Origin of the sequence: Desulfuromonas acetoxidans DSM 684 (assembly GCF_000167355.1) — a bacterium.
Classification (GTDB): domain Bacteria; phylum Desulfobacterota; class Desulfuromonadia; order Desulfuromonadales; family Desulfuromonadaceae; genus Desulfuromonas; species Desulfuromonas acetoxidans.
Genome location: NZ_AAEW02000020.1, coordinates 1 through 57,671, shown reverse-complemented (window position 1 = coordinate 57,671; position 57,671 = coordinate 1). Strand labels below are relative to the sequence as shown.

The following is a 57,671-nucleotide window of genomic DNA, read 5'->3' as shown; positions in this document are numbered from 1 at the left end:
ACTTGGAAAATGCATTCAAAATAGCAACTGCATTTTTCGAATGGATTAAAAAGCAGCTATGGCCTTCTTACGGCGAACCAGAACCTTTAAATGTTCTTTATCCAAAGTTTGAGACAGAGGCTATTCTCGCTTACAGGGCGTTGTTCAAAGAAATATAATAAACTCATCAACCGGGGAGATTAGGGACATTCTATTTGACCCCGGTCAATAAAAAAATATTTCTCAAGTAAGTCAATTGGTTAAAATTTAAGCCTGTTTTTTGTCCAACCCAGTTCACGGCTACAGAACCGAACAATCCATCTAATATGGTATGCCTCAATTGAACGAAAAACGAATTTTCATTACCGGTATCGCAGGCTTTTTAGGAAGTCATATTGCGGAACGCTGTCTGGCCGAAGGCTACAGCGTTGCGGGATGTGATAACCTGATCGGTGGTTATCTGGACAATGTCCCGCACGGCGCTGCGTTTCATCAAATCGACTGCAACGATTTTGCCTCGCTGGCCCCTCTGCTCAAAGATGTCGAGGTCGTCTACCATTGCGCCGCTACAGCTTATGAAGGCCTCTCCGTTTTCAGCCCGCATCTGGTCACTAGCAATGTCGTCACCGCTACCACAGGCGTTGTTTCCGCAGCAGCAGCCGGGGGCGTGAGGCGCTTCGTGCTCTGTTCGTCTATGGCTCGGTACGGCACCAATCAGGTTCCGTTTACCGAGGATATGATCCCGGCTCCTCAAGACCCTTACGGCATCGCGAAATGGAGCGCGGAACGGCTGCTGGCCAATATTGCCGAAACGCACGGTATGGAATGGGTGGTGGCGGTTCCGCACAATATTATCGGGCCTCGGCAGCGCTACGACGATCCTTATCGCAACGTGGCGGCCATTTTCATCAACCTGATGTTGCAGGGGCGGCAACCCTATATCTACGGCGGGGGCCATCAAAAGCGTTGTTTCAGTTATGTCTCCGATGTGGTCGATCCGCTGCTGCGGATGGCCACAGACGACCGCTGTGTCGCAGAGGTGATCAATATCGGCCCCGACGATGAGTTTGTCACCATCAACGAGCTCGCCGCCATGATCGCCCGGTTGCTCGATTTTGATCTGCAGCCGAACCGGATCGATGGACGCCCTCAGGAGGTTTTGTTTGCCAACTGCAGCGCCGACAAAGCCCGGCGACTGCTCGATTACCAGCCCAAGGTGAAACTGGAAGAGGGCTTGGCCGTGATGATCGACTGGATCAAATCGCGCGGACCGCGTCCCTTTTTACATAATGTGGAGCTGGAAATAGACGGGCCGCTCGCGCCGAAAACCTGGTCGAAGAAAATCCTGTGAATAATGAAATTGATAGCGGCGGGCCGACACAAGAGGCCGCCAGCCTTTGGGAGAGAGCTACGGCATTGCAGGGGAAACTGCATCTGCCCGGCGTGCGCGATGACTATCGATCCCGGTTGGAGCAGATTGTTCTGCTCGGCACCAGGGCGATGGAGAACGGGATAGAAGAGCAGGAAATTGCCTCACTCCAATGGATTTTGCTCCAAGCTCACACGGCCAGAGCAGAGGATGCGCGCTATGGTGCCGGTCAGCTCTCACGCGGGTCGCAGCGGGCGCCCACCTTGGCTGATTGCGAAGACGGCTGGCAGCGCGTCGAGCAGATCGTGTGCACGGCAGAAGAGGCGGCATCGGCAGCCGCAGAGCTTGCCCGGCAACTTGATACGGCCAAAGCCCAAGCGCTTGCGGATAAAGCGCAAGTCGCCGCAACAGAGGCCAGGGCAATCGTCACAGAGCGCAACCGTGCCTACACTTTTCATGCTGATCCCGGCTTTTCCTTTGGCGAAGGCTGGTATCTGGCTGCCGCAGCACTCTTAGCTGGTGTCCTCATCCAGATCAGACCCGGCGCTGCCCAGGAAGTGCAAGCCAAACGATTCCTTCTCGATGCCGGATTGAAAGACTCTCTCCGTCCCTATCGGTCTCGTCCCGCAAGCCCCAAGCATCTGACACATATCATCGCTCAGGCTTTTCACGCCGATGCGGCAGGAGCGCAGCGCACCCTTCGCGTAGCTTTCCTAGGCGACGAATCACCAGCGGATTCCTTAACCTCATGGATCGATCATCGTGTGGGAGGGCAGCCAGGCCGCAAGGTGTTGCTTTGGGTTCGAACGGGTGATCACGATGCCGAGCGCAATACCTGTTTCGATGAATTGCGTCAGCTTGCTGAGCTGGTAGTGAAGGCCGGGCTCACTCCAATATTTTTTGGCGATGCTGTTCCTCGGGAGCTTGTTCCGCCAAGCGCGATCAACCTGACCCTGTGTTGGAAAGAGCCGCTCTTTCAAGGACCGGACATGCGCCGAGCGCAATTGCAACTATTTGAAGGATTGAGATGCCGCCATGGCCTGCTCGGCCAGATCGGTGTTACCACGGCCGGCATGGATGGCCCGGCACTGATGGGATTGCCCACCCTTTATCTCACCCAGGAACCCAATGTCCGACTCGGCCAGTGGGTGGGAGCTGTACCGGGATATCAGGAAGTCGTGAGGGAGCCGGGTTGTTTCGACGTCATTTGTGACACTTTGTATCAGTGGCAGCAGTGATCAGATAGCTTAATCAGTGAAGTTGGGACCCTCGGGGCAGGTCTTAAATTTCACACACCATGACGATTAACATCAATCGCCTCACTCTCTTACTAATCGTTGAATTCTTCTAAAAGCGCTTTCGGCAGCTTGATCATACGTAATATCTTTATTCTCGTTTATCTCTTTTTTACTGTAATATTCATAAGGCAATCTTCAAGTTTTATTCTTGACTTTACGCATACCTACGTGATTTTTTTAGGAGGTCATGGTCAGAGTTGTCTTATTGGGGGGCTGTGGTCAACGGCACCTCAAATGAGATATGAAGAAACGAACTAATAACTTGTTAGTTGCTCACACAAGGAAAATATCGAGTGCATTTTTTCTATTTAGACGAAAGTGGTGATACTGGCGCTAATTTACAGGATGAACAGCAGCCAATTTTTGTACTTGCTGGACTTAGCGTTGCAGATAAAAAATGGAATAACACTAAAGAGCGCCTTGATCGAATAATTTCTGATTATTTTAACGGTAATGTGCCTCAGGGCTTTGAGGTGCATTCAAATGAGCTTCTATCACCAAATGGCGAAGGCCCTTTTGATGGGCACCCGATTCAGGATAGATTGCAACTTGTTCGAGATTTACTTGGCCTAATTGATGAACTTGGTCATCACGTCCATTTTTTCGCATTAGAGAAAGAGTCTTTGGTGAATGCGGAATGTGCATTTGATACCGTGTATGACAGTAATCACCCATACCTATTGTCCTTTGACTATCTAATTACTTATATGAACTGGCACGTTAAGGAGAATCTCGGTCAGTCGGCTCGCGGTATGATTGTTCTGGACGAAAAAGAAGAGCATCACGAAAGTGTTGAAGCAATCGTTCAAAATAGACGATTTGAAGTCCCAAAGAACCAAAAAGTTAAATGGATAGTAGAGTTTAGCTATCCGATTGATTCAAGAAAAAACCCAATGATCCAACTTTCCGATCTTGTTGCATTGTGTATCCGTAGATTCTTGGAAATTGAAAAAGGCTACAAGCCAAATATGCCAGATATAGTCAGAACATTTTATGCAGAATGTTTCAATACAATCGATAAACGCGTAAAAGGTAGGAGGCTCGTAGAGCGGAACGGAAGGAATCTGAATCATCTCAATGAACATTTGACGAATGTCCAGTGTAAACCTAGAACCCAATGGCGCAGAGCATATGGCATTCAACGCAACTAACAAGGCGCTGCTGTCGGACAAATTTTCCGCTGCGCTCCAAATTTGCCGCAGAGCGCGGCGTTAGGCATATGACTCAACCACTACACATACCCCAGCTTGGCACGACAGATACCGAGTTGTATCGTCGGATTGACGAAGTCGTCCATTACCTTTGGGACCCACTTTGCGTATCAGAATTTCCAGGTGCACGTGATGAGTATTATTCATATCTTCCAAAGATCTTTGAATTGGTGAAGTCTGAAAGAGACGATGAGCTGTTTACCTACCTAAAGCGAATAGCTTATTTAGAAATGGGACTTACCTTTCTGGATGAAGAGAAGACTCGAAACGCGATAGATGTCCTCATGGTTTGGAAAAGTGAATTAGAAGATTATGCCTAAAAAGTGATTGCAGCGAAGCTGCCTGATGGCAGCCTTTTAATGGGTGACCCCTTTGTTCCTTTGTTTTGACCCCTTTGTCTCTTTCTTTGTCTCTTTTTTGGAAGGATCATCTATGAAACTCCTGTCCGTTTCACAGTGGTCGGAGAGTTTGCACTTGGTGGAGCGGTCGCACGCTTACTCATTGGCGCTGTTCTGCCAAGGTCTTCGAGGGTTGTGTTTTTTCCTTTTGCCGTTATAGGTATAGGAACACGTTAGTGTACATCCCTCTAACCATCACATTAAGATCGCTCGTTCTCACTCGCGGGGACTCCGCCACCACGGTGCACCTTATGTGAGCCGTTAGGCTGCGTAGAAAAAAGCTCTCATGACCTCATCACAAACAAATAACCCTGAACCGCTATCTTCGACAAAAGGCGTTGATCGCAAGTTGCCAAGCGGTATTTGGGTGCTCGGATTTGTCTCGCTGTTTATGGATGTATCATCGGAGCTAGTTCACAGCCTCTTGCCGATATTTATGACCACGGTACTCGGCGCATCCATGGTCACAGTAGGGATTATCGAGGGTGTTGCCGAGGGCATCGCTGCGACCACGAAGGTGTTTTCCGGCGCGCTGAGTGATTATTTCAGGAAACGCAAAATTCTCGTTGTGACTGGGTATGCCATTGGGGCCTTGACCAAACCGGTATTTCCACTCGCAACATCCATTGGATGGGTGTTCGGCGCCCGTTTTGTCGATCGCATTGGCAAAGGGATTCGGGGCGCACCCCGCGATGCGCTGATCGCCGATATTGCCCCACCACCGCTTCGAGGTGCGGCCTATGGCCTGCGCCAGGCGCTGGATTCAGTGGGGGCTTTTGTCGGGCCGTTGCTCGCGGTTGTCTTTATGATCTTGTTCGCAAACGACATCAAATCAGTGTTGTGGATCGCTGTGATCCCTGCGTTCATCGCGGTCTTTCTACTGATTGTTGCACTGCGCGAACCTGAGTCCACTGAAAACACCACACATTCGAGAAATCACCTGACCTTGAAGGATGCCAAACGCCTGCCTCTCGGATACTGGTTTGTCGTTATTCTGGGAGCTGTCTTTACTCTTGCCCGCTTCAGTGAGGCGTTTCTTATTCTTCGTGCTCAGGACGTCGGACTTGCTATCGGTTATGTGCCTGCAATTATGATTGTGATGAATATTGTCTACTCCTTATTCTCCTATCCCGCAGGCGTGGCGGCTGACCGACTTTCGGCACGAAAGTTATTAGTGTTCGGACTTGGATTACTCATCGTCGCTGATGTCATATTAGCGATGGCCGTTTCACCGTCGCTCGCCTTCGTTGGTGTGGCGTTCTGGGGACTGCATATGGCATTCACCCAAGGTTTGTTATCGAAACTTGTTGCCGATACAGCACCCTCTGAGCTACTTGGGACGGCCTTCGGTGTGTTTAATCTGGTAAGTGGTGGGGTGTTGCTGCTGGCCAGCGTTATCGCTGGGTCACTATGGAGTATTTACGGAGCCTCGGCCACATTTATTGCCGGAGCATCGTTCGCGGCTCTCGCGGCATTGGGGTTGCTTTTTTATCGACCTATGATTGAGCTACAGGACATAGGGGGGGACGCGTGAGCAAGGCTGCCCAACAATGCGCTCCAGCCGACGCAAAAAACTGCGCGGTTGAGCTTGGGCGTTGGAACTATCAACTAGCTAAAAGCAGACTGGGTCTTTTTTATCTCTTTTCCCTTCAAGTCAGCTTTCAGCAGTGTTGCCCAGAGCAGTACAGAGTTTGTCGGTCGCCAGGTATAGCTTGCGTTGCGCCTCGGCTAAATCCTCTCCCGCCAATCGCGTGGCGGCGGCGGTAATCGATAGACCCGCCACGACAAGACCGCTCTCATCCCGTACCGGCGTTGCAATCGAACGAATATTTTCATCCAGCTCCCGATCATCGACAGCAAGGCCGTTGTTGCGGATCTGGGCAATCATCGCGCGAAACTCAGCCGGATCGGTCACGGTTCTGCGGGTAATGGCTTTAAGTTCGGTCGTCGCCATGTAGCGCTCGAAACTCTCCTCGTCGAGATAGGCCAAAAGGATCTTCCCGAGTGCGGTACAATAGGCTGGCAACTTCGCCTTGACGATAATTTTGACGTTCTCGTCATCCGGGGTGAATCGCTCAAGGGTCAGCATTTCATTATTCTGTAACACCCCAAGGTTGACCGCAGCATTCACCTCAACCTGCAAACGCCGTAAGATCGGCGCGGCAATTTTTGAGATCCCGAAGCGGTTCTTAACCTGCACTCCCAACTCATAAACTTTCAGGCTGGCGCTGTAAAGGCCGGTTTCGTTATCCTGAACGACATAGCCCATTTCCATGAGCGTATTCAGAAATCGGTGAATTGAGCTTTTATTGAAACCGAGCTCACGGCTCAACGTCATCGCCTTAACAGGCCCACCCTGGCATAAGAGTTCCAGAACCTGAAATAATTTAACGGATGACGCCATCGCCATTGCATTCTCCCTGCAACGAAAAAGGGGACTTATTTCCCACATCAAAGTAGATGATAATCTGTCGGCAATCTTGCATTAACCGGCAGACAATTCCAACTGGAAAAATAAAAAAGCCGGGCAGAACCCGGCTCGTATTCTATTTGTGACAGAAAAATAAATGATAATGCTCAGGACACTGCGGGTATTGCCTGGCAGGCTGTTGAAGAACAGACTGCGGAGCCCATGGACGGGCGATCAAAATCAAGGACAGGTTTTCAAGTCCTTGATTTTGTGAGCAAGACGGAAATCGCATTTTCGGCTTGTCAGAGCACTAGTCCGCAAATTTATTGCTTGTACGTTTATCCAGAATCCGGAACGCTGCCGCAAAGATCAAACCAGCAAGGTTGACGCCCAGTGCAATCAGAAATGCATTGTCGTAAACGCCCGTCGCAACCCGCACCTTGGCTGCGGTCAGTGGGCCGGTCAGTGCCGCCATGCTTAAGCCGATAAAAGTGATACCGTAATTGACGCCGAATCGTTTTAGCCCGTAACGTTCGCTGATGATCGTCGGCATGGTCCCCATAAAACCGCCAAAGACCGCCCCGACTCCGATGCCGGAAGCAACAAAGCCGGCAACCGTTCCGGTAAATGTCAGATTAAACAGCGAGAGTGCCGAAACGATGTACATCACCATAATGGTGTTGGAACGGCCAACTTTGTCGGACAATGCACCAAACCCGATCCGCCCAAGGGCGTTGGCCAGAGTAATAATACTGACGAAAAAAGCCGCTTTCATCGGGGTCAGTTTAAACATCAACTGACCGATTGGCGAAGCGTGGGCTAGAATCATCAAGCCGGACATTGTACCGCAGAACATCATCATCAATACCATCCACCAGACGATATCCCGTATCATCCGATGCCAGATAACATCGACAGAACCGCTACTGTTGACACTGACCGCAGGTGGGGTCCAACCGACAGGCTGATATCCGGCCGGGGCTTTTTTTACGATTGCAGTACAGGCGGCGATAATAATGAAAAAGGTTCCGCCGAGGATCTGGAAGGTTTCCAATACCCCGTATTTAATAATCAAAGCGCTGGCAATTGGGGCGACAATCATTGCTCCGCAGCCGTAACCGGCGGCGCAAAGGCCCGATGCCAGTCCACGCTTATCGGGAAAGAATTTGACCGTGTTGCCCAGGTTGGCGCAATAAATGATAGCGCCCCCGGTTCCGGCCAGCACGCTGTAAGTCAGGTAGAGAGAGCTGACTTGCGCTACGGTTCCAGACAGGTACAGGCCGATGGTGAACATCAAACCACCGATGATCATGCCATTGCGGGCCCCCATCTTGTCCTGAATGAAACCACCAACAGTCGATGCGACCGGACTTAACCCATGATTTATGGTAAAGACCAACGCCAGCGCTGGTCCTGCCCAACCGAATTTCTGTCCCAGCGGGTTGGCGAACACACTCCAGGCGTAAAGCGTTCCAATACAGATATTGGATACAATTGCCGCCACCAGAATGGCCCATCGATTGTAATGTTGTGTTGGCATCTTTCTTCTCCTTTGTCATCGTTGAAAAGCAACTCATCATGAATTGCCTCTGGACCAGAGGTCCCCGTCGGCACGTAAGGATGGAAAAACCGCGCCGCAGGGACCTCAGAAGATCTGTTTACGGAAAGAAAATAGCTGTTTTTTCGCCAAGCTCGGCAGCTCTGGCCGCGAGTTCCTCAGCACTGCCATATTCGATACATTGAGCCAGACAATGATGGACACATGACGGCTTTTTCCCTTCCTCCACGCGATCAGCGCAGAGGTTGCACAGCTGGGTCGGAACCGGGATGTAATCCCATTCAAATTTCTCGGGCGTCACTTCCCATGGGCCGTTCTCAAGTAATTTGATCCCCGACTTCCCACGAGGGAGTTTAAGGGCATTTTTACAAGCCACTTCGCAACTGTGACAGCCTGTACAGTATTGGTAATTGATCAGCAATCCGTTTGTTGCCATTTGCGTATGCTCCTTTGCTTTGTTCGTTTTTCCTGCTTACAAAACCGGACCTTGCGAGCGCCTCAGGAAAGCTCTGGTCCCTCGACCCGCTTTGCTTTGCAGATCATCTGCTTATAGGGGGCGCCAAAACCAAGGGTACCGATGGTTTTATGCGGGATCATGGTGTTGAGGTTGGCATCCCACACCCCGAATAAGCTTGGTGCTTCACCCTCTTTTTCCGGATACCACCAGCCGTGTTGGGCGTGGCAAACCTTTGGATGAATCGTCGTTGTCAGGTGCGCTTTCATCCGGCATTTGCCGAACATATTCTCCAGTTCGACCCAATCGCCGTGATTGATATTCAGCTTCGCGGCCGTCTCTGGATTTAATTCGACCAGCGGATCGGGATCGATATCGCGCAGGGTTTCGATCTGGCGATGCTCGGAATGGAACGAAGTCGTCCGCCGGGCGCCGGAAGTGAGAATCAGCGGATACTCTTTGAACAACTCCGGTGTTGAGACCGGTCCATAAGGAGGCTCTTTGTAGTAAGGCAGCGCATCATCCCCCCAGTTTTCAAACAGGGTCGAAGACAACTCGACCAACCCGGTAACGGTGTTGAAACCCGGCTCGCCATCCATGCGTAGCAGGCCCTTTTCGTACTTGCGATAATCGTAGGGCGGTTGATAAACACCCAGTTCGCTCAAACCTTCGAAATCGATTCCCAGTTCTGGCTGGAGTTGGTTGGTAAAAAAGTCCTGCACCGTTTCGAACGGCCACATGTCCGGGTGCAAACGCTTGCCCAGTTCCATACAGACCTCAAGGTCTGATTTGGTATCACCAACCCGTAGCGCCTCATTCATTGCCCCCAGAGTGATAGCGTTGCGGCCGTAATTGGTAATGACGACGCCGTTGTGCTCAGCGAAGGTCGGCAAGGGCAGGAAGATGTCGGCTAAGGCCATGGTTGTCGGGTTGTGGAACAGATCCTGAGCGACGATCAACTCCATCTGCTGTAACGCCTTATACCAGCGCTCCGGCTGCACCGCGCTCGACGGAGCCAGGACATTGGTACTGTTGATCCAGGCCATGCGCAGCTTGTACGGCTTGCCCGTTTCAAGAGTGTCGAGGGTTTCGTCAGGGTGGGTGGTCGCCATAACGGCACCAACCGCCGGCCATTCTTTCGCGCCAAGACGTTTATCCCAAAGTTCGTCAGACAGATTGCTCCGCGTCTCCATGCGCCATTTGCCAAGCAGAGACGATGGCGGTCCGAGGGTAAGACCACCTGGGACATCCAGGTTGCCGGTGATCGCAGTCAACGCCAGGATGGAATGCCCCAGTTGAACACCGTTCGGGTTCATGTCGACCGCCAGACCCCACTGGATTGAACACGGCTTTGCTGTCGCCATGGTTCGGGCCACCTCGATAATCGTTGACTCCGGCACCCAGGTGATATCAGCGACCTTTTTGGGCGGATACTGCTGGACCCGCTCTTTCAGCTCGTCAAACCCGTAACACCACTTCTCGACAAACTCTTTGTCATACAGCTCTTCATTGATGATGACGTTAAGGAAGCCCAGCGCCAAAGCGGTGTCGGTTCCCGGCCGTAAGCGACACACATACTCAGAACGTGTCCCCAGCCAGGTCATCCGCGGATCGATATGGATAAATTTGGTGCCGCGTTTCTTCATGTCGATAATGGAGTGGCCGAAGAAACCGTCCGGATTTGAATAGAGCGGGTTCTTGCCCCAGATCACGACATATTGGGGGAGTTCGAAATTCGGATTGTCATAACGGTCGGGGTAGTTGCCGGCGAAATCAATCTCCGGGTAACCGGCGCCGAGAATAAAATCGGTAATGGCACAGCGCGGTCCGTAGCAGGACCAGCCGCTGATCGGCTGGCTGACGTTGGGTGTACCGATCGAGGCGAACGCCAACGGGTAGTAATAGAGGCAGGCCTCGCGCCCGGTACCGCCGAAAACGATAATCGATTCAGCTCCGTGATCCTGTTTCAGTTGATTGATTTTCGGGATGATAATATCCCAGGCCTCATCCCAACTGATCGGCGTCCATTTGTCCTTACCACGATCCTTGGGATCACGCTTCATCGGCGTGGTGATACGGTTCGGGTGGTGGACATATTCCGGCAACGTCAGGCACCTGACGCACAAGCGCCCATTGGTAATAGGGTGCTCTGGATCACCTTCCACATCCACCAGTTGGCCATCTTTGACCGTCAATTTCATCCCACAGCCGACCGGGTGTTCTCCTGGGGGCGACCAGCCGCAGGTGCGAACGGTGTAAGAGCCATCAGCGTTTTCTACTTTCCACTCTTTTTTCATGCTGTCTTATCCTTTCCTAAGAGTTTCATCCACAAACCATGGTCCATATTGTGAATCTTTAGTTTGTAATGTGGACAGCAATAATTGGACCAATTCATTGTTTCGCAATTAGGATCGGTAAGTATTTGTTTTTAAGCGTTTTTCAGGGTGCTTTTGAAAGGTACGTGGAGGTGAGGAAAATCTCAAAACGAGAGATGGATATAAAAAACTTCTTGCCCCAAAGGCGCTATCCTCTTGCGGCAACAGGTTTTTTTCTTTTCTATGGCTGATGTCAATTTGCTACAGGGCTTCGTTTTTAACTCACGAGTCGGTCTCAGTTGCCGAAAGAAAGGGGGGGCAAGTCAACGGTTACTATGTTGTAGGTCAGAGCTGGACCACTTCTTCATACTGACGGACAACCCCAAAGAAGCGGGTGATCTTTTGGTTTCCATTGGGCTGAGTGAAAGTTTTAGCCGGGACCATAAGGGCCAAGGTACTTCAGATCGGCGCTTTACGTTTTCTAACGGAATGGTTGAATTACTCTATTTACGTGACCGCCAAGAGGCGAATAATGGTCCCGCGCAAAAAACGAGATTTCCGGAACGGATTCAAAAAGAAAATGCCTCGCCGTTTGGTATTATTTTGACGAGAACCAGTGATTCAAATTCAGGAATGCCGTTTAGCGGTTGGAAATATCAACCCGACTATTTTGAGCCACTCAATGCATTTCATGTTGGCGATAATTCTGAAATTTTGGAAGAGCCCCTGTGCGTTTACATCCCATTTGTTGGTCCTGTTAGACGAAAAGAAGAAACAGGAACATTTAAGTCCATGAGTCATGTTCAGCTCTCTGTCCCTCTTGGCGAAATGTCAGAGACACTGTGTGTACTACAATCGACCGATCGACTTCAAATTGAGCTTGGGAGCGAGCATCTGGTAACGCTTACATTGGATCATGGCCGGAGTGGATTATCCAGGGACCTTCGTCCTGATTTGCCATTAGTGATCAATTGGTAGGCTTCACGTGTCGCGAATGGCGGCTAGGGGCTGTTGCATTACGCTGGGATTCATACCGCTTTAGAGCCAAGCCGTCCGAACACGTATTCCTCGTTCTATTTCGCAACGATCAGATGGTACTTTCTTCGTTGAGGATCGTTTCTTTCACCTCCATCTTGCGTCCACTCCCGGTCAGATAGAAAAACACATGCACGGCAGGTTCACGTTCAGGCAGGTGGTGAAAGCGAGCAGCAAAATGCTGCAGCTTAATCCCTTGCCCCTGAATGCGTTGTAGCTGTTCCGCGACGCATTGTTTGAGGCGTGCCTGCTGATCGCGGTCGAGATTCAGATCGAAAAAGTCCGGCGCATTGCCCGGCGTCAGCCGTTCGGTGAGGGCACAATCACGGGCGAGGATGTCGAGCAGAATGGGTTGCGTATTCACATCAGTCTGATGACGGATAAATGCCGCTAGCTGTTCAAACAACTCCTTTTGCCCCAGCGGAAAGCGCAACACGTTGCGCTGTTGCCAGTCTTGAGCGATGGCCAGGAAGGCTTTGCCCATACTTTGGTAGTAATTGCCTAAGTATCTGAGCAGATTACGTGCCCGGCCGCAGTTCCAGGTCAGATCCAGCACCCGGCTCAGGGCGCGGATTTCTTCCAGATCGTTATAGTCCATGGTTGGTGTTGCCAGCACCCGGTAGGGCGGGTTGGGGTCGAACACCAGTTGATGGTGTTGGGCCTGCTGGCGCAGTGGTGCGCCCGGCAACAGTTTGACTGTTTCAATCTGCAAATGATCGGGATTGAGGGCCATCACCTGATCAAAGCCCTTGACCATCTGGGCCATGTCTTCGCCCGGCAATCCGGCAATCAGATCAAGGTGCAGGTGGACCTGGGTGGTCTCAATCAGGGCGCGAATATTGTCAAACAACTGCTGCTGCGGGGCATGACGCTTGATGGTTTTTAACGTTTCCGGCAGGGTGGACTGGATGCCGATCTCGAACTGGAACATGTCGTCCGGCACGGTCTTGAGCAGCTCCAATGTGGCCTCATCAAGCAGATGGGCACCGATCTCAAAATGGAAATGGCTGCAGCGGTTGTGCTGGAGGATAAAACTGAAAATGTGGTACGCGCGACGTGGGTCGTAGTTGAAGGTGCGATCCACCAGTTTGACTTTGGGAATCTCCCGTTTCATCAGCCACAGCAGGTCACGCTCAATGCGCTCGATGGAAAACGAGCGGACCCGCGTATCCAATGCGCTCATGCAGAAGGCACAGCTGTATGGGCAGCCGCGGCTAGTTTCGTAATAGACGAAGCCGCGCTCACAGTCCATGTCGCCACTTTCAAACGGCGACGGGATGCTGTCCAGTGACTCTAACAGCGGACCGTCGCCACCATCGATGATCTGTTCGCCATTGCGTTGTTCGATCCCGGGGATCAGCTGTGGTTGTTCTCCGGTTCGCCAGGAGTGCAGCAGCGCGCGCAACGGTTGTTCCCCTTCACCGCGAATGATGGCATTAATGCCCGGATGGTGTTGCCATAACGAGGCGGTTTCATAACTGACTTCCGGGCCGCCGAGGATGATACGAATCTGCGGTGCCGCCACATGCAGGGCATCGACCAACTCCAGGGTGGCGATACGGTTCCACAGGTAAACGGAAAAGGCGATCACATCCGGCTGCTTCTTGAGCAACTCGTAGAGCACGTTTTCTTTTGGTTCGTGCAGGGTGAACTCGCGGATCAGCAGTTCGCCGCAGTTGACAGTCGCATCCTGCTGGCAATAGGCGGCCAGATAAGGCAAGGCCAGGCTGGGATGGATGTATTTGCTGTGTAGTGTGGTTAACAGGGTTCGCATGGCGCTCAGTCTAGCCGAGGGCGGTGTCTGAGAAAAGGGAAAAGAGGCTGAAAAAACAAATAAATGGTGTTGTTAGCGCGGATTTTCGGGTAGCATAAGTCCTTTAACTTCAGAATACTTGGCAGGGTGATTTTATAGATGGCAAAGCAACGGTTACAGCCGACAGCGCAGGGAAAAACGATTCACATGGTGGTGGCCACCGCAGACGGTGAGGTGTTTGAACATCCCGATCTGCTCATGGCCGGTATGAATGGCATGACCCTGTGTCGGCCACTGGACGAAGAGCTGATTCCGCTGCCGGAAGGCAGTCGCCTGTTTACCTTGCCACAGACGCCGCCGGTGGGATTTGACCAACGCCAGAACCGCTTTGTCACGGCTGAGCGCTTGCCGCGGCGTTGGGGCGGTGAAAAAATCGAAGCGGTGTGTGCCTTTATGGCCCCGGCCTTTACCCGCACGTTGTTGCCGGCTGCTGCCTATGGCAAAGATCGTGAGACCTTGCCGTTGTGGGCGTACACGGCCGTTGGCTGGTGTCTGGAGGAAGAACGTTTTTACGTTGCCGCACAAAAGGTTGACCGCAATGTGCAATGGCAGCCGGAGCGTTTTGACGACCGTGAAGTAGCGCCCGGTGTCGAAAAAATTCTTGCCCAGTATCCTGACAACCGTCTGCTCGACCAGTTGTCGCGCTGTGCTTTGGACTATCACTGCTTTGCTGCGAAAAACCTGTTTCTCGGTCGTTGGGAAGCGCCGTTGCCGACTTCACCGGTATGTAATTCGCGCTGCCTGGGCTGTTTGTCCTATCAGGCGGAAGAGAACGAATGTTGTCCGTCGAGCCAGGAACGCCTGACCTTTGTACCGACCGTCGAAGAGTTGTGCCAGACCGCCGTGCCGCATCTGGAGCAGGCGGAAAACGCCATTGTTTCATTTGGTCAGGGCTGCGAGGGTGATCCGATCCTCCAGGCCGACACCATCTGCGAGGCGGTGCGCGCCATGCGCCAACAGACCTCGCGCGGCACCATCAACTTTAACTCCAATGCCTCGTTGCCGGACAAGGTGGTTAAGCTGGCCGAAGCGGGAATCGATTCGATCCGTGTCTCTTTGAATTCCTTACGAGAACCGTTTTATAATGCCTATTACCGACCGCGGGGCTATGCGTTTGCCGATGTGCTGGAGTCGATCCGTCTCGCCAAACAAAACGGTTTGTTTGTCATGCTCAATTACCTGGTCTTTCCCGGTATTACTGATCAGCCTGCGGAAGTTGAAGCGTTGCTTAAGGTGATTGATAATCGCCAGGTCGACCTGATCCAGATGCGCAACTTGTGCCTAGATCCACTGATGTATCTACAGGCCATGCCGCAGGGGGAGCCGGGGATGGGCATGAAGGCGATGCTTGATCATGTCAAGCAGCAGGTACCGGCCATCCAATATGGCTATTTTAATCGCACCCGGGAAAATTTTTACCCGCCCGGTTATGAAACGGACTGGCCTCTGGATTAAAAGAATTCGTCATATCCGAGCCACGCAATATTTCTGATTTGTTAAAGAAAATTTGTTTTATTGACGATACGTATTCACTGTAAAGGTCAATTACACTGCAAAGGAGTCTGTTGATGAAACTTCACGGCTTGATCGTGGTGATACTCTTATTGTTAACCGGCATGACCAGCGCCTGGGCGGAAACCCGTTATGTCTCCGACCGTCTGGTGATTACCGTGCGCGAAGGGATGGGCAATCAATACCGGGTGATAAAAACGCTGCCAACGGATAGCGCTGTCGAAGTGCTTGAGGAACAGGGGCGTTATCTGCGGGTTCAATTGAAAGACGGAACCGAAGGCTATGTTCTCAAGCAATACATCTCTCGGACGGTTCCCAAAACAACGGTGATCGCCAAGTTGAAGCAGGATGTTGCCAATCTGGAAAAGAAGTTGGCGGACCGTCATGGCTCGGTGAATACGCTCAGTGAATCGAATGCTCAGCTCGAAGAATCTCTGATTCAGACACGACGAGAGCTTGAGCAGGTGCAGCAGACGTTGCAGCAAACTCAAAAAGAGTACAGTGATCTGCAGGATAAAGCGGAAAATGTCGTTCTGATCGATAAGGAGCGACAACAACTGAAAAAAGAATTTGCCAAGCTCAGTGAAAAGGCGCAACGTCTTGAAGAGCAAAATGCCGCAGTGCTTAAAACTGCGATGATCAAGTGGTTTGTTGCCGGTGGCGGTGTGTTGTTTGTCGGCTGGGTTGCCGGCAAGTTTTCCCGCAAGAAACGCCGGACCCTGGGTGGTTTTTAACGGGTGCTAGAAAGTAGAAGTTGCTTCCTTCACGCAGGATGACTTGCCGATGCTGAAGTTACTGTTATATACGCACGATCCTGAGGTTCAACAGCATTATCTCAAGGCGTTGCCTGAGGAAGGCGCCATGGCTGTTGTGGTGTCGGACTTCAAGGAGTTTTTTAAAGAATCCAACACCATCCCCTGTAGTGGTGTCCTGCTTGATGTGGTGAGCAGCATCCGCGCCAGCCAGTTTGACCGGGAGGTGATTCAGGAGCTGCTGGAGGTTTATCCCTCCCTGCGGCTGCGGCTCGATCCGGCAACCGGGGAGATCCGTACTCTGATGACGGGGGCCGGTCCCGGCCAAAATATCTCCATTCGCAAGTTTGTTGAAACCTATTGCTCAAATTTTCTGCCGCGCTGCCTGCGTATGTGCCAGCGCAAACCGATTCATTGCAATGTGATTTATTCCTTTCACGATCAGCTCGCTTCAGAGGTGGTGCAGCGCTCCGTCACCATGGACATGTCGATTGGTGGCTGTTTTTTGATGACAACCGAGGCGTTGGAGGTGGGCGAGCGTTTGTGGGTCCGTATCATTGAATTGATGGATAACTCACCGATCATGGTTGAAGTCCGCTGGTGTCGAGAGTGGGGCCAGAAGATGATGGTTCCAGGTGTCGGTCTCCATTTTTCCGTCATTTCGGATCGACAACGGGAGGAGATTCGCACCCTGTTGGATGGGGACTGAGGCGCTGGGGGCTGTTGCGCGCCAGGAGGCTCGAATGACATCTTATGTTCTGGCCGTTGATCAGGGAACCACTGGTACGACGGTTCTGGTCTTTGACCGCGACGGCGCCGTATGTGGTCATGCCTACAGCGAATTCCGTCAATCCTATCCCCGGCCCGGCTGGGTAGAACATGATGCTGAAGAGATCTGGGATGTTACTCTGAACGTCATGCGCCAAGCCCTGGCTCAAGGGGGGATCTCACCTGAAAAGATCGGATCCATCGGTATCACCAATCAGCGTGAGACCGTGGTGATGTGGGACCGTCTTACCTCACGACCCGTTGCTCCGGCCATTGTCTGGCAGGATCGGCGAACCGCCGATTTTTGCGCGCAGCTCAAAGATGAAGGGCTGGAACCGGAGTGGCAGCAGCGCACCGGTCTACGTATTGATCCCTATTTTTCCGCAACCAAGCTACACTGGCTGCTTCAGCAGTCGGAAACCTTGCGCAATCGCGCCCGTCAGGGGGAACTGGCCTTTGGTACCATTGACAGCTGGCTGTTGTGGAATTTGTCCGGCGGTCGCTGCCATGCCACCGATGTGACCAATGCGTCGCGAACACTGCTGTACGACATTCACCAGGGCTGCTGGGATGAGGCGATTCTCAGTCGTCTGGACATTCCTGAAGCGATATTGCCGCAGGTCAAACCCTCCGCCGGGTTTATTACAGAAACTGCCCCCCGATCTGTTTGGCGGGGTGAGCATTCCGGTGTGCGGAGTTGCCGGTGATCAGCAGGCCGCTCTATTTGGACAGATCTGTCATCAGCCGGGTATGGCCAAGAACACCTATGGCACCGGTTCCTTTTTGCTGCTTAATACCGGAACCACACCGGTGATCTGTGATCATCTGCTGACGACCATCGCCTGGCAACTCGAAGGAGGTCCTGTTACCTATGCTTTAGAAGGGTCTATTTTTGTTACCGGCGCGGCGGTTCAATGGCTGCGTGATGGTCTTGGTCTGCTTGACGATGCAGCGGACAGTGCGGCTCTTGCCGAGTCTGTGACCAGCAATGATGATGTGTATTTTGTCCCGGCGTTGACTGGCCTCGGTGCCCCGTATTGGGATCCCTATGCCCGTGGTGTCATGGTCGGGTTGACTCGCGGCACTACCCGCGCCCATCTGGTGCGGGCAGCCTTGGAGAGTATGGCTTATCAGGTGACGGATGTGGCGCGGATCATGGCACGCGAATCCGGTGTTGCTCTGACGGAACTGCGTGCCGATGGCGGCGCGGTCAGCAATGCTTTTTTGATGCAGTTTCAGGCGGATATTCTCGGGGTGCCGGTCATTGTCCCGCCGATCAGTGAGACCACCGCCTTTGGTGCAGCGGCTTTAGCCGGCCTGCCAGCAGGGGTGTGGGCGACATCCGAGGATTTACAACATTGCCAACACGGCCGACAACGTTTTGAGGCTGTCATGCCCCGCCGTCAGGCCGATCAGTTGATGACGCGCTGGTCCGAAGCTGTCGCTCTGAGCCGTGGCTGGGCACGCTGAGCCATCGCTCTTACGCTTTTGCGCAACGCAAGATTTTACTTCCCCCTTCAAATAACACCGTGGCCTTATCCTGGCCCGTTTTTCCTGTGACCTGTCCGAGCCCAAACGTCGGATGGCGGACAATATCTTTCACCTTCAATGGCACATCAATGGCATAGATTTTAACGTTTGAGCAAGAGTCCAGGTTGAGGTCTTGCCATTGTTGTTGATCGCGTTGCTCGGCAGTGAGGCGTTTTTTAGCCGGAGCTTTTTTCTGACTCGGAGTTGTCGTTGCCGGTTTTTCGGCTTTGGGTGCCCGGTATTTATGGCGTCCCTGGCAGGTGTTGCACATGACCATGGCGGGTTGATCGTCGACCATGGCGATGATGGTGTGATTGGTAATTTCGCGGCACTTGGTGCAGCGCGCATCAATAGTGGCTCCGGCACTGAGGGTGGTGCTTTTCATAAGGGATGACTTCTCCAGAAAAATGTCGATGAATGATCGTCGGATTACATGATTTATTGAGGCTGACGTTCCGATCAGAATATCAGCAAAGGCTGGCGATCATAGCATTGATCCCAAGGGAAAGGCAGTACAATGTGATTAGATATTTTTAGCACCGAACAAGGGCCTGGCAGGCTGTTGAAAAACAGCCTGTGAGCCCACGGTGGGCTTACAAAATCAAAGAAAGGTTTTTAAGTTCTTAATTTTGTAACCAAGACGGGAGTCGCATTTTCCGCTTACGCTTTTACAGGGGCTGCGGACAGGCGCAGCCCTGCTTGCCTTACCGGGGAGCGACTTGGACCGTGAGATTGCATCGTTGTAAAACTGTGGGCAGCCAGCTTGGCTATTTCGCTTTCTTCTTGCTGCCGGGAACTTTTTTGGTCGTTTTTGGAGTAATTTTTTCTGCGCAGCAGACGTTCTTTTTTTTGTCGGCCAAGGCGCCACATCGTTCACATTTCACCTTGGCATCGTTTTTTTTGACGGTGGATTTTCCTTTCAGACATTTTCCCATTGCTTTTCTCCTTACAACGTCTTTGTTGGACAGGCGGTTGAAAACGTTTTGTCGCCAACCTGTTAAGGGCTGGATGGGCTGACGGATGTAATGTCATTGAAATGATGAACCTCAATGGTTGTATGTTGCAAGTTTTTGATTGCGTTTAATTGTTCTTTGTATACGCGAGTTGTGAATGGTTCGTAGCTGACCAGAGAGATCTCTGCAGCAAGAGCGTGCGGGCTGATGTGTCTGACGTGCAGATCGGCAATTTTGGTGTGGTCACTTTCGAGGGCTTCGCGGATCTGTTGGTTGATGGTGGCGTCGGGTTGTCGATCAAGCAGGATACTGCTGGTGTCTTTCATCAGTCCCCAGGCCCAGATGCCTATGATCACGGCGCCGACAATTCCCATGGCAGGGTCCAGCCACATCCAACCAAAATATTTACCGCACAGCAATGCGACAATGGCCGTCACTGAGGTTAACGCATCGGCAATAACATGCAGGTAGGCGGCTTTCAAATTGTGATCGTGATGATGGCTGTGACCATGATGGTGGCCGTGATCCTCGCCACCGGCGTGCAACATGGCGGCACTGGCCAGGTTGACAATGAGACCGATAACGGCAACCAGCAGGGCTTCATTGAAGTGGATGGCGTTGGGATGGAGCAGGCGGTCAATGGATTCACCGATCATCAGGGCGGCAACGCCCGCCAGTAGGATCGCGCTGGTATACCCACTGAGAACACCGACTTTGCCGGTCCCATAGCTGTAGCTGGTGTCTGCTGCGTGACGGCGGCTGTAGATATAGGCTGCCGCTGTGATTCCCAGGGCAAAAACGTGTGTCCCCATGTGCCAGCCGTCGGCTAATAAGGCCATGGAACCGAACAGCCAGCCGCCGAGAATTTCAATCACCATCATCACCAGAGTCAACAGGATCACCCGATGGGTATTGCGTTCCGCTTGACGGTTGTCGTGGTGAAAACTGTGGTCGTGTTGCCAATGGTCGATGGGGGGCGGATTCATGTTAAAGCTCCTTTGGCGCTTAAAATTGCTGGACCAGTCGGGTGAGGAGTTGTTGCAACATGTTTTTTTCCTCGTCGTTAAATGTCGTGGTCATCTCTCGTGTCAGCAATTCGTGTAGTTTGTGATGTTCATTGAACAGTTGCTGCCCTTTATCGGTCAGGACGATCACATAGGAGCGGCGGTCTTTCGGGTTGGGTTGACGATGCAGTGCTCCGAGAGTTTCGAGCCGATCAACCATGACGGTCAACGTCCCGGTGGTGATCCCCATGCGCTGGGCCATCTCTTTCATGCGCATCTCGCCGTGATGGCCGACAATTTCAACCGCATGCATCTGAGCTGGCGACAGGCCGCTGTCCTTGACCACGGTTTGCTCCCAGGAGGAGATTTTGTCGTACAGTTCAATCAAAACATGGGTCAGGTCGTGGGGGATCGGCATGGGAAAACTCCTGTTGTTTGTTTTTCAAACTATTTGAACTTAGTTTGTTTTGATTGTCAAACAAAAAGCACTTCCCCGCGCCGTGGCGTTAACCGGTGTTTTCATGTACAGGGATTCGCCGTTATGATACAACTCTGGATGGTGGAAAAAGAGAGAAGTTTCCCAAAATTTTTTACAGGATGCGGTAGGGCCTTAACGGGCGATATGGCATCGTTGTGATAGAAATGGACCGATTATGATCAAAAGCATGACAGGGTATGGTAAAGGGCAGGTTGGCGGAAGCGATGCGCATTACAGTGTCGAGATAAAAACGGTGAATCATCGTTATGCTGACATCACCGTCAAGGTGCCTCGGACTCTGATGTTTCTCGAACGTGATCTGAAGAAATGGACGGCGGAGCGTCTGACGCGTGGCAAAATCGATGTTTTCGTCAATCGCGAATCGACAGCGCAGGCCGTGGTGACTCCAGTGGCAAACGATGCTTTGGCCACGGAATATGTTCACCTGTTTCGTGCCATGAGTGAGCGCTACCATCTTAGCGGTGATATCCCTCTTTCTCTGCTGGTTGCCCAAAAAGATGTGGTCACTCTTCAGGAGACCAATCTTGATGAAGTGCTGGTCCGAGATACCTTACAGCAGACGTTGGAAAAAGCTATTGATGCTGTTGAGACCATGCGTCTCAAAGAGGGCGCAGCTCTGCAGGAAGATATTCAGGAGCGTCTCAGCGATATGGAGAGTCTGCTGCAGGTGATTGAAGAGCGGGCACCTCTGGTGGTGGACGAGTGGCGACAGAAATTGCAGCAACGTCTGGAGCGGCTGCAGAGCGATGTGGAACCCGATCCGCAACGCGTTGCGCAAGAAGTGGCCATTTTTGCTGATCGTTGCGATATCAGTGAAGAGGTGGTGCGCTTCAAGAGCCATCTGGTTCAGTTTCGCCAGTTGTTTGAAAGCGAGGATGCCGTGGGCCGGCAGATGGATTTCCTGATTCAGGAGCTCAACCGCGAAACCAACACCATGGGATCCAAGTCCAATGATGCGGAGTTGACCCGTCAGGTTGTGGCGATCAAGGCGGAATTGGAAAAGATCCGTGAACAGGTACAGAACATCGAGTAGGAACGGACGAATGAAACGTGAAGGAGTTCTGTTTGTCGTTTCGGCACCGTCTGGAGCCGGAAAAACAACGCTGTGCAAGCGGATGATTGACATATTTCCGAATTTGGGGCACTCTGTCTCTTTTACCACGCGCCCGATGCGTGGTGGTGAAACCGATGGTGTGGATTACCATTTTGTGTCGGTCGACACCTTTCGACGCATGATTGACGACAACGCTTTTGTCGAGTGGGCGCAGGTTCATGACAACTACTACGGTACGGCGCTGAAAACGCTTGAGGATGCGCGTCTTCAGGGGCATGATGTGCTTCTGGATATTGACTTCCAGGGCGCGGCACAGCTGAAAAAACAGGCGGCTGAAGCGGTGTTCGTGTTTATTGCACCACCAGACATGGATGAGCTGGAGCGGCGTTTGCGTCAGCGTGGTACTGATAGCGATGCCGTGATTTCCCGTCGGCTTGATAATGCCGCAGGTGAATTACGTGAAGCGCAGTGGTATGATTACATTGTCATCAACGACGATATTGACCATGCCGCAAAGCAGTTGCAGGGAATTATCGAAGCGGAAACATGTCGTGGACGGCATGTGTATCCCTTTGTAGAACAGATGATCGCCCGGCGATAGATAATCGTTTGTCAAAGGCCTCTTGTGGCTTTTGACAAAAAGCTCAAAAGAATCAAGAACAAACGGCGAAAGCCTTTTAGGGAGAATATTAAATCATGGCACGTGTTACTGTTGAAGACTGTCTGGAGAAGATTGATAACCGTTTTCTGCTGGCGATGGTTGCTGCCAAGCGCGCCAAGCAATTGTATCGTGGTGCAACACCATTGATTGAGAACGTGTCCGGCAATAAAAAAGTCGTTCAAGCATTGCGTGAGATTGCCGCCGGAAAAATTGAGTTCGACGCTCCCGACACCCGTACTCACTAAGTCCGGTGTCGGTGCCAGAAGGTGCCGAATAAAATTGTTCACGTGACCGTCCTGTCATTTGACACGGACGGTCACCAACATACCCTGTTGATCGTGGTTTGATTCACGAAAGGCGGGTCAGAGTGGTTAAAGGGCATCATTGAAGTCACTCGAAGATATCCTCAATACCGTTAAAGAATACCTTCCCGATGCGGATCTTGACCTGATCCGGCGAGCCTATCCTTTTAGCCAGCAACTCCATCAGGGTCAGGACCTGCCTTGCGGTTTGCCTGCGTTCAGCCATCCTGTGGCTGTGGCGGAGCTATTGCTGCGTCTGAAGATGGACGTGCCGACCGTTGCCGCCGGGCTGCTCCATGATGTTCTGCAGAAAGAGATGGTGACCTCTGCCGAGCTCAGGGAGCGTTTTGGCGATCAGGTTCACATGCTGGTTGAAGGTCTGACCAGAATCAATAACATCATCTTCAAGCGCGGTGAAGAGCGACAGGCCGAGAGCTTTCGTAAGATGCTGCTGGCGATTGCCCGCGACTTTCGTATTATCCTTATCAAGTTGGCCGACCGACTTCACGGCATGCAGAACCTGAGCTGTTTGCCCGATGCACAACAGCAGCGCATTGCTCGTGAAACCATGGATGTCTATGCGCCGTTGGCTAACCGCATGGGTATCAGCTGGATGAAAAGCCAGCTCGAAGACCTGTCGTTTCAGCACCTTTATCCCGATGAGTATGCCGAGCTTAACGGCAAGGTCATGGCGTTTAAAACCGATGCCTGTGATCAGTATGTCCAGCGGGTCAAGAATGAGCTACATGCTATTCTGGCCAAGCAGGGGATTGATGGTGATGTGTCGGGACGCTCTAAGCATATCTATTCCGTGTACCGCAAGCTGCAACGTCAGAAAATTGATCTTGACCAGATGTACGATCTGATCGCCTTCCGGGTGATTGTGACTTCGGTGCGTGAGTGCTATGCGGCGCTGGGTATTGTCCATGCCGAGTGGAAACCGGTGTCGGGGCGGTTTAAAGACTACATCGCCATGCCGAAAGCTAATATGTACCAGTCGTTGCACACCTCGGTGATTGGTCCGTATGGCAAGCGCATGGAGGTGCAGATTCGCACTGAAGAGATGCACCGCATTGCTGAAGAGGGGATCGCTGCCCACTGGATGTATAAAGAGGGTAAGACCACCGGTTCCGGAGGCCATTTTTTTATAAAAACATAAAACGTTATAAAATTGAATATTATCTATATTATCATGCGTTTATAAACGATTTTCTTTCGCAATTCTATCTTGTGTCTGTATTTTAATTCGTTTTTTATCGATAATTCTAATCTTTATGTGCGCCCAGGGTTGACCTTTGGTGAAGCTTTAGATGTCTACTGGAAAGAGTTGTTCCTATAGTCTTCTATGAGGAGCAATTATTTGCAGTTTCCCTCTGAAAACCTTATTGATGTTAGGTGGTTGTCGCACTTGGTTCAGTTTTGACCAAGTAGTGACCACTTTCGTCCACCTTGGTCCATAAGATGGAGTTCTGCTGTAACATCTTGAAAATACAGTCTTATAGCTGGGTTTGGTCTAGAGGGTTAAGAATGCTGGAGAGGACTCAACTATATTTTGCTTGGTGTGTAAAATAAAAACTATTTCCTTGTGTTACAGATGGTTGTTGTTGGGGGCTTTCGTCGTTAGGCTTTTGGATTTCAGCTCTTCCCGTTTATTGTGTTTCTCAACGATCTTGTCGTGAATGATGATTACCACCGCAAATAGAATATAGAGATAAGAAAGGGCAATGAAGGTTTCCATCTTTTTCTCCTAACGTCAGGTTGCTTGGTCAATGCTCCTCGGAATTTATCAATACATCAACGTTGGCAACTCCTATCTGTTTTGTACTCTGTGTTTGCCCCTCATTCAAATGAAATGTTTAGTGTCTCCTCGTAGAGATTTTTGATTGTGGTCATTCTTCATCTCCCCACGTCCAAGGTTGGGTGTTTTCAGGCTTGTGTTTTGACGATGACGCTCGTTTTCTCTTTCGGCTTGAATTGCGTAAGATCTGTATTGGTCGTATTTGCGATTCTGGAAGAAGCGCATCCAATGGCTCTAATTGTCCTATGGCTCGTAATATACGAATAAGTGTTGTTGTTTGCGTAGGCTCTCCAGATTCTACTCGTTCAAGGGTTCGTTTTCCAATTCCAGCATTGGCAGCCAGTTGGGATTGGGTCAAATTCAGGGAGATGCGCAATTCGGCCAAGCGTTTGCCAATCTCCTGAAGAGTCGCACTGTCTGTTGTAAAATTACTTATCTTCAATTCGTCACTCCTTGCGAATAGAGTGCACTTTTCTGTATTAAGTCGTCAATGGGTGCGAGTCCTTTTGCGGGTCTGTCGCAACAAAGATAAGTCTAGTCTGAGTATAGCTCTTATCTCGTGGCAAAAAGACGGTTGTGCCATTCTCACAACTAGGCTGGTGTGGGGGTATTCCCCGAAGTAATTGATCGTTGTTCGAATTTGTGGCGTTGCAGTAGAAAATGAAGCAATGGGCCTGTTAAAATGCTACTTCTCTCACTATAGTCTTATCTGCCCAAACGTAACCACACAATTCAATCGATCAAAAACGGTTCTAGGTTGGTTTTGCCATAATTTATATTGTCTTTAAGGTTCTTAATCTGTTTGGCAATTATTGCCATGGTCTGTTTGACACCAACGGTTTTTTCTGGGTCGGTAAGAGGGAAAAGACGGACCGTGACGGCATTTTTCTTTTGTGATAGTTGGATAAAGAAGTTTTGTCTCTGTCCTTCTTCGATAACAAGGGTTTCAATTAACACAGATCTTGATACCGGACTAAAGTATTTGTCCGTGACTTTAAGGATTCCGTTTTCTGTTTTTTCGGCAAAAGGGGTAATCGCTTCAAAAGCTTCTTCAGTTGATGCAATGTTTTCTAAAACAATGTGAGGCATACGGGTTATCCTTTCCGCGTTACAGTTTTCTTAGTGGCTCGCCATTAGGTCGTCCGAAGTAATATCCTTGGGCGAGGTCGGCACCGTGTTCTGCACAAAATCTCAGTTCTTCACTTTTCTCGACGCCTTCGGCCAAAACCAATGTTCCGTTGTCTTTGGCGATTTGATTGATGGCGCAGAAAACTGATTGATTCATGCTGTTTTCGTGAATATCTTTGATCAATTCTCGATCAACCTTGATCACATCCGGCTGTAATTTCGCGACCATGTTAAGAGAAGAGTAGCCACTGCCGATATCGTCAAGGGCAATCATGAAGCCTTGAGACTTATAATAGTCGAGAATGTCTTTAAGGTGATCGATGTCTTCTACGCGTTCACTTTCAGTTACTTCAAAAATGATATTTTTAGGATCAAATTCCAGCTGGTTAGCCCATTTGACCGTTGATTGTAGGCAATGATGTGGATCGTAAATAGCCGTAGGGATGAAATTGATAAATACCTTAGCTCTGATATTTTTTACTGCCGCTGTTTTCAAAGACATTTCGCGGCATTCTCGATCAAGGTAGAACAGCATATCTGCTTGCCTGGCCCATTCAAAAAGAAGCGATGGGCTGATTAAACTGTTGTCATCATCGACGCCGCGGCACAATGTTTCGTAGCCATAAATTGAGTTGTTGGGAATGTCAACAATCGGTTGGAAATAGGTTGTCAAGGCATGATTGTCGATCAGAGAAATGAGCTTTTGCGCCTTGATCAGATCATAGTACTGTTGCAGTGTTTTGATATACTTGATTTTTTCTGCAGTGAGTTTTTCACCGTTGTCAAGAAACAGGACCGTAATTCCTTCTCGCTGTACTGCGCTGGTAAAGTGCTCATGGCATAATTGGTCAATAATCGTCTTAAAATTGACGATCTTGACGTAAAGAGTCCGGCTATCTTCTCGTTGAAAAGCCAATTGATGGCGGTTAAGGAATTCAACCATTTTTTCTGCCAGTTCCTTAACGGCGCAGCTGATAATCATATTTCCATTGTTTTGACTGATGCGGGGTATGGAATGACATCGTGGACAGTTCACAGTGCGTTTTTCCTTTCATATAACGAACCATGGTCATGGCGGTTCGACCTGTTATCAGGTTCAGCTACTCAGGTGTTCCCTGATGTTCTTAATTCCCGCTTTGTGCAGACTGGAAAGTTCTCGGGCTTTTTTTCGAGCGCTGTAGAGGGTTAAGCCTCGTCTTCCTGCCGGGTCGTATTTCCCCAAAGCAAGCCTGACACGTTTAAAGTTTTCTGTGTAATACCTGAAATAAAACTTTCTCTCGCCTGTTGTACTGACCTTGGCGCAGAGGACTCCATGTCCCGTGTTAAAATCAGCATCACAGAGCCAAGTGTCTTTTTCAGGCACGTGTTGTAATTCAATGTCGGTTATCAGATTCATTGTCGTATTGTCTTCTTTGTGATGTATGAAAAACTTTATGCATTATCTGAAAATCGCTGCTTGAGCACGTTGAAACGATGGTCGAAGATTGCTTCGAGTTTTCTTTTTATGTAGATGGGATGAAACGCTCGTCCTACTGGCCCAAAAGGCAATGAGTAGTGAACGATATCTGTCATGACAATGCCCGCATCGCTCGGAGTGAAGTGGTGTTGATGGTGCCAGAATTTATACGGCCCCAGTCGTTGCTCATCGACGAAAAAACAGGGTTCATCCACGTGGGTTATTTCTGTTGTCCACGGAACGGGAACTCCTGCCACGGGATGGACAAAGTACTGAACAATAAGCCCGGCATACATTTTAGGGGGTAACTCAGAACGAACTTTGAAATTGAGCCAAGCAGGCGTTATTTTCTCCAGATTTGCCGGATTCGAAAAAAAGTCCCAGGCCGTTTCAATGTCAATCGGCAAAGACTGCACGCGTTTTAGAGTGTAGACATGCACGACGGCCCCCCTTTTTTTAACGAGGATAGAATTGTTTTTCCAAGTTCTGAGCCGCTTTTCCAGGCATCTTCGACCCGGCGGCCAAGGCACCAATCGCCACAGACCCCTAGACGTTGTTGCTCATCCCACAGATAGGGTTGCGCTAACGGGGTTGTCGTAAAGCCGTAACGCCACCGATGGCTGAACAGGACGTCGCATTCGAAATTAAGATTAAAAGTGTTCAGAAATTTTTGTTTAAGTTGATTTCCGATGGCAGCGGGAGGTTCTTCCAGATGCTTTTCTGACCATGCTGCGGAGGCTTGGACTATATAGACATGTTGGTTGGCCCGGTCTTTTTTCGCACTGTTGCAGGTTACTCTACGAATATCATTATCGGTGAAGACTGTCACATCTTGGATGTGTTGGACCGGACCGGGGAGCTGTAGTGCACAAATCCAGCAAGGCTCCATCTCTACCCCTTCTACTTTTGCGCGAAGATCCTTTTGGTCCACAAGTAACTGCACTGCTTGCGGGGACGGAATGGCGAGAATCACAAGATCCCACAATCCGAGGTCAGTTCGGCCGTCATTATAGATTCGCCACATTGAATCCGTTTTTTCAATCATTGAAATATGTGTTGAGGGGTGAAACTTGATGTCTGCGAGAAGTGCTCGTGTCAATGCACTTGTGCGTGGAACTGAGATGTAATGAACGATCTCATCAAGAGCCAACGGCCCATTGACACGAGCAGCCCAGGGTTCAATGATTTTTTTGTCTGCGAATTTTTTTAAAAAGCTCTGGAAGCCAACCGTCTCGGCACTAAAATAAGGGGTGCCGTGATCAATCCACCCACCTGCAAAAGAGCGGCTGGACATACGACCACCGGTTCCCTTGCTTTTTTCAAAAACAGTCACATCAATCCCGTGGGAATCCAGGATGTGGGCAGCCGTCAGTCCGGCCATTCCGGCACCAACAATAGCGACTTTCATTGTTCGTCTCCATCCGCGCTGTTTCGGGTCTCTAGTCGCCGCAGACATTCTGCGCGAACCCCCTCCAGGCCTGAAATTGTCGCTGTCAACGTAGCGTCTCCGACGACACCTCTTCCGGTCCAATCGTTGTCAAAGCGGATATAGAGGGTTTTTAGCTCGCTTTCAACTTGCCGTAATGTCTCGTGGGGCTTTTCTTCAATTCGGGCGTTGAAAAAGTGAACAAGACCCTCAACGATTTCATCCTGTTTGTTTTGTAAAAACTCCATAGGTTCCTCGAATGTACATAAACGGTATTGTTGGCAAAAAAAGATAGACGCATATTTATTTTTAAGGATATTATTCATATAGATGCAAGTTTGTCTAGGACAAAATATGGAGTCTTAAATGTTGACAGTTCAGCAGTTGTCTCAAGAGCTCGGAATTACTCCGGATACCATCAGGGTCTGGGAAAAACGTTATGGCAACCCTGTACCCCAGAGAAACCGTCGTGGCCATCGAAGATATTCGCAACAGCAGTTGGAGGAACTCCGCTTGGTCCGTAATCTTCAAATGCTTGGCAAGAAGCCCAAGGAGATTTTTTCTCTTACGCCTGAGCAGAGGTTTGAACTTCTTACTGCCATGCAAAAGCGCTCGTTTTCTGGTGAAGAAGGTCTTTTGTCATTAGTTTGTTTTGGTTCAGCCGCTGATGTTGAAGCGTATTTATCTAAGTGGGCGGCAAAGGGATGCGCTGATTTTATTTTTCATGGGCTTCTTCCTTTATTGTCAGCGTTAGAAAATGGGTGGATTGTCGGCAATGTTACAATCTCGCGTGAACATCTGATTTCTGATGTGGTGATGAATCAACTTAAGTTGTTCTTGGACGATGCAAAACCTACCCGTGAGCAGCCGCATTGTGCCTTTGTGACACTTAATGGAGAACGTCATCGGTTGGGGTTGATGATGGGAGCGTGTCTCTTTAATCTGCAGGGTGTTTACTGTAGTGTGGTTAGTGATGATGTTCCTACCGCAGAGGTCCCTCGGATATGCCAGGAACTGAAGACACAGGCTGTCGCACTTTCATTCAGCGGTAACTATCAACGCCATAAAGCGTTTGACGATATCGTTGCCCTGAGGACATTGCTCCCTGATGATGTTCAAATTATCGTTGGGGGGAAGGCTGTTGAAGACATGTCTCTTCCACCGGGTGTTACCTTGTGCGGGGACCTGCGACAGGTGGACACAATTGCAGCGAATCTGGTCTTAAAAAAGTAGCGCAATCGGCTAGATAACGCTTTTGACTCCACGGAGGTTTTGAAATGCGAATAATATCTTTTTTTGGAATAGCCATACTGATTCTCACATCGGCAGGATGTGTGAGCGATCTTCCTGTTCAACCCGTACAGGCGTTTGAGCTCAATCGCTATTTGGGTAAGTGGTATGAAATTGCCCGGCTTGATCATTTTTTTGAGCGGGGCTTAGAATCTGTGACAGCTGAATACTCTTTGCGTGATGACGGCGGTATCAGGGTGGTGAATAGAGGATATTCAGTTCAGAAAGGAGAATGGAAAGAGGCCATCGGAAAGGCCTATTTTAAAGAGACAGAACGGCTCGGCCATCTCAAGGTGTCTTTTTTCTGGCCCTTTTACAGCTCTTATATCGTTTTTTATGTCGACCCAGGATATCAATATGCGTTTGTCGCAGGTCCTGACCATAGCTACCTCTGGCTGCTTTCGCGAACTTCAACGGTGAGTGAGGATGTTTATAGTCATTTTTTAGCGATGGCAGAAGAAATGGGTTTTGATGTTAGAAAACTGAAGAAAGTAAAGCATCGCTCTTCGCTAACAGAATCTCTGGATACGCCGTAACCGCATAAACCATTCTTGTTCTACAAAGCCAAGGAGTAAAGCCTGTGAATGAAGTTTTTGCTCGCCCTTTTGTATCAGTGATTGCCATAGATTCCGAAGGAGACCAGAAGAAGATTTTGTTGCAACGTCGAACGAAATCAGCAACTCAAAATAAATATTATGGGCTGTGGGAGTTGCCCCAAGGGAAAATTCGTGCTGGGGAAACAATTTTTGAGGCTGCCCGGCGAGAAGTCAAAGAAGAGTCCGGTTTAGAGGTCTTGGATATTGACCCATTTCACCGTATGACAAAGTCTACCGATTTAGAAGATATACAGTCTTTTGTTCCTCTGACATGCGTGAGCGATAAATCGAACCAGTGTATCGGCTTACCTTTGATCGTTATGACTAAGGGCGTGCCCCAAGCCACTCAAGAAGCTTCGGATCATAGCTGGATGTCTCGGGATCAGGTTTTATCTTTGATCTTGGGTAAGAAGGTTTTTCCACTAAATGTGCCGATGCTGGAGGAGTTTTTCCGATTCACATTGAGTAAGTCCTTCGAAATAGCTTAGGTGGCGCGGCCTTCATTAGGCCTGGCTGTGGTGGATTAGAATTTTTGACAATTAATGTGCTCAGGGATATATTTTCATTAGGTCTAATGTGAATATATTCAATTGTTTGTATGTGTTTGAGCGTGGCGTTGCCATGAGTCTTCGTATTCATGTTTTTTAGGATTTTTTGGGGGAGCTCCTGGCCTTGATTGGAGAATTTGTGCTGAAAAAAGTAACTGTGATAAGTGCTTTACTCCTTGTTGGCGTTTTTTCTGGAACTTTATTGTGGAGTAAAACCGTTTGGATGCCGCTCTTTGTTTTTATTTCTGCGGTTTCTGGATGGAGCTTGGCGTATTCAAAGAAAAATTGCGAGAGGTCTAGCTCCGACGGCGATATTGATAACAGTCATCCCCTTCTATCCGAAACTCAGGTTTTATTAAAGAGTTTGCAGCAGGAAGTCTCTTCGCAATGTCAGGATGGTCAGCAGGAAAACAGTCAGGTGCAGACTATTTTATCCGATGCCATTGAAAAGTTGATCAACAGTTTCACCACCCTGGAAAATCTCACCCAAGAACAAAAAACGCTTGCACTGGGAATCATTCATGGTGATTGCCGAAATGATACGACTAACGCTGATTCGTTTCAGCAGCTCTTTAAGCAGATTGAAGATGTTATGCAACGTCTGCTTGATGCCACCATTGAGAATAATACACAGACTCGTCAGTTAATGACCTCAATGGATATCACGCAAGGGCAGTTTCAAAAAGTGCTCGGCATGCTCGGAGAAGTGCGAAAAATTGCCGATCAGACTAATCTTCTCGCGATCAATGCTGCTGTCGAGGCGGCGCGGGCCGGGAATGCCGGAAAAGGTTTTGCCGTTGTCGCCGAAGAGGTGCGCAACCTGTCGATTCGTTCCAATCGTTTCAGTGAAAAGATCGACACTTCGGTGCAACAGATTTCAAAAGCCTTTGAAGACGTGACTCTCTCGATTAAGTGCCTCTCCGAGCGTTCTGATCAATTGGTCCAGGAAGAGCAGGATCACATTGGTCATGCCATGGGACGGGCTCGTAATTTCAATGACGTAGTTGAGCGCAGTGCGCGGGATATCTCTGATCGCGCCGAATCCGTATCTCAACAGGTTCGTCAAGCGGTCACGTCGTTACAATTTCAAGACATGGCCACTCAGGTCATTGATACGGTTAATAAGCGACTTCAGTCTCTTGATATATTGGTTCGTGACCTTAATGTTAAAATTGAACAGACGGACGGCTCTGAAAATCAGATACAACAGCTTGAAAGATTTCTCCTTGAGTCTACTGACCTTGTCAAGGCTAGCCACCATAACCCGGTGTCGCAAAAGAACATGGACGAAGGTGATATTGAGCTGTTTTGAACGAGAGCCAAAACCAACCAAAAAGATATACGTTAGATAAATTAAAAGGAGAGCCGTTCCATGGCGAAAACAATCTTAGCCGTAGACGATTCCAAATCCATATTGCAAATGGTGTCCTTCACCCTCAAAGGTGCCGGCTACCAGGTGATCGAAGCCAGCAACGGTCAGGAAGGACTGGCCGCTGCCCAGCGCCAGAAAATCGACCTTGTTCTTACCGACCTCAACATGCCGGTGATGGACGGCTTGACCATGGTGCAGAAACTACGCGCCTCTCCTGCCTGTAAATTCACCCCGATCCTCATGCTCACCACCGAAGCTGGAGCCGACTTCAAAGCCAAAGGCAAAGCCGCCGGACTCACGGGCTGGCTGGTCAAACCCTTTGATCCGCAAAAACTGCTCGGTGTCGTCAAAAAAGTACTCGGTTAACCAGGGTAAAACGGAGGAGCCATGTTTGAACTGGAAAGCAAAGCGATCCACAACAGCGACGGGGCCGACTATCAGCTGCTGATCGTCAGCGGAGATCTGGGCATTGCCATCATCGGTCAACTCAAAGACGAGTTACTGGCCGCGCTCCAAGCCCACGACCATGTCGTTCTCGACATGGCTTCTGTCACCGCCGTGGATTACAGCGTGTTGCAGCTGTTGTGCAGCGCTAACAAATACGCCCAGAAACAGGGTAAGCTTTTTCAGCTTAAAAACCAATGCACCGATGCCTTTGTTGACCGCGCCCAATCCCTTGGCTTCTTTCGGGATCGGGCTTGTAACGAAGCTGAAGACTCAGGAAAATGTTTGTGGATACCCGAAAACCTCAAAGACGAGGATGCCCATGCAGGATGCACCGCAAAACGCTTTTAAGGAAGAAGCCTACGAACTACTCAGTGAGCTCGAGGACTCGTTACTCGAACTCGAAGAACAACCCGAAGACCATGAAACCGTTAGCAAAGTGTTCCGGGCCATGCACACCATCAAAGGCTCCGGAGCCATGTTCGGCTTTACCACCATCTCCCAATTCACCCACGAAGTCGAAACCGTCTTCGATCTGGTGCGTAGCGGAGAGCTGCCCGTCAGCAAACAACTCGTCGATCTCTCCTTAAAAGCACGCGACCACATCCTGTCCCTGCTCGACAGCGAGCCCGACGAACAAGGCGAATACGCCGCAACCGGCGCAGAACTTGTCGCTCAGTTTCAGGTCCTGAGCCGTGGTGGAGCCCCCGCATCACCAGCTACACAAACCACGACCAGCGCTGAAAGCAACACTGCGCCCCAAAGCGAACTCACCACCTACCGCATCCGTTTTCGGCCGTCTCTCGACATCATGCACAACGGCACCTCCATTGCCCAACTGCTCGATGAGCTTTGTGAACTCGGCACCTGTCGCACCATCGCCCACAAAGCCAACATCGTTGATCTTGAAGAACTTGATCCCGAAAACTGCTATTCCAGCTGGGATATCATCCTCACCAGCGACTGCGGCGAAGACGCCATCCGCGACGTGTTCATCTTCGTCGAAGACGACTGTGAACTGATCATCAAAGCCATCGACCTCGGCAACGACGAAGACGACATGGAGAAAAAACGCCTCGGTGATATCCTTGTTGAGCGCGGCGACATCAGTCAGGAACAGATCGATGAAGTCTTAGCCAAAAACAAACGGATCGGCGATCTACTCGTCGAAGCCCGTCTCGTCAGTCGCGATCAGGTTGACTCCGCCCTGCTCGAACAGCAGGAGATCCGCAAGCTCAAAGAAAAGAAAAAAGAAAAAACCCAAGGCGCCGGCAGCCTGCGCGTACCCGCCGACAAACTCGACGACCTCGTCAACCTCGTCGGTGAAATGGTCACCGTCCAGTCGCGCCTCAGCCAGGTCGCCAACCAGCGCCACGACGCCGAACTGCTCTCCATCGCCGAAGAAGTCGAACGCCTCACCGAAGACTTACGCGACAGCACCCTCAACATCCGCATGTTGCCCATCGGCAGCACCTTCAGCAAGTTCAAACGCCTCGTGCGCGACATCAGCGCCGACCTCGGTAAAGAAGTCGAGCTCAAAACCACCGGCGCCGAGACCGAACTCGACAAAACCGTCATCGAACAACTCGGCGATCCCCTCGTCCACATCATCCGCAACAGCATGGACCACGGCATCGAAATGCCCGACGACCGTGTCGCCGCCGGCAAACCCCGGTGCGGGCAGGTACACTTAAGCGCCGAACACTCCGGCGACAGCGTCATCATTAAAATCAGCGACGACGGCAAAGGCATGGATCCCGAAGTGATCCGCCAAAAAGCCATCAGCAAAGAGATTCTCAGCCCTGATGACCAACTTAGTCACACCGACCTGCTCAACCTCGTCTTTGCTCCCGGCTTCTCCACCGCCCAGCAAGTCACCGGCCTGTCCGGACGCGGCGTCGGCATGGACGTCGTCAAACGCGCCATCGAATCCCTACGCGGCAGCATCACCTTAGAAAGCGAAAAAGGCAAAGGCAGCGTTGTCAGCCTGCGCATTCCGCTTACCCTCGCCATCATCGAAAGCCTGCTTGTCCAGATAGACGATGGCCGCTATGTACTGCCCCTGTCCGCCGTCGAAGAATGCGTCGAACTCACCGCCCAAGACATCCACGACGCCCACGGCCGCAACCTTGCCAAAGTGCGTGGCCACCTCGTGCCCTACGTTCCGTTACGCGAAGAATTCGAGATCCACGGCAGCCCGCCCGCCGTCCAGCAGATCGTCATCACCCAGATCAACGGCCAGCAGCTCGGCTTCGTCGTCGACAACGTCATCGGCGAACACCAGACCGTCATCAAAACCCTCGGTCCCATGTACCGCGATGTCCAGTGCGTCTCCGGCGCCACCATCCTCGGCGACGGCAGTGTCGCCCTGATCCTCGACATCGTCTATTTGATGCAAAAAGCCAGTGACGAAGGACGAATTAAGCAGGGGGAGGGCCATTAGTTCTTTTTGTATTGCAGTGATCGTTTGAAATGCAGAAGTTGTTGCAAAAAAGAGCAATTTTATAAAAGTTCAATCCATGAGGACTGTTGTGTTGATTGGCCGGTAACGTTGAAAGGAGAGTGTGTATGGCCGCAGAAGATCTCGAACAGATGAACCAGTATTTGACCTTCAAGCTTGATGATGAAGTCTTCGCACTGGAAATAGGTAAAGTCCGTGAAGTTCTCGACTTTACTGAAGTTACTAAGGTCCCACAAACGCCTGTTTTTATGCGCGGTGTCATCAATCTGCGAGGCAGTGTGGTTCCTGTTGTCGACATGCGGGTCAAATTCAGCATGGACGAGGCTGAAGCCACGGTAAATACCTGTATTATCATTACAGAAGTGGTTATGGATGGTGAACCCAGCGTGCTTGGTGCCTTGGTTGATTCGGTACAGGAAGTACTCGAACTCGATCCCGATCAGATCGAACCGCCGCCACGCATCGGGACAAAACTCGATACCGAATTCATCCGTGGGATGGGTAAGCACAACGAGGAGTTTATTATTATCCTGGATATTGACAGGGTTTTCTCTGCCGATGAAATCTCGCTGATTCAGGCGACAAACCGATCAGCTGAATAAATTCTTTAGGAAAGGATTTGATTTATGAAATTAGGAGTGAAAATCGGAAGTGGTTTTGCCGTCCTACTGTTGATCGCTATTTCATTGGGCGGGCTTGCTATCTGGAATATGCACTCAGTCAATGAACAGTCAACTGTTTTGGCTGAAGAATATGTTCCTGAAGTTGAGGTCGCGAACAATATCGAAAGATCTTCTCTGTCGACGATGTACGCATTACGAGGATATGGTTTCACGGCAGATGAAAAATTTCTTCAGGAAGGTCGTAAATCTCTGGATGAGGTTAATCAAAACCTTAATCTTGCTCTACAACTTTCTGAAAAAGCATCACATCTCACAAAACTCAAAGGTAATGTCGATGAGATCCAATCAAGTGTAAATGAGTATGCAAAGTTAGTTGAAGAAACCGTTGTTGTGAACAAAGAGATGGACAAAAACCGAGGCCAGCTTGATGCCGCAGCGGCGACGTATATGGAAACGTCAAAAAAATATCTTGCCCATATGCATGAGACATTTGAGAACGATCTTGCTGCGGGGAAAGGTGCAGCGCGTCTTAAAGAGATGGTCGAGAAAATTCGTCGTGCAAATGAAGTTATTGATTTAGGAAATAATGTTCGAATTCTTGCTTGGAAGTCTCAAACACAACGCTCCCCTGAAATTCTGCGCAGTGCGTACAAAATCTTCCCGGAGATCAACAACAACATTGATGCATTGCTCGCAGTGACCAAGCGACAGATTGTTAAAGATGAGCTCAATGCAGTAAAACAAGCTGGGGCTCAGTATCACAAAGCGATGGAATCATTTTTAGACAACTGGTTGAAAAATGAGGACTATGCAAAGAAAAGGACAGATATTGGTCTTGAGGTAACATCACTATCAAGCGGTTTGGCAAAAGCCGGAGTCGCTGGTACTGATCGAATTGCTAAGGAAGCTGTCAGTGCGCTTGAATCTTCATCAAATATTATGATTATAGGTCTGAGCATTGCTTTGATCCTAGGCATTGCCATAGCGGTCTTTATTACACGTATGATCACCAAGCCCATCATCAAAGGCGTGCAATTTGCGGAGACCATTGCCAATGGTGATTTGACCAATCGTATCGATGTGTCGACCAAGGATGAAATCGGTCAGCTGGCCAATGCTCTAAACGAGATGGTCGAAAAACTCAAAGATGTTGTTGAAAACGTTCAAAGTGCTTCGACCAACGTCGCTTCCGGGAGTCAGGAGCTGTCGGCGAGTTCCGAAGAGATGAGCCAGGGAGCTACCGAGCAAGCTGCTGCGGCTGAAGAAGCCTCTTCGTCCATGGAGCAGATGGCCGCCAATATTAAGCAAAATGCTGATAATGCCATGCAGACGGAGAAGATTGCTCTTAAATCGTCTCAAGATGCTCAAAGTGGTGGGCAGGCCGTTCAGGAAACCGTTAAAGCGATGAAGGATATTGCCGAGAAGATTTCCATCATTGAGGAAATCGCCCGCCAGACGAATCTGCTGGCACTGAATGCGGCTATTGAAGCGGCACGAGCCGGAGAGCATGGCAAGGGGTTTGCGGTCGTTGCCTCGGAAGTCCGCAAGCTGGCTGAGCGGAGTCAGAGCGCCGCTGCTGAGATCAGCGATTTGTCATCGAGTAGTGTTGAAGTTGCGGAAAATGCTGGTGAGATGTTGACCAAGATGGTCCCCGACATCCAACGCACAGCTGAGCTTGTTCAGGAAATTGCAGCAGCCAGTAAAGAGCAGGATACAGGTGCCGATCAGGTCAACAAAGCCATCCAGCAACTTGATCAGGTTATCCAACAAAATGCCGCAGCAGCAGAAGAGATGGCTTCGACCTCAGAAGAACTCAATGCTCAGGCCGATCAACTGCAAGAGACCATGTCTTTCTTTAAGTCAGATTCCACAGGGCGAAAAGTTTCTGTTGCTAAATCGATAGCTGCTCCCAAAGTTGGCCCTGCACCTAAGAAAACAGCACCATCTAAAAGCAGTGGTAGTGGTTTGATGCTCGACATGGGCGCCGGAAAAGATTCGTTAGATAAGGACTTTGAAGAATATTAATTCAACAGAGCGTATTTAGATCTGATCAGAGGGGTAGCAGGAGTATCTGCTACCCCTAAGTCCTTGCCGAGGGAAAAGTTATGGTTTTGACAGAACAGGACTTTGACCGGCTTAGCCGTTACATTTATCAAGAGCTGGGTATCACTTTATCAGAAAAAAAGAAGACGATGCTCACAGGCCGTTTGTCAAAACGGATTAGGGCTTTGAGGCTTGGCAGCATCACGGATTACTGTGATTTTCTTTTTAGTGATGAGGGGCAGGCGTTAGAGCGAGTACATCTCTTTGACGTGATTACCACCAATAAAACGGACTTTTTCCGTGAATCCAACCATTTCGATTATCTAACTCAAAATATCCTTCCAGGTTGGCAACAGGGGCTTTCGAAATCGCGTTCATTCAAAATTTGGAGTGCCGGTTGCTCTTCAGGGGAAGAACCCTACACCATGGCCATGGTTTTGGAGGATTATGCAAACAAGCAGTCCGCACGTTCTTTTGATTACGAGATTATTGCCACGGACATTTCCACCAAAGTACTTGATCATGCCAAACAGGCCATTTACCACAGTGACCGGATCCAACCGGTTCCCATGGAGATGCGTTCACGCTATCTGTTGCGCAGTAAAGACCGCAACAACCCACTAGTTCGGATCGCTCCTGTGCTGCGTAAGAAAATCCGTTTTGGCAGATTGAATTTTATGGATACAGACTTTAGTCTGCCACATCAGATGGATGTTATTTTTTGCCGCAATGTCATCATCTACTTCGATAAAAAGACTCAGGAACGGCTTGTCTGTAAATTCTGTCGAAAATTACAGCCAGGAGGTTTTCTGTTCCTCGGTCATTCCGAATCGCTGCACGGCTTTAATGTGCCGTTAACCCAAGTGGCTCCGACGGTGTATCAGTGCTGTTGATTGTTTAAGATCTTGCTCCAGATTTTTTTTGATTTTCAGCTGTTTGTATTGATCTGTGAGATAGAGGGAGGGGGTTGTCATGGCAAAAGTTAAAGTCCTGATTGTTGATGATTCGGCAGTTGTGCGACAGGCACTACAAGCTGTATTGGAAAGCGATCCCCATATTGAAGTCATGGCTACTGCCAGTGATCCTTTTGTTGCGGCGGAAAGGATGAAAAAACAGATTCCTGATGTCATCACCCTTGATGTTGAAATGCCGCGTATGGATGGATTGACTTTTCTTCAAAAGATCATGAGTCAGCATCCAATACCGGTGGTCATTTGTTCCAGTCTTGCCGAAAAAGGTTCTGAGACGTTATTGAAAGCGATGGAGTTTGGAGCCGTAGATATTATCCAAAAGCCTTTATTGGGCACCAAGACATTTATTGAGGAATCCCGGGTTCTGATCTGTGATGCGATTAAAGCTGCAGCGAAAACATCTGGGAGTCTGCAACCCATTCGTCAACGCAAAGTGGAACCAAAACATACCGCGGATGTTGTTTTGTCGCGCGCCAGTTCAAAGGCCATGGTTCAGACAACGGAGAAAATTATCGCGGTTGGGGCTTCCACAGGTGGTACTGAGGCTCTGCGTGTTTTCTTAGAACAGTTCCCTATGGATGCCCCAGGTATTGTTGTTGTCCAGCATATGCCGGAGAACTTTACCCGTGGTTTTGCTCAACGATTGGATACTTTGTGTCAGATGAGCGTAAAAGAGGCAGAAAATGGTGATTCCGTGGTTCGAGGTCATGTCCTAATCGCTCCGGGAAACCGTCATATGTTACTCAAGCGTAGTGGTGCTCGTTATTACGTGGAGCTTAAAGATGGACCCTTGGTATCACGACATCGCCCTTCCGTGGACGTTCTGTTTCGCAGTACGGCACGCTATGCCGGTAAAAACGCTATTGGGGTGATTTTGACTGGCATGGGGGATGATGGGGCCAAAGGGATGAAGGAGATGAAAGAAGCCGGAGCAGTGACTTTTGCCCAGAATGAAGCCTCCTGTGTTGTGTTTGGTATGCCCAATGAGGCGATTAAACTTGGCGGCGTTGATAAGGTTCTCGCTTTAAGTCAGATTCCACGTAACGTGCTTGATTTGTGCTAATATTGTAACTAATGAAATGATGTGATGGTTATTGCTATGGCTTTCTTCATTTGATAGGGAGGCGACAGGTGAAAATTCGTACTCAGTTTTTGTTTGTTGTTTTTCTCTCTTGTCTGCTCTCTTTGCTTTCGACTCTGTTTTTCTTTAATGGCAAAGTTGAAGAAAATATTCACGGACGTCTTACTTCGCAAGCACGCAGTATCTGTTCTTTACTCTCTCTTTATCAAAATCAATGTCGCTCAAGTCTTTTACCGGGGCAGACATCATCAACAGTTCACAAAGAAAATCTTTTAACTGCATCAGCAGAGAAGCTTGCCAAGACTGGTCAGGATGGTATCCAGATTCGTTATGCGGCGCGGTTTCCCAACAATGAAAATCACCAGCTCTTGAAAGGCGATAACGCTCTTGTCGAGCTGTTCAAGAAAAATCCGCAGCTCAATGAGTTCAGTGATCTTGTTGAAAAATCAACGATGTTTTTTCGTTATGTTCAACCGATCTTTTATCAGGATTTATGTGTGGGGTGCCATAAGAAGATACAACCTGGCCCGCGCAACGATATCGCACCGGCTCTTCTAGTCGTAGAAATCCCCTACACCGCCTTTCGCGAGGAACAAAAAAGTAAATTTTACGCAATCGCAGCAATTAATTCTGCGGGATATTTTGCAATGTTTATCGTTTTGATGATGTTCATGCAGAAGACCGTTCTTAAGAGATTGCAGAGCTTGGAAACTGCAGCTATTCGACTTGGAGAGGGAACCTATGATCAGGTTGAGTTAGTTTACCGCGACAAAGCAAAAAATGAATTCGATATTCTGACAAATGCTTTTTATGAAATGAAAAAAGCAGTTGTTACTCGTGAAGTCAGCCTCAAGCAGAAACGACGCCAAATTTGCAGCATGTTTCATTCTCACCAGTCGATTATGTTTTTGCTCGATGCCGAGAAATACCGTGTATTGGATGTCAATGTGGCTGCAGAACGTTTCTATGATATGTCGTCTAAAGCGCTTAAGGCCAAAAGCTTTTATGGGATACACGGGATTTCAGAGTCAGAGTTGGACTGTCTTTTGTCTCCTTGCCTCGATCATCGTAAGGAGTTTGTTGAACTTCCGTATCAGCATGTAGGGGAGTTGCGTTATCTTGAAGTGCGGTTGAGTCCTGTCATTGTCGATCAAAAAGAGTGTTTATTTCTCATTGTTCACGATATTACAGCGCAGCAGAAAGCACGTCAGCAGTTGAGAAAGGAGTATGAGTTTTTTCAGATGGTGATCGACAATATGGTTGATCCTGTTCTGGTAATGGACACCTCCCGACATATCAAAAAGGCCAATCGGGCTGCCATGTTTTTGGCGGATGGGAAAATCGATGAAACAGCTGAGGTCTGTTGTTATGAAGCATTTCATCGTGGCAGTCTGCCTTGTGATTATCAATCTCAGTCCTGTCCCATGCATACTGTCTTGAAAACCGGAAAACCTGCTTCCGTTATTAAGCATCTTGATGAGAAAAATAAGACCTATGAAATCCAAGCCGCTCCATACTTTGATGACATGGGAAATATCTTGGGTGTGATCGAATCATTTCGCGATATTACCAAGCGACTTGAGGTGGAAAATAGCTTGGTTGAACATGAACGTAAAATATACGACTTGACCCATTATGATAGTGCGACCGGTTTGCCGAACCGTTCCGTGTTGATTGACCGTCTTAATCAGGCCATCTACCGGGCTCTGTTTAATAATTCTTCCCTGGCTCTTTTGAGTCTAACCCTCGATCGTTTTAAAAAAATAAATGAGACCATGGGGCATCATGTCGGTGACTGCCTATTGCAGGAGATTGCTCAACGGTTGAAAAAGCTCACATGTGATCATTCTTCGCTGGCGAAAGATTCTGGAAGCCAGTTCTTCTTATTGATTGAAGGGGACCCGAAAGAGGTGGTGTTTGATTTTGCGGATGAAGTTTTGACCGAGGTCAAGCAGAGTTTTTTTGCCAACGGACAAGAATTGATTCCTTCGGGAAGCATAGGTATTGCTTTCTACCCTGACCATGCCGAGAATGCCACCGAATTACTGGCCCGTGCAGATGTTGCGATGCGTCTCTCTAAAGACGATATGGGTGGTGGGGCCGTGATGGTTTATGATCCAAAATATGGTGAGGTCGCCCCGCAAAGCTTGCGTATGGAAGCTGATCTTAAACATGCCTTAGAGAACAATCAACTTCATCTTCATTATCAACCACAATTCGATCTTAAAAATGCTGGCCTCGTGGGGGTTGAAGCACTGATTCGTTGGAACCATCCAACTGAAGGACCGGTTTCTCCCGGTGAGTTCATCCCCCTTGCTGAAGAAACTGGCTTGATCCATCCGCTTGGTCGTTGGGTGTTGAGAGAGGCTTGCCGACAGGCAAAGTTCTGGCAAAACAACTTTGCTCGCATCGTGCCCGTCGCTGTAAATGTTTCGAGCCTGCAGTTGAAAAAGAACAACTTTGTTCATGTGTTGGAAGAATGCCTGAATGAATTTCAGATAGATCCTCAATTGATTGAACTGGAAATTACGGAAAGTGCAGTTATGGATCGTTTGGAAAAATCCATGGAGCTGTTAAATGCCATTAAAGGTCTGGGGTTCAATCTGGCGATCGATGATTTTGGCACTGGCTATTCATCTCTGAGCTATTTAAAAAAGTTCCCGTTCTCAAAGCTGAAAATAGATCGTTCTTTTGTTATGGATCTGGAAACTGACGAGAATGATGCCGCAATTATAACTGCGATTATTTCTATGGCGACAAGCCTTGGTTTGAAGACGATTGCCGAAGGTGTTGAGACCGTAGAGCAAAAACACTTTTTAACGGACCATGGGTGTGATGAAGTCCAAGGTTTCTTGTTGAGTCGTCCTCTTTCTGCTGATGCTATAGAAGAGATGTACTTATCATCAAAAATCGACGCCTGACCTAAAATGGGATGTTTTCTATGGATGTCATTGTCTGGAATAAAAACTTTGAAACAGGTCTTGCCGAGGTCGACAAGCAACATCGTCACCTTGTTGAAATCACCAATCGTTTTGGACAGATTCTCTCGGATAAGAATGCCCTGTGCAAAGAGATGGAAGAAATTTTTACAGAGCTGGTGTCTTATACACAGTATCATTTTTCTGAAGAAGAACACTTGATGGAGTCGACTGGCATCGACTCTCGTCATATTGCCTACCATAAAAATGAACATGCCAGCTTTCTGCAGAGTGTTCTGCATCTCTACGGTGAAAGCAAACTGGGCCGCGATACGGGTAAGCCCTTATTCGAGTTTTTGATGAACTGGCTTGTTTACCACATTCTAGGTTCTGATCGAACTTTTGGTGAGCAAGTTGCTTTTATCCAAAAAGGGCAAGCACCTCAAGAGGCATATGAAAATTGTGAACATCAGTCAGATGGGGCGAAGGGCGTCCTTCTTGAAGCGCTCAATCGCTTATTTCATCAGGTGCTCAGCCGTAATCATGCGTTGCGTGAGTTGAATCAGACCCTTGAACGGCGTGTCGATGAACGAACCCAGGAGCTCGCCGAGGCCAATCAGAAGTTGGGAGATCTGGCCATGACGGATTTTTTGACGGGGCTTCATAATCGTCGCTATGCGCTGCTGTCTCTCGAAACATTGTGGCAAGAAGCGGATTCTGAAGGGCATCCACTGGCATGCATTATGGTGGATGCCGATGGGTTTAAGGAAATTAACGATACTTACGGCCATGATGCCGGAGATAAAGTGCTCTGCCTGTTGTCTCGTCAACTTAAAGAAACGGTAAGAACAGACGATATTGTGTGCCGCATGGGAGGCGATGAATTTTTGATTATTTGCCCGAAGACGGACATTGTGGGGGCAATGTCCGTCGGTGAGTTATTGCATCAGGCTGTTTGCCAGTTGCAGTATCCTCTGGGAGGCGATCTCTGTCAGGTCCGTGCGAGTATCGGAGTCGCGGCTTTGACGCAACATGTTAGAACCATTGAAGATCTGCTTGTGGCGGCAGATAAGGGTCTCTATGAGGCCAAAAAAGCCGGGAAAAACTGTGTAAAAAGATTTCAGGGATAACCTGACGCTAAGCAGATTGGGGTGGTTATGACGCATAGAACATCGACAAAAGGCCTGTGGCTTACGCTCTTTATTTTATGGACAGGGCTCATCTTTTATTTTGCCTGGGTGGAGTATCGTAATCAGGAACAGCTTATAATCAGTATGGCCCGGTCCGAGACTCTGGGTAGCTTCAATAAGGATTTGCTCTATCGGCGCTGGGCGGCAAAACAGGGTGGAGTTTATGTGATCGTTAGTGACTATACCCCTCCCAATCCTTATCTAGATCATGTTCCAAACCGTGATGTTGTCACGACAGATGGAAAACACCTCACGTTGGTCAATCCCGCTTATATGACCCGTCAAGTTCACGAACTTGGTGCTGCTCAATATGGTTCAAAGGGCCATATCACAAGTTTGAACCCGCTTCGTCCTGAGAATGTTCCGGATGATTGGGAGAGAGCTTGTCTCGAACAGTTTGAAGTTAGACCTAACGAGATTACTTCAATTCAATTTATTGATGAACAAGAGCATCTTCGTATGATTCGGCCCGTGTATACAGAAGCGATGTGCTTGAAGTGTCATGGGGCTCAGGGATATGAAGAGGGTAATATCCGCGGTGGCATCAGTGTTTCAATCCCTCTGGCACCCTATCGCGAAGCACAGTTAAATTTATTCAGCAAAGACATGTCCCATCTTTTTTTATTGTGGTGCATTGGTTCAGTCGTTTTGCTGGTTCTTCGTTTTCAGGTTCAAGATCGACTTCGTCGTGAGGATGAGGTGAAACAAGAACTTGGTCGTTCGGAGGAAAAATACCGTGTTTTGTTTGAAGAGTCTCTTATCGGAATTTGTGTCGCCGATTTTGAATCGGCTGAAATTGTAGAATGTAATAATTATTTGGCACATCTGGTGGAGCGGCATCCTGATGAATTGATTGGCCAACCGCAACGCATACTTCATCCAGACAGTGAAATAGATAAAAGTACTGGTGTCAGCATAACATTCCAAAAGCACCACGGCGAAGACTTTGGAACAATCCTGAATTCTCAATTAATTACAAAAAACGGAAAGTTGAGGGATGTTGAAGTTCAAGGGGGGGTAGTCTCTTTTGGAGAGAAAGAATACCAATATGGACTGTTTCTTGATGTAACTGAGCGCAATAAGTATGAACAACAGAGCTATCGCCTTTTGCAGGCAATTGATCAAAGCCCTATTTGTATATTGATGGCGACTGTTGATGGGACGCCCGTTTATGTCAATCAGGACTTTACGAGAAGGAAGGGATTTTCTCTCGAAGAATGTAAAAATCGTCTGAATCCTATTAATATATTTATCCGAGAGCGTGTAAACGCATTAGGTAATAATGACAACAAATATACCTCTACAGACCCATGGACAGAAGAGCGACAAGCAAGAACAAAAGATGGAAAAATGTACTGGGAGCGCATCTCTATCGCTCCAGCATATGACCTCAATCAGAAGTGTAGCCACTTTGTATTTATCGGTGAAGACATTACCGAGGAGAAGGAGAATGCTCTTCATTTCGAATATCTGGCAACACACGACAATTTAACCGGATTAGCGAATCGCTTATTGCTGCATGACCGTCTTGATCAATTAGTTTTAAAAGCCAAGCGGTCCCACTCTTTGGTATTTGTGATGTTGTTGGATCTTGATCGTTTTAAAGTTATTAATGACAGCCTTGGGCATGATTGTGGAGACCGGCTTCTTCAGCTTGTCGCGGAGCGTTTATTGGATGCCGTCCGTGAATCCGATACTGTCGCCCGTCTTGGAGGGGATGAGTTTGTTGTCGTTTTTCAGGAAACGGACAGTCTGGCTGACGCACTACATGTCGCAGAGTTGATCCTTCAGAAACTCTCAAACCCTTTTAATCTCGATGGAAGGCAACTTCTTGTTACCGCCAGTGCTGGAATCAGTTACTACCCCGATCATGGAATAAGCTCTTTAGAGTTGCTACGTCATGCTGATGTCGCTATGTATAAAGCCAAGGAAACTCAAAGTGATATCTGTGTTTTTGAGCCTTCGATGGATCAGCATCTGCTCCAATCTATGGAACTTGAAGCAGACTTGCGCCAAGCGATCACTAGGAATGAATTGCAGGTATACTATCAGCCTAAAGTCGATGCTAGTAGTGAAAAGGTTGTCGGCCTCGAAGCACTCTTGCGTTGGTTTTCTCCAGATAGAGGCATGATTTCACCTGGGGTCTTTATCCCTTTAGCTGAGCAAAACGGGATGATTCTTGATATCGGTTTGTGGGTAATCGAAGAGGTCTGTCGACAATTAAGGCAATGGTGTGATCAGGGGTATTCTGTTGTTCCTGTTGCGGTAAACCTTTCGGCAAAGCAGTTTCAATCGCTGGACCTCCCTGAGCAGGTTTCAACCATTTTCGATAGGTATCAGATCGATTCATCCTGGTTTGAATTTGAATTAACCGAGAGCATGATTATGCAAAATCCTGTTTCGGCGATCCGCATTATGGAAGATTTAAAAAAATTAGGTATCCGGCTTGCCGTGGACGATTTTGGTACTGGGTATTCTTCACTCAATTATCTTCGACGACTTCCCTTGGATTATTTGAAAATTGATCGTTCTTTTATTGATGATGTGACGATGGATTTTAGTGCGGATGCAGTAGCCACAAGTATTATTGGTATTGCTAAAAGCCTGGGTATGCAGACCATTGCAGAAGGAGTTGAGACCTCTGCGCAGTTGATGTTTTTGCGAGATAATCAATGTGATTTCATCCAAGGGTTTTATTTTTATAAACCAATGCCGGCTGCAGATATTTCTAAACAACTTATCCGTTGTTAAAGGTAGGATTTTTTTAGCACCATGAGAAAAGAGATATATGAAGGCAATACGCGAATTATTATTGATCCGGGAGAATACTATGTATCCGATTCTCCGGTTATGATTTCAACCCTTCTGGGTTCCTGTGTTGCGGTTTGTCTTTTTGATCCTGTCAACAAGGTGATGGGGATGAATCATTTTCTTGTGAGTCATAATCGCGTGCCATTAGTGCACACTGAGGCTGGGCGCTATGGTGTGCATGCGATGGAACTGCTTATCAATGATATGCTTCATCTTGGGGCTAAAAGACTCTATTTAAAGGCAAAGGCTTTTGGCGGCGGGAATGTATTGAAAGGCTTGAGGTCTGGTCAAAATGGGATGACTGTCGGGGAGGCGAATGTCAAATTCACCAGAGAATTTTTAAGCCGTGAGGGCATTGAACTGGTCTCAGAAAGTTTTGGTGGCGAGAGCGGTCGTGTCGTTCATTTTTCCTATGGAACGTTTAGTGTGTATGTACGAAATGTTCAAGGTGCCGGTGTCGGAGAACGTTTGGCAATGCGTGATCAAAATTGCTGGCTGTATGCGATTGGCCAGCAGAAGAAAATAATCTCTCGGGCCGAAGGTATTCACTTGTGGGATACCTGAGATAACGTGTTTTATGGCTCTTGAACTGACTCCTGATTTTATTCCATATTAAAAGACCTGTGATTTTATGACATACAAAACTAGAGGCACTATCGCGTTACAGTTAGGAACCGTTTTTATTGTGATCTTTGTTCTCTTGGGACACTTTACGACGTCGTTTTTATATGAATCTTATTTAAAACGGTTTAAAGTCGATTTTTTTAATCTCGTCTCAAATTATGCATCGAATATTAATGGAAAATTGCTTTCTGCCCATCGAACTTTAATTTCTGTTGCCGAAGTCCTTCCAGGCCAATCACTCTCTGACTCGGCTATTTTGCAGGAATGGCTAGATGACCGCCGTGGCTTATTGAGTACGTTTGATAATGGGCTTTTTATTTTTGATGCACAGGGAAGTCTTATTGTCGAGTCGCCATTTAAACCGAAGCGCCGTGGTCGTGATTACAGTTTTCGTCAGTATTACCAAGAAACCGTTCAGTCAGGAAAACCAATTATTTCTGATCCATATGCCTCTTCCCAGAAAGATAATCATCCCTCAATTATGATGACGGTACCCATTTTCAACGAAGAGAATGACCTTATAGCACTTTTCTGTGGATCGCTGGATCTGTTGGACAATAACTTTCTGGGCGATCTACCGAAACAAAAGCTGGGGAGGGATGGCTATTTCTTTTTAGCCAGCATGGATAGAGAAATTATTGCACATCCTGATGTCACCAGGATAATGAAAAAAGATTTTCCTGTTGGTGTAAATCCGCTATTTGATTTGGCTATGAAGGGGATTGATAGTTGTGACGAAAACGTTAATAGCAAAGGTTTACAAGCCGTTTCCGCATTTAAAAAGCTAAGCATAAAGGATTGGGTGTTAGGGGCAAATTATCCCCTGGATGAGATTCAGGAGCCTCTCATTGATTCACGTCGTCTTATCTGGCTTTTCATGGGGGGAGCATTTTGCATTGTCTTGTTGTTTACCCTTTATGCCTTGAGAGCAATTTTCAATCCATTGTTCTCTTTTACTCACCACCTGGAGACTTTAGCCTCCAAAACAGGTGAGGATAGATTCTTTACCTATAGGGGGCGTGATGAGCTTTCCATAATGACTAAGACATTCAATAGTATGATTAAAAATCTTGATGAAACCCATCATGGTTTGAATCATGCGCAAAAAATGGCTCACTTAGGTAGCTGGCGTTGGAATTTGAAAAATAATGAGCTCGAATGGTCCGATGAGGTTTTCAGAATGATGGGGGATCTCCCAAATTCATATCGGCCTACCCTGGAATATTTCATCGATAAAATTCCCCCGGAGGATCGTGATGAGGTTAATGAAGCTATTCAGGTAAGCATGGATCAACTGAGACCTTATGAAGTAGAGCACCGTATTATCGACTCTCAAGGTCAATTAAAGTATGTAAGAGAACAAGGCGAAGTGTGTACCGACGAGGATGGCAACCTTGTTGGCATGGTCGGTACTGTTCTGGATATAACCACGATGGTTCTGCTTCAGCAAAAGCTCGAACGGCTTGCCACAACGGATGAATTGACTGGTGCCGTGAACAGAAGGCAGCTTTTTATCTATACCGATCAATTTTGTCAGTTAGCTAAAAGATATAAAAAAGCCCTGAGTGTGATTTTTTATGATCTGGATCATTTTAAAGCTGTTAACGACACCTACGGGCATGCGGCGGGCGATGAGGTATTGCGACAAATAACCACCAGGATCCAGTCCATGCTTCGTGATACCGATATTTTAGCGAGATATGGGGGAGAGGAGTTCTGTATTCTGGTGCCGGAGACTGATGGTGATCATGCGTATCTGTTCGCGGAACGGATCAGGCAACGTATTTCAGAAAGTAGCGTTAATCTCAGTTCGGGGGAATCTCTTCAGGTAACGGTCAGTATGGGAGTTGCAACCTACCAGGAGGATGAGCAGGGTTCCTCCCTTATTGATCGTGCAGATCAGGGTGTTTATGAAGCAAAAAGACGAGGACGAAATTGTGTTGTGAAAATGTAGATGCTTGCACGGAAACTTCCTGGCCTTTCTCTGTTTAAATATTGACATTCACGTCAAATAAGACGATAGTTTTTATAGGATTTTAATTTTCAAAATAGGGATTGTTAGTGTTTTCTTTTTTTGTGGGGCGGAGGTCGTGTTTTCGCCTCTTCACATTTAAGGAGTGAGACATGGCGGAGGATAAGACACTTCAAGAAGTGATGACGAGGACCTCTTTGTCTAACTCTAATCAGATGGAAATGCTGACGTTTCGGCTGACGGATGGGCAGTTATATGGCATCAACGTTTTTAAAATAATTGAAATCGTAGAATGTCCGAGGCGACTTGATCGTCTTCCCTATTCAAATCCCGCTGTTAGGGGGGTAGTCGATTTTAGAGGTAACGCCATCACCGTGATAGATTTGGCGCGTTCCATAGGTTTGCAGCCTGTTGACTTTATAAATACCCTCGGATATCTGGTCGTCTGTGAATACAATAACCAGCTCAATGCTTTCCTTGTTTCATCTCCTGAAGTTTTATTGACAAGAAGTTGGGGGGATATCAAAAAACCGAACGGATTCGAAGCGCCTTCTCTCGTAGCTATTGCATACGACGATAACCAGGAAATGGTCCTTTTACTTGATATCGAAGGGATCCTTTCTGAAATAGTCGGGCTGGCTGATGATTTTGACACAAACCTATTGGAACAAGAGAGGGCATTTCTGCGAGGAAAACATGTCCTCTTGGTTGATGATTCAAATGCTGCTTTGATGATGATGAGGAACACATTGTCACAGCTTGGTATGGAGATTACTGAGTATCACTCAGCAGTTAGAGCTCTTGAGGATATTTCTGGCAGGGTAATGGGGGATAAACTGCCAGATTTCAACTTGATTATTTCCGATATTGAAATGCCAGGTATGGACGGCTTTACATTTACACGTTCATTTCGAGCACTCGAGGGCTTTGGGGGAATCCCTGTTATTCTACATAGTTCGATGAGCAATCCGACAAATGAAATGAAAGCCCATGAGGCTGGAGCCACCGCATTTATTCCAAAATTCGATCCAAATGTCTTGGTGCGGCAAGTTTATAGCTGTTTGTCTTCGTAATGCCAGTTTGGCCAAGGTTATTACTTCTCAAAACCTCAAAAAATGGCAGATATTTTACCGAAAATTACGGAAGATGGATTTATAAGCTAGGCTGGGAGGATAAGATTTTTTCTCTGCGAACGAATTCTTTCCTTTAATTGAAGTCTTTTGGCCAGTATATGGGAATCTCAGTATCTCTGCTTTTACTCATCGTGCAGTTCTGATAAAGCCCCCCTGTCGCATGCGAGACAGGGGGGCTGTTCAGTCAGAACCCTGATTGGGATTATGGTTTGCCAAATAGAACCGGTGGTCGGGTTGTGTCCCCAGTGGCATTGGGGAAGTCTTTAAAGATATAGGCTTTTTCGCCTGTCTCAATCAGGTGTCGAGCTTCTTGCATAAACCCATTATACCGGTGTTTGCACTCATAGAAACCATGCCACCAAGCATAATCTGGTGCCATCATTGCCGTCCCCATGCGTGCTCGACGACCTTCGTGGTGCCACAGCTCGTAGAATTCGACCTCAAGATGCTCATCGAAAAATTTACTCTTATCGAGAAGACCTTTGCTGTAAAGATCATCAAGCATGGCTTTTGCCGGTTTGTAATACACTTCGTTGTACTCGTTGATCACGGCATCGGTTTTGGTGTAATGGTCTTCAACCCAGTTTTTGGCGTGGCATTGTTTACACACGTCTTTCATCTTGTTGCGCTCGGTAACCCAGTTACTCTTGGCTGGGAATGGTTTGAAATCCTCTGGGCGGACCGTGAGCGGTGCCTGCAACTCCCAGCTTAACCGTTCTGTGACATCGTGGGTTGTCATTTGATTCCCGGAACCACTCATGTGACAAGATGCGCACGTGGGTCCTCGATAATCAATGCCTGGTGTCCAGGTCCCTGGTGCGGCATCCCAATTGTAATCGTCACCAAAGGCGGCATAGATATCACCGTGCTTGGATTCGGTAAAGATTTCAATCTGTGGATGATCCGGACCTAAATGGCATTGTCCGCAAGCCTCTGGCTTGCGAGCTTCAGCTACAGAAAAACGATGGCGCGTATGGCAACTTGTGCAGCTTCCCTTGCTGCCGTCAAGGTTGATGCGTCCCACTCCGACATTCGGCCAGGTTTCTGATGAAAGCCGCCCTTGGTCATCCATCTCCAGAATCGTGCCGTGGCAGTAATAGCACCCTGCCTGGCGTTCGATATCGGAGTTCATTCCCTTGTTCAGCCACGGATCGACCTTCCACATGATTTCAATCGTATTGGCATGTTTGCTGACGCTGTACTCTTTGACTTCGTCGGGATGACAGCGAGAACAGTCTTTTGGGGTGACGACTTCAGCGATGGGCACGCGGTATTCAGAACGGCCCCACGGGGTGTCATTGCGTTGATATTGCTTAAAATGGGTCTGGCTGATATCCGGGTCTGTCTCATCGGCCAAGTGGCAATCAAGACAAGTAATGTTAGCGCTTGCATGGCGGCTCTCTGCCCAGTCCGAGAAAATGCCCGGATGCTCCTGTTTATGGCATTCCAGACAAGCTTGTGCTTGTTTGGACATGCTGCGTTCCAGGCGAAAATCTTTGAGTTTAACTTGGTTGGCAGCAAATGTTGTTTCTGCCAGAACCAAACCGAGAATTACAGAGACAACAACAGTTATTGACGTTTTCATGGCAGTTCCTTTCTCCCTAGAATGGCATCACGCTGTGTTGTTACAATTTTTGACTATAGGAATAGCTGGATTTGGGTTTATGCACTAAATATCTGTGACAGTCGGTACACAATTTTTCGTAACCTTCTCGGGCATAGACGACAGTTCTATGAGCCATCATGGCACCACGCTTATCAGGCATATAGAGCAGGTTTCGATGGCATTTCATGCATTGATCATTGCTGATGTCTGCCCAAGCATGGTGACGATTTTTTTCGCGATCATATTCATCAAGAAACAGATGCGCGACAACATCCTTGACGCCATGATAGGCCTTAGCATAGAAAAAATCGAAAGTGTCATGCGGTGCTGGAAGGTGACAGTCCATGCAATCCGCTACAACGCCCTGAGTGTTAAACCCATGACTGGAGGTTTGCCAGTCCCTGTAGGCAGGTCGTATTTCGTGACACATGGCGCAGAATTGCGGGGTGGATGTGCGCACCATGGTGTAATAACCCATACTCATAAGCGGCACACCAAGAATAACCCCGGTTGCCACCAGCAGTACGGCTTTCATCCATCTTTTCATGCAAACACCTCCTTTCAGTACAAAGTTGCTACCTTTTGCAATTTCGGTGTTGTAACGGGGGCTATTTCGATCCGCTGCACCTCCTTTCACATTTAGGTGTTTGACGACTGAGAAAATTTGTTAAGTTTGCATCATGTCACCAGTTTTCTGATGCCGATATTTTTGGCAATAAACTAAAACTATTCTGGTTGAGCTTTGAGTTGTTTGATCTGATTCTTCAGCTCTTTTTCTTTGTTTTTTTGCTCGCTCGAATCTCTCATGATGGCGGCGACACCTTGCATCACGCCGTTATTATCTTTAATCATAATGATTGAAAAATCGCTGAATAACGCGTGTCCATCCTTGGGTAAGGCTGGAACCGAAAGGAGGTCATCGCAGTACTTGCTTATCCCCTCTGAGATGACTCTGATATAGCCGTCGTTGTGTCGTTGACGAAGTTTCTCCGGGATGATCAGGTCAAGTTGTTTGCCGATGGCCTCCTCTTTGGTGTAGCCAAAAATCATCTCCGCCCCGCGATTCCATAACTGGATATTTCCGGCACGGTCTGCAAACAAAATAGCATCTGGTGCCTGGTCGCAAATCATGGCCTGGATATACTGTTCAATCTTAGCTTCCATTACCATCCTTTCGCTACGTAAGTTAATGGGTCTTTTTATTCAGTTAGACCATCGTGGTGGCAAATTTAGTGCGTGCTTTTTTTGTCCTGCCTGCCGATGAGCCAGTAAGCAGCGGCGAGCGCAACGATTACGCCGCCAATAATAATGAGCTCATGAGATTTTTCAGCAGATAAAGAGTATATCAGTACTTTGCGAATAAGCGCGGCCATGGCCAGCATAATAAAGGTGCCGATGTCGAAAATTTTTCCCTGCAGGTGTTTTATTTCTTCATGGATCAACTCTATCGCTGCCCATAAAACCAGCAAACTGCCGAGAATGGTTAGAATTCCTTTTTCTACCCCTATATCCGAATAGAAAAGGAGGTAGATATCGTAACCAAATAGGCTGATAGAAAAAATTGCCACAAATGCCAGAGCTATGGCCAAAAATAGATTTATATAGGAGTTGAACTTTTTTAACCCGATTAGAATTGTTTTTTCAAAACCAGAGAGTGATAAAAACTTACCTAGCTCCTCTTCGCGGTAGGAGCTGGTTAGTACATCGAGGTTCATGTCGATTATTTTTTCTATAGCAGCCAGTTCGGCAATGCGCTGCTTTTTGTCAACTTTTTCGTCGACAGAATTTTTAATTATAAAAGTTCTGGTGAAAGTGAATGCCGAGTTGACGTAGTGGGTAGGCAATCCAATCTTCACATGAATCTCGCCTATTTTGTACAGATTGGTGAAATAAGTGAGATCGTAGTCGCCGCAAAATAGATTAAGAAACCACTGCTTAATTTTTATCCGATGGTGCGAAATGATATCTTTGTTTTTTAAAAATTGCGCAGTTTTGCCAAATCCCCAGATGTAGTCATAAAATTCACTGATAAACTTTTCGGCGAGGGCTTCCATGCGCGGTTGCAGCTTGTGTAAAATATCCGCTTCTTCCTCGGTAAATTGATAGTCCTCTTTTAAATCGCGATACAACAACATATTGTTTCCTTTTGATATGCCAAGCTGAACACCGGTAACAATCTAATGTTTTGGAGAAATCTGTGCGCAGATTAGACAAAGCCCTGCTCTTTGTGTTTAGCCGCTATCGTTTTCGCCAAAGTCTCAAGGGCGGCAAGATCCACCTCGGTTGGAAACCCTTTTACCTGTACCGGTTCAATAATTTCGACTTTGAGGTTGGGAACCATTCCAGCCAACACTTCTACTGTTTTACCGCCCCAACCATAGGAGCCGATAATCGATAAATATTTGCTTCGCGGACGTAAGGCGTTGGCTAAAAAGGCGCAGTAAGCGGCGGCGGGATGGGGACCGGCAAGCACCGTTGGGGTGCCAACAACGATTGTTCCAGCATCGACTAAAGCTATCGCCAGTTTGCCAATGTCGGTAACTGATAAGTTAAACAGCTCGACGCGAACACCCTGCTCAGTAAGCATGGCGGTGAGGTGGTCTACCATTTTTTTAGTGCTTTTGTGCATGGAAACGTAGGGCAAAATGACCACATTTTTCAGTTGTCCATCGACCCAGTCTTTATGGGCATCAATGATAAAAGATGGTCGTTTATGCAGTGGACCGTGGCTGGGAGCGATGATGTCAATTGCATAAGGTGCAAGTTTTTGTAGATGCTTTTTGATGCTATTGCCAAAAGGCATCATGACTTCGGCGTAGTAGCGTTTTGCCGCTTCGTAAACACGCGCTTCATCACTGGCGAATAGCTCAGCCGTCGCAATATGGGAGCCGAAAAAGTCGCAGCTGAAGAGAATCTTATCCTCTTGAAGGTAGGCCACCATGGTTTCTGGCCAATGCACCCATGGGGTATGGATGAACTCCAGCGTTTTATCCCCCAGGCAGAGGATTTCTCCGTCTGCGACTGTGATAATGGCGTCTGCGGCGATATCGAGTATATCCATGAGTATCCCTTTAGCCTTGGGGCTCGTTACTAGTTTGGCTTCGGGATATTTAGCCAGGATTTTAGGAATGCTGCCGGAGTGATCTTGTTCAGCATGCAATGATACTAGATAATCAAGCTTGGTAACATCCTTGAGCTGAGCCTCAAGGTCTGAGAAAAACTCTGACTCTACGCTGTCTATCAGAGCTGTCTTTTTGCTGCCTGCAATAAGGTAAGCATTGTAACTAGTTCCATCTGGCAGGGGGATAAGCTCATCAAAGAGGCGTGCTTCCCAATCGATATACCCCATCCAGTAAATATCGTCTTTAATTTTGCGCGGATTCATAAACCTCTCCTGAGTGCGGTTGTATCACCTGCCCAACTTAATCGACTATTATTGCCTGCCCCTTTTGAGTGTTGAATATGTGGATGGCCGCCCCTGAATGGGGCGGCCTAATTCTTTTGTCATTTACTTCTGCTGGTCAGCACGCAGTTGTTGAGCTAGATGTTTTATCTCACCTAAATCCTGAGTCATCATGTTCCAGCCGTACCAATAGGCATAATCCGGATTGACATGGAAGAAGGCTTGATAAGCGCGCATACGATGCTTGAAATACATCTGCAGAAGAACCTGATCAATGTAGGAAAGCTCATCAAGTTTCTCATTCCAGTTGGCACCGTTGGTATGCATTAATGCGAGAATGAACGGATAATTGTAGGGGTAACCTTCAGGCTTCTTGATAATCCCGTCTTTGTAAAGAGCCGCCACCGTTTCAATTGCATCGGCCATGAGGCGATCCGCTTTTGTCAAAATTGCATCACCCATGTCAAGCTGCTCTTTGGCGTAGGTGCGGGAATGGCATTTAGTGCAGGTATCGAGCATTTTGTTGCGTTCTTTTTCCCATGAAGCTTGATCCAGTCGTGCCATGTCGACAGCCTTGACGGCATCAAAAACGGCTGTCGGTTCACCCGTCTCGGGATGTAAAACGCCGAGGGCTTTGAGGATTGTAACGCGATCAGCTGCGGCCTGTGGGTCTTCCGGCAACGGTAAGCGAACACCGAGGAATCCCCAAGCAGTATGATTTTCATGGGTGCCATCGGGTAAGTGGCAGTCCTGGCATGTTGGTGCCGCTGCCCCTTCAGGAAGATCTCCATCTTTTTTGGCAAAGTAACGCGCACCATGTTTCGAGCTCGACCACATTTCCCACTGTGGATGGTCGTATCCCATGTGACATTGCTGGCAGGCTTTAGGGTTCTGGGCTTCTTTCAGGGAAAAGGCATGACGGGTATGACATTCGTCGCAAGAATTGTTCTGATAGCGATAGCCTTTGGCCAATTGGTCAGCCTTTTGCTCTTCACTCTTGATCCCCATGTTATGACAACCGCCACAGCCGCGGCCCCCTTCAATCAGTTCATCTGGGGCCATGTGAGTTGCCGGAATGGCATTCAATACGGTCCAGCCATAGTTGTGTTTGCCGTGTGAGAACGAGGTGAACTGTTCTTCGTGGCACTGGGCACAGACCGCTTCATCGGGCAGTACAGCATTTTTGTAGTCGTCAGCAGAGGTGTGCGCATCTCCATGGCAGGTGTCACAAGTGACGCCGACGTGTGAATGTTGACTTGCTTGCCAGTCGGCAACTTGGCCGGGAGATGTTTTGCTGTGGCAATCAATACAGAGATCTCCAGCAAAAGCTACTCCCGCAGTCATCAACAGAGTGGTACAGATGAGTAAAAACGTTAAACGATTATCCATAGACAGCCTCCTTTGGTTGAAAGTAAACGCTATCTCATCTTTTTAAATATGCAAGATAGCGGCAGAACTTTTTAGACAAGTTGTGAATTTAAGTTCACATAAAATGTAAAAAATTTTATATTGTACTTTGTTTACAAATCCATAGTGTTTCCTTAGGGCCTTGGTTGACCGCTTTGTGAAGTAACCGAAATTGTCTTGGAAAATATCTCCCAAGCTGCTTCAACGTGAGATTCTATGTCAAACTCTCCATCACTCATCTGTTGCAGAAGAATTCCTGGTTGAATGAGGCCAAGATACATGTAGGACAAGACGTCAGGATCCAGTTCAGGACGAATTTTCCCCACTTGTTGTCCATCATAAAAAAGAGTCGCGACTTTTTTTAAGTAGAGTTCAACAGCTTTAAAGAGCCGTAACTTTCTTGTCGATTGAACACCTTCCGAGCCCGTGGCAAACACATAACGAGGAATGCCGCTGCCCTTGAGCACAAGGTTGAAATGAGACTGTAATACAGGG

Annotated in this window: 53 protein-coding genes and 2 pseudogenes (1 of these 55 running past the window's edge); 32 read left to right on the top strand and 23 right to left on the bottom strand. The window is 48.4% G+C overall.

The features are described 5' to 3' along the window. The 6 genes from DACE_RS17580 to DACE_RS14285 all read left to right on the top strand — a co-directional run. On the top strand, positions 1-158 hold the 3' end of the coding sequence (locus DACE_RS17580) for a hypothetical protein (RefSeq protein ID WP_050770039.1). The gene continues 409 nt to the left of window position 1, outside the view; 158 of the gene's 567 nt are visible here — the last part of the coding sequence; its start codon lies beyond the left edge, outside the window; it ends in the stop codon at positions 156-158. Between the two features lie 152 nt (positions 159-310). Then, a complete protein-coding gene (locus DACE_RS14305) occupies positions 311-1,330 on the top strand; it encodes an NAD-dependent epimerase/dehydratase family protein (protein WP_006002374.1) in 1,020 nt (339 codons plus the stop codon). After that, positions 1,327-2,586 (top strand): hypothetical protein, encoded by a 1,260-nt coding sequence (locus tag DACE_RS14300; RefSeq protein WP_238326429.1) that lies wholly within the window; start codon positions 1,327-1,329, stop codon positions 2,584-2,586. The genes DACE_RS14305 and DACE_RS14300 overlap by 4 nt, the downstream gene beginning before the upstream one ends. A gap of 353 nt (positions 2,587-2,939) precedes the next feature. After that, on the top strand, positions 2,940-3,797 hold the full coding sequence (locus tag DACE_RS14295; protein ID WP_155809152.1) for a DUF3800 domain-containing protein: 858 nt from the start codon (positions 2,940-2,942) through the stop codon (positions 3,795-3,797). A 68-nt stretch (positions 3,798-3,865) separates the two neighbouring features. Then, the gene (locus DACE_RS14290) at positions 3,866-4,177 is read left to right on the top strand and encodes a hypothetical protein (protein WP_050770038.1); all 312 of its coding nucleotides are present in this window, start codon (positions 3,866-3,868) and stop codon (positions 4,175-4,177) included. Positions 4,178-4,541: 364 nt separating this feature from the next. After that, the gene (locus tag DACE_RS14285; RefSeq protein WP_006002369.1) at positions 4,542-5,789 is read left to right on the top strand and encodes an MFS transporter; all 1,248 of its coding nucleotides are present in this window, start codon (positions 4,542-4,544) and stop codon (positions 5,787-5,789) included. A 120-nt stretch (positions 5,790-5,909) separates the two neighbouring features. Here DACE_RS14285 and DACE_RS14280 read toward each other — a convergent pair whose 3' ends face one another. From DACE_RS14280 to DACE_RS14265, 4 genes are all read right to left on the bottom strand, one after another. Next, positions 5,910-6,665 carry an IclR family transcriptional regulator gene (locus DACE_RS14280; RefSeq protein ID WP_006002367.1) on the bottom strand — a complete coding sequence of 252 codons (756 nt, stop codon included), beginning with the start codon at positions 6,663-6,665 and terminating at the stop codon, positions 5,910-5,912. Positions 6,666-6,975: 310 nt separating this feature from the next. Then, positions 6,976-8,205 carry an L-lactate MFS transporter gene (locus DACE_RS14275; protein WP_006002365.1) on the bottom strand — a complete coding sequence of 410 codons (1,230 nt, stop codon included), beginning with the start codon at positions 8,203-8,205 and terminating at the stop codon, positions 6,976-6,978. A gap of 118 nt (positions 8,206-8,323) precedes the next feature. After that, positions 8,324-8,659 carry a 4Fe-4S dicluster domain-containing protein gene (locus DACE_RS14270; RefSeq protein ID WP_006002363.1) on the bottom strand — a complete coding sequence of 112 codons (336 nt, stop codon included), beginning with the start codon at positions 8,657-8,659 and terminating at the stop codon, positions 8,324-8,326. Between the two features lie 62 nt (positions 8,660-8,721). Beyond that, positions 8,722-10,974: a molybdopterin-dependent oxidoreductase gene (locus DACE_RS14265; RefSeq protein WP_006002360.1), complete on the bottom strand. Its 2,253-nt coding sequence runs from the start codon at positions 10,972-10,974 to the stop codon at positions 8,722-8,724. Positions 10,975-11,235: 261 nt separating this feature from the next. Between DACE_RS14265 and DACE_RS14260 the strand changes: the two genes are divergently transcribed. After that, complete coding sequence (locus tag DACE_RS14260; RefSeq protein ID WP_238326428.1) at positions 11,236-11,970, top strand: hypothetical protein; 735 nt, start codon at positions 11,236-11,238, stop codon at positions 11,968-11,970. A gap of 109 nt (positions 11,971-12,079) precedes the next feature. On the opposite strand, the gene DACE_RS14255 is transcribed toward DACE_RS14260, so the two are convergent. Continuing rightward, positions 12,080-13,801: a B12-binding domain-containing radical SAM protein gene (locus tag DACE_RS14255; protein ID WP_006002356.1), complete on the bottom strand. Its 1,722-nt coding sequence runs from the start codon at positions 13,799-13,801 to the stop codon at positions 12,080-12,082. A gap of 138 nt (positions 13,802-13,939) precedes the next feature. Here DACE_RS14255 and DACE_RS14250 point away from each other — a divergent pair, with 138 nt between their 5' ends. From DACE_RS14250 to glpK, 4 genes and pseudogenes are all read left to right on the top strand, one after another. Beyond that, a complete protein-coding gene (locus tag DACE_RS14250; RefSeq protein WP_006002355.1) occupies positions 13,940-15,295 on the top strand; it encodes a radical SAM family protein in 1,356 nt (451 codons plus the stop codon). Between the two features lie 113 nt (positions 15,296-15,408). Beyond that, on the top strand, positions 15,409-16,086 hold the full coding sequence (locus tag DACE_RS14245) for a TIGR04211 family SH3 domain-containing protein (RefSeq protein ID WP_006002353.1): 678 nt from the start codon (positions 15,409-15,411) through the stop codon (positions 16,084-16,086). A gap of 49 nt (positions 16,087-16,135) precedes the next feature. Beyond that, positions 16,136-16,813, top strand: a complete 678-nt coding sequence (locus tag DACE_RS14240) for a PilZ domain-containing protein (RefSeq protein ID WP_006002351.1) — start codon at positions 16,136-16,138, stop codon at positions 16,811-16,813. A 34-nt stretch (positions 16,814-16,847) separates the two neighbouring features. Then, a pseudogene (gene glpK / locus DACE_RS19025) lies at positions 16,848-18,342 on the top strand (glycerol kinase GlpK). Between the two features lie 10 nt (positions 18,343-18,352). Here glpK and DACE_RS14230 read toward each other — a convergent pair. From DACE_RS14230 to DACE_RS14220, 3 genes are all read right to left on the bottom strand, one after another. Beyond that, positions 18,353-18,787, bottom strand: a complete 435-nt coding sequence (locus DACE_RS14230; protein ID WP_006002349.1) for a hypothetical protein — start codon at positions 18,785-18,787, stop codon at positions 18,353-18,355. Between the two features lie 612 nt (positions 18,788-19,399). Beyond that, positions 19,400-20,341 carry a CDF family Co(II)/Ni(II) efflux transporter DmeF gene (dmeF, locus tag DACE_RS14225; protein ID WP_006002347.1) on the bottom strand — a complete coding sequence of 314 codons (942 nt, stop codon included), beginning with the start codon at positions 20,339-20,341 and terminating at the stop codon, positions 19,400-19,402. A gap of 19 nt (positions 20,342-20,360) precedes the next feature. Continuing rightward, positions 20,361-20,777 (bottom strand): MarR family winged helix-turn-helix transcriptional regulator, encoded by a 417-nt coding sequence (locus tag DACE_RS14220; RefSeq protein ID WP_006002344.1) that lies wholly within the window; start codon positions 20,775-20,777, stop codon positions 20,361-20,363. A gap of 235 nt (positions 20,778-21,012) precedes the next feature. Between DACE_RS14220 and DACE_RS14215 the strand changes: the two genes are divergently transcribed. The 4 genes from DACE_RS14215 (at position 21,013) to DACE_RS14200 (ending at position 24,034) form a co-directional block, all read left to right on the top strand. Next, positions 21,013-21,891 carry a YicC/YloC family endoribonuclease gene (locus DACE_RS14215; protein WP_006002342.1) on the top strand — a complete coding sequence of 293 codons (879 nt, stop codon included), beginning with the start codon at positions 21,013-21,015 and terminating at the stop codon, positions 21,889-21,891. Between the two features lie 10 nt (positions 21,892-21,901). Then, a complete protein-coding gene (gmk, locus tag DACE_RS14210; protein WP_006002341.1) occupies positions 21,902-22,513 on the top strand; it encodes a guanylate kinase in 612 nt (203 codons plus the stop codon). 95 nt (positions 22,514-22,608) lie between these two features. Further along, positions 22,609-22,818, top strand: a complete 210-nt coding sequence (gene rpoZ / locus DACE_RS14205; RefSeq protein ID WP_006002339.1) for a DNA-directed RNA polymerase subunit omega — start codon at positions 22,609-22,611, stop codon at positions 22,816-22,818. Between the two features lie 139 nt (positions 22,819-22,957). Next, positions 22,958-24,034 carry a RelA/SpoT family protein gene (locus tag DACE_RS14200; protein ID WP_006002337.1) on the top strand — a complete coding sequence of 359 codons (1,077 nt, stop codon included), beginning with the start codon at positions 22,958-22,960 and terminating at the stop codon, positions 24,032-24,034. Positions 24,035-24,463: 429 nt separating this feature from the next. On the opposite strand, the gene DACE_RS18235 is transcribed toward DACE_RS14200, so the two are convergent. From DACE_RS18235 to DACE_RS14165, 8 genes are all read right to left on the bottom strand, one after another. Next, positions 24,464-24,613, bottom strand: a complete 150-nt coding sequence (locus DACE_RS18235) for a hypothetical protein (RefSeq protein ID WP_155809151.1) — start codon at positions 24,611-24,613, stop codon at positions 24,464-24,466. A 151-nt stretch (positions 24,614-24,764) separates the two neighbouring features. After that, positions 24,765-25,115: a helix-turn-helix domain-containing protein gene (locus DACE_RS17980; RefSeq protein ID WP_040367584.1), complete on the bottom strand. Its 351-nt coding sequence runs from the start codon at positions 25,113-25,115 to the stop codon at positions 24,765-24,767. A gap of 290 nt (positions 25,116-25,405) precedes the next feature. Then, on the bottom strand, positions 25,406-25,762 hold the full coding sequence (locus tag DACE_RS14190; protein WP_006002334.1) for a hypothetical protein: 357 nt from the start codon (positions 25,760-25,762) through the stop codon (positions 25,406-25,408). Positions 25,763-25,781: 19 nt separating this feature from the next. Further along, on the bottom strand, positions 25,782-26,783 hold the full coding sequence (locus tag DACE_RS14185; protein WP_081450035.1) for an EAL domain-containing protein: 1,002 nt from the start codon (positions 26,781-26,783) through the stop codon (positions 25,782-25,784). A gap of 114 nt (positions 26,784-26,897) precedes the next feature. Continuing rightward, the gene (locus DACE_RS14180; protein ID WP_006002329.1) at positions 26,898-27,197 is read right to left on the bottom strand and encodes an Arm DNA-binding domain-containing protein; all 300 of its coding nucleotides are present in this window, start codon (positions 27,195-27,197) and stop codon (positions 26,898-26,900) included. A 35-nt stretch (positions 27,198-27,232) separates the two neighbouring features. Then, positions 27,233-27,697 (bottom strand): SRPBCC family protein, encoded by a 465-nt coding sequence (locus DACE_RS14175; protein WP_006002327.1) that lies wholly within the window; start codon positions 27,695-27,697, stop codon positions 27,233-27,235. Continuing rightward, complete coding sequence (locus tag DACE_RS14170) at positions 27,679-28,665, bottom strand: NAD(P)/FAD-dependent oxidoreductase (protein ID WP_006002326.1); 987 nt, start codon at positions 28,663-28,665, stop codon at positions 27,679-27,681. The genes DACE_RS14175 and DACE_RS14170 overlap by 19 nt, the downstream gene beginning before the upstream one ends. Beyond that, the gene (locus tag DACE_RS14165; RefSeq protein WP_040367582.1) at positions 28,662-28,931 is read right to left on the bottom strand and encodes a hypothetical protein; all 270 of its coding nucleotides are present in this window, start codon (positions 28,929-28,931) and stop codon (positions 28,662-28,664) included. Before DACE_RS14165 ends, DACE_RS14170 begins: the two co-directional genes overlap by 4 nt. A 118-nt stretch (positions 28,932-29,049) precedes the next feature. On the opposite strand from DACE_RS14165, the gene DACE_RS14160 reads away from it, so the two are divergent. From DACE_RS14160 to DACE_RS14080, 17 genes are all read left to right on the top strand, one after another. Continuing rightward, a complete protein-coding gene (locus tag DACE_RS14160) occupies positions 29,050-29,916 on the top strand; it encodes a MerR family transcriptional regulator (protein ID WP_006002322.1) in 867 nt (288 codons plus the stop codon). 44 nt (positions 29,917-29,960) lie between these two features. Beyond that, complete coding sequence (locus tag DACE_RS14155; RefSeq protein ID WP_006002321.1) at positions 29,961-30,509, top strand: lipocalin family protein; 549 nt, start codon at positions 29,961-29,963, stop codon at positions 30,507-30,509. 44 nt (positions 30,510-30,553) lie between these two features. Then, positions 30,554-31,057 carry an NUDIX hydrolase gene (locus tag DACE_RS17575; RefSeq protein WP_006002319.1) on the top strand — a complete coding sequence of 168 codons (504 nt, stop codon included), beginning with the start codon at positions 30,554-30,556 and terminating at the stop codon, positions 31,055-31,057. Between the two features lie 199 nt (positions 31,058-31,256). Next, positions 31,257-32,429 (top strand): methyl-accepting chemotaxis protein, encoded by a 1,173-nt coding sequence (locus DACE_RS14145; RefSeq protein ID WP_006002318.1) that lies wholly within the window; start codon positions 31,257-31,259, stop codon positions 32,427-32,429. A 60-nt stretch (positions 32,430-32,489) separates the two neighbouring features. Further along, on the top strand, positions 32,490-32,855 hold the full coding sequence (locus DACE_RS14140) for a response regulator (protein WP_006002316.1): 366 nt from the start codon (positions 32,490-32,492) through the stop codon (positions 32,853-32,855). Positions 32,856-32,876: 21 nt separating this feature from the next. After that, positions 32,877-33,284, top strand: coding sequence for an STAS domain-containing protein (locus tag DACE_RS17570; RefSeq protein ID WP_006002314.1), 408 nt, complete (start codon positions 32,877-32,879; stop codon positions 33,282-33,284). After that, positions 33,256-35,376 carry a chemotaxis protein CheA gene (locus DACE_RS14130; RefSeq protein ID WP_006002313.1) on the top strand — a complete coding sequence of 707 codons (2,121 nt, stop codon included), beginning with the start codon at positions 33,256-33,258 and terminating at the stop codon, positions 35,374-35,376. The genes DACE_RS17570 and DACE_RS14130 overlap by 29 nt, the downstream gene beginning before the upstream one ends. A 125-nt stretch (positions 35,377-35,501) precedes the next feature. Beyond that, positions 35,502-35,996 carry a chemotaxis protein CheW gene (locus tag DACE_RS14125; RefSeq protein WP_006002311.1) on the top strand — a complete coding sequence of 165 codons (495 nt, stop codon included), beginning with the start codon at positions 35,502-35,504 and terminating at the stop codon, positions 35,994-35,996. Between the two features lie 24 nt (positions 35,997-36,020). Next, positions 36,021-38,042, top strand: a complete 2,022-nt coding sequence (locus DACE_RS14120) for a HAMP domain-containing methyl-accepting chemotaxis protein (protein ID WP_006002309.1) — start codon at positions 36,021-36,023, stop codon at positions 38,040-38,042. Positions 38,043-38,122: 80 nt separating this feature from the next. Further along, positions 38,123-38,953 (top strand): CheR family methyltransferase, encoded by an 831-nt coding sequence (locus tag DACE_RS14115; RefSeq protein ID WP_006002307.1) that lies wholly within the window; start codon positions 38,123-38,125, stop codon positions 38,951-38,953. A gap of 79 nt (positions 38,954-39,032) precedes the next feature. After that, a complete protein-coding gene (locus tag DACE_RS14110; RefSeq protein WP_006002306.1) occupies positions 39,033-40,094 on the top strand; it encodes a protein-glutamate methylesterase/protein-glutamine glutaminase in 1,062 nt (353 codons plus the stop codon). A gap of 68 nt (positions 40,095-40,162) precedes the next feature. Then, the gene (locus DACE_RS17565; RefSeq protein ID WP_006002304.1) at positions 40,163-43,033 is read left to right on the top strand and encodes an EAL domain-containing protein; all 2,871 of its coding nucleotides are present in this window, start codon (positions 40,163-40,165) and stop codon (positions 43,031-43,033) included. Between the two features lie 20 nt (positions 43,034-43,053). Further along, complete coding sequence (locus DACE_RS14100; protein ID WP_006002302.1) at positions 43,054-44,160, top strand: GGDEF domain-containing protein; 1,107 nt, start codon at positions 43,054-43,056, stop codon at positions 44,158-44,160. Positions 44,161-44,187: 27 nt separating this feature from the next. Beyond that, on the top strand, positions 44,188-46,971 hold the full coding sequence (locus DACE_RS17560; protein WP_006002300.1) for an EAL domain-containing protein: 2,784 nt from the start codon (positions 44,188-44,190) through the stop codon (positions 46,969-46,971). Between the two features lie 21 nt (positions 46,972-46,992). Then, the gene (locus DACE_RS14090) at positions 46,993-47,595 is read left to right on the top strand and encodes a chemotaxis protein CheD (RefSeq protein ID WP_006002298.1); all 603 of its coding nucleotides are present in this window, start codon (positions 46,993-46,995) and stop codon (positions 47,593-47,595) included. Positions 47,596-47,716: 121 nt separating this feature from the next. Then, a complete protein-coding gene (locus DACE_RS14085) occupies positions 47,717-49,609 on the top strand; it encodes a sensor domain-containing diguanylate cyclase (protein ID WP_162013612.1) in 1,893 nt (630 codons plus the stop codon). A 170-nt stretch (positions 49,610-49,779) separates the two neighbouring features. Continuing rightward, positions 49,780-50,700: a chemotaxis protein CheV gene (locus DACE_RS14080; protein WP_006002293.1), complete on the top strand. Its 921-nt coding sequence runs from the start codon at positions 49,780-49,782 to the stop codon at positions 50,698-50,700. Positions 50,701-50,962: 262 nt separating this feature from the next. On the opposite strand, the gene DACE_RS14075 is transcribed toward DACE_RS14080, so the two are convergent. From DACE_RS14075 to DACE_RS18345, 7 genes and pseudogenes are all read right to left on the bottom strand, one after another. Further along, positions 50,963-52,345, bottom strand: a complete 1,383-nt coding sequence (locus DACE_RS14075) for a multiheme c-type cytochrome (RefSeq protein WP_006002291.1) — start codon at positions 52,343-52,345, stop codon at positions 50,963-50,965. A gap of 40 nt (positions 52,346-52,385) precedes the next feature. Beyond that, positions 52,386-52,913, bottom strand: coding sequence for a cytochrome c3 family protein (locus tag DACE_RS14070; protein WP_005997860.1), 528 nt, complete (start codon positions 52,911-52,913; stop codon positions 52,386-52,388). A gap of 179 nt (positions 52,914-53,092) precedes the next feature. Further along, a complete protein-coding gene (locus DACE_RS14065; RefSeq protein WP_005997859.1) occupies positions 53,093-53,530 on the bottom strand; it encodes a PAS domain-containing protein in 438 nt (145 codons plus the stop codon). Positions 53,531-53,595: 65 nt separating this feature from the next. Continuing rightward, positions 53,596-54,501, bottom strand: a complete 906-nt coding sequence (locus DACE_RS14060; protein ID WP_006002289.1) for a protoglobin domain-containing protein — start codon at positions 54,499-54,501, stop codon at positions 53,596-53,598. A 71-nt stretch (positions 54,502-54,572) separates the two neighbouring features. Further along, positions 54,573-55,751: an FprA family A-type flavoprotein gene (locus tag DACE_RS14055; RefSeq protein WP_006002287.1), complete on the bottom strand. Its 1,179-nt coding sequence runs from the start codon at positions 55,749-55,751 to the stop codon at positions 54,573-54,575. Positions 55,752-55,874: 123 nt separating this feature from the next. Beyond that, a complete protein-coding gene (locus DACE_RS14050; protein WP_005997856.1) occupies positions 55,875-57,158 on the bottom strand; it encodes a multiheme c-type cytochrome in 1,284 nt (427 codons plus the stop codon). Between the two features lie 152 nt (positions 57,159-57,310). Then, positions 57,311-57,671: pseudogene (locus DACE_RS18345) on the bottom strand (hypothetical protein); the annotation flags it as partial.

What these genes read in the sequence shown, in the direction of transcription:
- DACE_RS14090 (WP_006002298.1), top strand. Translation starts at nt 46,993, where the DNA reads ATGAGAAAAGAGATATATGAAGGCAATACGCGAATTATTATTGATCCG.
- DACE_RS14305 (WP_006002374.1), top strand. Translation starts at nt 311, where the DNA reads ATGCCTCAATTGAACGAAAAACGAATTTTCATTACCGGTATCGCAGGC.
- DACE_RS14080 (WP_006002293.1), top strand. Translation starts at nt 49,780, where the DNA reads ATGGCGGAGGATAAGACACTTCAAGAAGTGATGACGAGGACCTCTTTG.
- DACE_RS14180 (WP_006002329.1), bottom strand. Translation starts at nt 27,197, where the DNA reads ATGAATCTGATAACCGACATTGAATTACAACACGTGCCTGAAAAAGAC.
- DACE_RS14065 (WP_005997859.1), bottom strand. Translation starts at nt 53,530, where the DNA reads ATGGAAGCTAAGATTGAACAGTATATCCAGGCCATGATTTGCGACCAG.
- rpoZ (WP_006002339.1), top strand. Translation starts at nt 22,609, where the DNA reads ATGGCACGTGTTACTGTTGAAGACTGTCTGGAGAAGATTGATAACCGT.
- DACE_RS14110 (WP_006002306.1), top strand. Translation starts at nt 39,033, where the DNA reads ATGGCAAAAGTTAAAGTCCTGATTGTTGATGATTCGGCAGTTGTGCGA.
- DACE_RS14285 (WP_006002369.1), top strand. Translation starts at nt 4,542, where the DNA reads ATGACCTCATCACAAACAAATAACCCTGAACCGCTATCTTCGACAAAA.
- DACE_RS14265 (WP_006002360.1), bottom strand. Translation starts at nt 10,974, where the DNA reads ATGAAAAAAGAGTGGAAAGTAGAAAACGCTGATGGCTCTTACACCGTT.
- DACE_RS14245 (WP_006002353.1), top strand. Translation starts at nt 15,409, where the DNA reads ATGAAACTTCACGGCTTGATCGTGGTGATACTCTTATTGTTAACCGGC.
- DACE_RS14255 (WP_006002356.1), bottom strand. Translation starts at nt 13,801, where the DNA reads ATGCGAACCCTGTTAACCACACTACACAGCAAATACATCCATCCCAGC.
- DACE_RS14160 (WP_006002322.1), top strand. Translation starts at nt 29,050, where the DNA reads ATGTTGACAGTTCAGCAGTTGTCTCAAGAGCTCGGAATTACTCCGGAT.
- DACE_RS14075 (WP_006002291.1), bottom strand. Translation starts at nt 52,345, where the DNA reads ATGAAAACGTCAATAACTGTTGTTGTCTCTGTAATTCTCGGTTTGGTT.
- gmk (WP_006002341.1), top strand. Translation starts at nt 21,902, where the DNA reads ATGAAACGTGAAGGAGTTCTGTTTGTCGTTTCGGCACCGTCTGGAGCC.
- DACE_RS14050 (WP_005997856.1), bottom strand. Translation starts at nt 57,158, where the DNA reads ATGGATAATCGTTTAACGTTTTTACTCATCTGTACCACTCTGTTGATG.
- DACE_RS14230 (WP_006002349.1), bottom strand. Translation starts at nt 18,787, where the DNA reads ATGAAAAGCACCACCCTCAGTGCCGGAGCCACTATTGATGCGCGCTGC.
- DACE_RS14055 (WP_006002287.1), bottom strand. Translation starts at nt 55,751, where the DNA reads ATGAATCCGCGCAAAATTAAAGACGATATTTACTGGATGGGGTATATC.
- DACE_RS14120 (WP_006002309.1), top strand. Translation starts at nt 36,021, where the DNA reads ATGAAATTAGGAGTGAAAATCGGAAGTGGTTTTGCCGTCCTACTGTTG.
- DACE_RS14155 (WP_006002321.1), top strand. Translation starts at nt 29,961, where the DNA reads ATGCGAATAATATCTTTTTTTGGAATAGCCATACTGATTCTCACATCG.
- DACE_RS14115 (WP_006002307.1), top strand. Translation starts at nt 38,123, where the DNA reads ATGGTTTTGACAGAACAGGACTTTGACCGGCTTAGCCGTTACATTTAT.
- DACE_RS14185 (WP_081450035.1), bottom strand. Translation starts at nt 26,783, where the DNA reads ATGATTATCAGCTGCGCCGTTAAGGAACTGGCAGAAAAAATGGTTGAA.
- DACE_RS14250 (WP_006002355.1), top strand. Translation starts at nt 13,940, where the DNA reads ATGGCAAAGCAACGGTTACAGCCGACAGCGCAGGGAAAAACGATTCAC.
- DACE_RS14130 (WP_006002313.1), top strand. Translation starts at nt 33,256, where the DNA reads ATGCAGGATGCACCGCAAAACGCTTTTAAGGAAGAAGCCTACGAACTA.
- DACE_RS14060 (WP_006002289.1), bottom strand. Translation starts at nt 54,501, where the DNA reads ATGTTGTTGTATCGCGATTTAAAAGAGGACTATCAATTTACCGAGGAA.
- DACE_RS14125 (WP_006002311.1), top strand. Translation starts at nt 35,502, where the DNA reads ATGGCCGCAGAAGATCTCGAACAGATGAACCAGTATTTGACCTTCAAG.
- DACE_RS14280 (WP_006002367.1), bottom strand. Translation starts at nt 6,665, where the DNA reads ATGGCGATGGCGTCATCCGTTAAATTATTTCAGGTTCTGGAACTCTTA.
- DACE_RS14190 (WP_006002334.1), bottom strand. Translation starts at nt 25,762, where the DNA reads ATGCCTCACATTGTTTTAGAAAACATTGCATCAACTGAAGAAGCTTTT.
- DACE_RS14140 (WP_006002316.1), top strand. Translation starts at nt 32,490, where the DNA reads ATGGCGAAAACAATCTTAGCCGTAGACGATTCCAAATCCATATTGCAA.
- dmeF (WP_006002347.1), bottom strand. Translation starts at nt 20,341, where the DNA reads ATGAATCCGCCCCCCATCGACCATTGGCAACACGACCACAGTTTTCAC.
- DACE_RS14275 (WP_006002365.1), bottom strand. Translation starts at nt 8,205, where the DNA reads ATGCCAACACAACATTACAATCGATGGGCCATTCTGGTGGCGGCAATT.
- DACE_RS17560 (WP_006002300.1), top strand. Translation starts at nt 44,188, where the DNA reads ATGACGCATAGAACATCGACAAAAGGCCTGTGGCTTACGCTCTTTATT.
- DACE_RS17570 (WP_006002314.1), top strand. Translation starts at nt 32,877, where the DNA reads ATGTTTGAACTGGAAAGCAAAGCGATCCACAACAGCGACGGGGCCGAC.
- DACE_RS14170 (WP_006002326.1), bottom strand. Translation starts at nt 28,665, where the DNA reads ATGAAAGTCGCTATTGTTGGTGCCGGAATGGCCGGACTGACGGCTGCC.
- DACE_RS14260 (WP_238326428.1), top strand. Translation starts at nt 11,236, where the DNA reads ATGGCTGATGTCAATTTGCTACAGGGCTTCGTTTTTAACTCACGAGTC.
- DACE_RS14290 (WP_050770038.1), top strand. Translation starts at nt 3,866, where the DNA reads ATGACTCAACCACTACACATACCCCAGCTTGGCACGACAGATACCGAG.
- DACE_RS14270 (WP_006002363.1), bottom strand. Translation starts at nt 8,659, where the DNA reads ATGGCAACAAACGGATTGCTGATCAATTACCAATACTGTACAGGCTGT.
- DACE_RS14100 (WP_006002302.1), top strand. Translation starts at nt 43,054, where the DNA reads ATGGATGTCATTGTCTGGAATAAAAACTTTGAAACAGGTCTTGCCGAG.
- DACE_RS14220 (WP_006002344.1), bottom strand. Translation starts at nt 20,777, where the DNA reads ATGCCGATCCCCCACGACCTGACCCATGTTTTGATTGAACTGTACGAC.
- DACE_RS18235 (WP_155809151.1), bottom strand. Translation starts at nt 24,613, where the DNA reads ATGGAAACCTTCATTGCCCTTTCTTATCTCTATATTCTATTTGCGGTG.
- DACE_RS14240 (WP_006002351.1), top strand. Translation starts at nt 16,136, where the DNA reads ATGCTGAAGTTACTGTTATATACGCACGATCCTGAGGTTCAACAGCAT.
- DACE_RS14215 (WP_006002342.1), top strand. Translation starts at nt 21,013, where the DNA reads ATGATCAAAAGCATGACAGGGTATGGTAAAGGGCAGGTTGGCGGAAGC.
- DACE_RS14165 (WP_040367582.1), bottom strand. Translation starts at nt 28,931, where the DNA reads ATGGAGTTTTTACAAAACAAACAGGATGAAATCGTTGAGGGTCTTGTT.
- DACE_RS14070 (WP_005997860.1), bottom strand. Translation starts at nt 52,913, where the DNA reads ATGAAAAGATGGATGAAAGCCGTACTGCTGGTGGCAACCGGGGTTATT.